Source organism: Streptomyces sp. NPDC048424, assembly GCF_040651555.1.
Taxonomy (GTDB): Bacteria; Actinomycetota; Actinomycetes; order Streptomycetales; family Streptomycetaceae; genus Streptomyces.
In genome coordinates this window covers 169136-221421 of sequence record NZ_JBEZKE010000014.1, presented here as the reverse complement: position 1 = coordinate 221421, position 52286 = coordinate 169136, and the positions used below count along the sequence as shown (strand labels likewise).

Here is a 52286-nt window from a genome sequence, read left to right as displayed (position 1 = left end):
CCGGTTGGGGCGGGGTCGGGTGTGTGTCGGGGTGATCCCCGCAGGGCGCCGAACGCCTCGGGGCTCCGCTCTCCGACCCCCCGCCACGTTCGGCGCCCGAGGAGACACCCCGGCGCGCGCCCGACCCCGTCACAACCGGCCCCCACCACACCCCGCCCAAGCGGCGCAGCCGACCGGCGCCCGACCCCGGCACAACCGGCCCCCGCCGCACCCCGCCCAAGCGGCGCAGCCAACCCGCGCAGCCAACCCGCGCGCCACCGGTCCGGCCTCGCGCAGGCGAGGTAGCGTCGGATCCCCCTCCGCCGGTGGCCGAAACTCGCGCTTGCCACACCACTTAGGCATACCTAACCATTGGCTCGCTCCGCTTCCACATCTCGGCACGACTTCGGGACCCGTCCCCAACCGAAGGAGCCTCCCCCCGTGAACACACGTCTCCACCATGCCCAGCCCTACGCCCTCGGCCTGTTCCGGATCGTCATCGGACTGCTGTTCGCCTCGCACGGCGCCGCCTCGCTCTTCGGCGTCCTCGGCGGCGCCCACGGCGGCGGCACGGTCGCCACCGGCACCTGGCCGGGGTGGTACGCCGCCGCGATCCAGCTGGTCGCCGGCGTCCTGGTCCTGCTGGGCCTCGGCACCCGGTCGGCCGCCTTCGTCGCCTCCGGGTCGATGGCGTACGCCTACTTCACCGTGCACCAGCCCGGTGCGCTCTGGCCGCTGCAGAACGGCGGCGAGGCCTCCGCGATGTTCTGCTGGGGCTTCCTCCTGCTGGTCTTCACCGGTCCCGGCGCCCTCGCCGTGGACGGACTGTTCGCCTCCCGCCCGGCCACGTCCTCCGGCCGCCGGGACGAAGCCCGCACGGAGACCGTAACCGCCTGAGGAATCGTTCCTCCGCCCCGCCACCGTCCCCTCCGGCGGCACCGTCACCGTCACCCGCTCCGGCGCCCGGGCCGGCCCCTCATCGGGGCGGCGCGACCAGCCCCATCTCGTAGGCCGTGATGACGAGTTGGACCCGGTCCCGGGCGCCGAGCTTGGTGAACAGACGCGACACGTGCGATTTGGCCGTGGCGGCCGAGATGAACAACTCCTCGGCTATCTCGCCGTTCGAGCGGCCCCGCCCCACCAGGGTGAGGACCTCCCGCTCCCGCTCGGTGATACCGGCGACGGACCGCAGGACCGGCTCCGGCGCCGCGGGCCCCGGCCGCCGGACGAAGTCCGCGATCAGCCGGCGCGTCACACCCGGCGCGATCAGGGCGTCTCCGGCGGCGACGATCCTGATCGCCGCGAGGATCTCCTCCAGGGCCATGTCCTTCACGGCGAACCCGCTCGCCCCGGCGCGCAGCGCCCCGTAGACGTGGTCGTCCTCGTCGAAGGTGGTCAGGACGAGGATCCTGACGGACTCGGTCCCACCGGTCCCGTCGGTCCCGCCGGTCCCGCCCGGACCGGCGCCCTCGGTGATCAGCCTGGTGGCCTCGATCCCGTCCATGCCCGGCATCCGGATGTCCATCACGACCACGTCGGGGCGCAGTTCCGCGGCGAGGCGCACCGCCTCCGAGCCCGTACCGGCCTCGCCGACGACCTCCAGGTCGACGGTGTCCGCGATCAGCACGCGCAGGCCGGAGCGGACCAACGGCTGGTCGTCCACGAGCAGTACGCGGACCGGCCGCGCGGGAGCCCCGGTCATCGGGCCTCACCCTCGCCCCCGGCCACCGCTGCCGGCGCACTGACGGGCACCGACGCCGGCGCGGGCAGCGGCAGGGCCGCCTCGACCCGGAAACCACCGCCGGGACGGGCCCCGGCACTGAACCGGCCGTGCAGCAGACTCACCCGCTCGCGCATCCCGGTGATGCCGAATCCCGTGCTCCCGATGCCCTCGGGCGTTCCCCGCCCGTCGTCGACGACCTCCACGGTCAGCTCCTGTTCCCCGTATCCGATGGTGACCCGGCAGTGCCCGGTGCCGGCGTGGCGCACCACGTTGGTCAGCGCCTCCTGCACGATGCGGTACGCCGACAGATCGATGTCGGAGGGGAGTTGGCGCTCCTCCCCCTCCCGCCGTACGTCGACCCGCACTCCGGCGGCGGCGGTCGTGGCCACCAGGGCGCCGAGCTCCGCGAGGCCCGGGGCGGGGCCGAGCGGTGCCTGCTCGTGGGGCCCGTCCGGCTGCGCCTGGCGGAGCGCGACCAGCGTACGACGAAGGCCCGACAGGGTCTCGCGGCTGATGGCCTCGATGGCCCGCAGGGAGGCGCGGGCCTCCGCCGGCTGCGTCTCGATGACCCGGCTGCCCACACCGGCCTGGATGGCGATCACGCCGACGCTGTGGGCGACCATGTCGTGCAACTCGCGTGCGATGCGCAGCCGTTCCGCGGTCACCGCCTCGGAGACCTCCTTCGTCCGCAGTTCCACCGTGTGTTCCCGGCGCTCGCGGAACCGCAGGCCGGTCATGTAGACGGCTCCCAGGGAAAGGGAGCCGATCAGGCCGCTGCTCATCATGTCGTAGGGCCCGATCGACAGCAGTCCGACGGCCGGGAGCTCAATGACGACGACCATGGCGGTGGCGATGAGCCTGTCCCGCCGGGAGCGGGTGGCGACGATGAAGCCGAGCGCGAGGTCCGCGGCCATGAACACCAGGAACCGGCCCGGGCTATGGTCCCTGCTGGATCCCGCGACGAGCACGCCCCCGAGGAGTGTCAGGGTCAGCGCGACCAGGGGCCGACGTCGCAGGAGTCCGTAGAGCGGGGTGACGGCGAGCAGCAGCACCGCCCCCTGGAGCGGCCCGGCCGCGTCCGGGACCCCGCCGATCAGCAGGCCCGGGATGAGGAGGTAGAGGGCGGCTCCGCCCCATGCCGCGAGGGCCGACGGCGGCTTCGGCGCGGGGCCGTCGGCGCCCTGCACTCGCTGGTCGTCCTGCACTCGCTGGTCGGCGCTCTCGGCGCGCTTCGCGGTCTTCGCGCTCTTCGCGTTCGTGGGTGGGGTGTCCATGCCGCGACGGTAACCGGCGTACCCGCGTGCGGACATCGGCCCCCGGGCTTACGCCCCCGGGTGGTGGCTCCCCCCGCGCTTGCCGCCGACGGCCCGATGCCCGCGGGCCGGGTCTCCCGGCAGGGTGAGCCGTGTGATCGAGGTCAAGGAACTCACCAAGATGCACGGCGGCAGGGCCGCCGTCGACCGGCTGTCCCTCACGGCCGGGCCGGGGACCGTCACGGCGGTCCTCGGCCCCGCCGGCGCCGGCAAGACCAGCGCGCTGCGCCTGATCCTGGGGCTGGACTCCCCCACGGCGGGCACGGTCACCGTCTGCGGAGTCCCGCCGCGCGGCCGCCCGCGGAGCCCGCACCAGGTCGGGTCCCTGCCCGAGCAGGCCGCGCTGCCCGGCCGGCGCACCGCGAGGGCGTTCCTGCGGGCACTGGCCCGCGAGCACGGCATCGGGTCCGGCCGGGTGGCTGAAGTCCTCGCGGAGACGGGCCTGTCGCGGGAGCCGCGGCGGCGCGTGGCGACGTACTCCCCCGCGATGCGGCAGCGGTTGCGCATCGCCGCCGCGCTTCTGGGGGATCCGCCCGTGCTGGTGCTGGACGAGCCGCTGGCCGGTCTGGACGCCGAAGGGGTGCGGTGGGCCCGCCGGCTCCTGCGCGCGCTGGCCGCGCAGGGCCGTACGGTCGCGATCACCGGCGAGCGCGCCGCGGAGGCGGCGGACACCGCCGACCGGATCGTCGTCCTCGGGCGGGGCCGGGTGGTCGCCGCGCAGTCCGTGGACGAGTTCGCCGCGCGGGGCACGGCGGCACGGGTCGTGGTCGGTACTCCGCGCTGCGCCGAGCTGGCCGCCGTACTGGCGGGCGAGGGCGCCACGGTCGTCCGGGCCCGCCTGTCAGGGGCCGGGCGGCTCGCCGTGACGGGCATGACGGCGGAACGCGTCGGCGCGCTCGCCACCGAGCACGGCATCGTGGTGCTCGAACTCGACACCCGCAGGCCCTCGTTGGAGGAGGTGCTGGACGAGCTCGCGGCCGGCGGCCGGGGGGACGGTCGCCCCGGCGGGGACGATCACGGGCCGGGTCGGGAGATAGCCTGAGCGCATGGACGAACTGGGCGGGGTGGAGATCGTCGGCTTCGCGGACGCCGAGGCGTTCGAGGGCTGGCTCGCCGAGCACCACACGCGGCACGAGGGCGTGTGGATCAAGGTGGCCAAGAAGAAGTCCGGCATCCCGTCGGTCACCGATGACGAGTTGGTCGACATCGGGCTGTGCTACGGCTGGATCTCCGGCCAGCGGCGCGCCCTCGATGAGCGCCACTACCTGCAGAAGTACGTGCCGCGCCGTCCCAAGAGCCTGTGGTCGCGGGTGAACGTGGACAAGGTGGCGGCGCTGACGGCCGCGGGGCGGATGCGCGAACCGGGGCTCGCCGAGGTGCGCAGGGCGCAGGCGGACGGCCGGTGGGCGAGCGCCTACGCGTCGCAGAAGGCGGCGGCGGTGCCGCCCGATCTCGCGGCGGCCCTCGACGCGCACCCCGAAGCCCGGAAGGCGTTCGAGGCGCTGGACAAGACCGGGCGCTACCAGCTGATCCTGCCGCTGCTCCAGGCTCTCACTCCGGAGAGCCGGAAGGCCCGGCTCGACAAGGCCCTGCGCGCCCTGACCGGGGACAGGACCTAGGCCCCGTCCGGGGAATACTGCACGGGAAAAGGCGTCAGGCCCGGCCTCCCCGGGGGAAGCCAGGCCTGACGGAAACCGGAGCCGAAGGTCAGGACTCCTGTCCGCGGGCCTTCTCGGCCCGCTCCGCGTTCTTCTCCTTGATCCGGACCGCTTCCTTGCGGACCTCGGCCTGGGTGGCGCGCTCCTTCTGCAGCCACTCGGGGGATTCCTGCTTCAGCGCTTCGATCTGCTCGGTGGTGAGGGGCTCGGTGACTCCTCCGCGGGCGAGGCCGGCGATGGACACGCCCAGCTTGGCCGCGACCACCGGCCGGGGGTGCGGACCGTTGCGGCGCAGCTCCTGCAGCCACTCGGGCGGATCGGCCTGGAGCGCACTCAATTCGTTGCGCGAGACGACACCCTCCTGGAACTCAGCGGGGGTGGCCTCGAGGTACACGCCCAGCTTCTTCGCCGCGGTCGCGGGCTTCATCGTCTGGGTGTTCTGGTGCGACGTCATGGTGTCAAGAGTATCGAGCGTGTGCGCTACCTCCGACCACGACGGGTAACCTGGCGGGGTGACAGGCTCGGAAGTACCCCATTCGTTCCGGCTCGCTTATGTCCCGGGGGTGACACCCAGCAAGTGGGTGCGGATCTGGAACGAGCGGCTGCCGGACGTCCCGCTGACCCTTGTCGCGGTGTCCCCCGGCGAGGCGTTCGGCGTACTGCGGGAGGGCGGCGCCGACGCGGGATTCGTCCGGCTGCCCGTCGACCGTACGGACCTCAGCGCGATCCCGCTGTACACCGAGACCACGGTGGTGGTGATCCCCAAGGACCACCTGATGGCGGCGACCGAAGAGGTGTCCACCGAGGACCTGGCCGACGAGATCGTGCTGCATCCCCTCGACGACACCCTCGTGTGGGAGCAGCTGCCCGGACGGCCCGCGATCGAGCGCCCCGCGACGACGGCGGACGCGATCGAGCTGGTGGCGGCCGGGATCGGCGTGCTGGTCGTTCCGCAGTCGCTGGCCCGTCTGCACCACCGCAAGGACCTCACCTACCGGCCGGTCCCGGACGCGCCCGAGTCGCGCGTCGCGCTGTCGTGGCCGCAGGAGGAGACCACCGATCTGGTGGAGGAGTTCATCGGGATCGTCCGCGGCCGGACCGTGAACAGCACGCGGGGGCGCCCTCCGACGCCGCCGCAGCCGAAGGCGAAGCGCAAGCGTCCCGAGACGGGATCGGGCTCCGGCGCCCAGCGGAAGACCGCGTCCGGCAAGGCCACGGGCAAGAACCCCCGGGGTGGCTCCGGCGGCGCCAAGGCGGGCAAGGGCGGCAAGAGCGGCAAGCCCCGCCGCAGGCCGTAGGCCGGCGAGGAACCGGAACGGCCGGCGAGGCTCCGGAAGGCCGGCAGGGCACGGAAGCTCCGTCGAGGGCACGGAAGCGCCCGCGAGGACCCGGGAAGGGCCGGCCACGGCCTGTCGTCCGGCCCGATCCGACCGACCAGCCCGTGGCCCCGACGGCCTGGCCTCGGGGATCCGGATCGCCTCGCGGTGTATGCAGGTGGGATGGATCTCCGGCCGGCACGCCCCCCTCACCACCGAGCCCTGCGGGTCAGCCACGCACAGCTGGCGGTCCCGTTCGCGCTGATCGCCCTCGTGACGCTGGTCGACGTCCTCGCTCCGCCGGACGTCCACCTCGGGCCGTTCCTGGTCGCCGCACCGGCGGTGACGGCCTCGTTCGCGGGTCCCTGGATGACGGGCTTCGTGGGCCTGATCGCCGTGCTGGCCCAGGTGGTCGTCGCGATGGCGCGCACCAGCCTGACCGATCTGAACCACACCTTTCAGATCATCGCGCTCGTCATGATCTCGGGGTTCGTGACGTTCTTCGCCCACCTGCGCGAGGTGCACGAGAAGGAGCTGGTCCAGCTGCGCTCGGTGGCGGAGACCGCCCAGGAGGTGGTCCTGCGGCCGCTGCGCGACCGGATGGGGCCGCTGAGCGTCGCTTCCGTGTACCTCGCGGCGGCGGCCGAGGCCCAGATCGGCGGCGACCTGTACGCGGCGGCCCGTACGGCCACGGGGACGCGGCTGATCATCGGTGACGTCCGCGGCAAGGGCCTGGAGGCGGTCGGGGACGCCGCGCTCGTACTCGGCGCCTTCCGGGCCGCCGCCCACCAGGAGGCCGAGCTGCCGGGCCTGGTGAACTACCTGGAGGCGGCGCTCTCCCCGGACCTGGACGGCTCGGAGGACGACGGCCCCGGCGGCGTACCGGGCGAGGGCGGCGAGAGCTTCGTGACCGCGGCCGTCCTGGACGTCCCCGACGCGGAACCGGTCCTGCACCTGGTCAGCTGCGGCCATCCGCCGCCGCTCCTCCTGCCCCGCGCCGGCGGGGTGGTGCGCCTGGAGGTGTCCCAGCCCGGGCCGCCCCTGGGCCTCGCCGGGCTCGTGGCCGCGCCCGTCACGGCGCAGACCTTCGCCTTCGCGGCGGGTGACGTCCTGCTCCTCTACACGGACGGCGTTCTGGAGGCGCGTGACCGGGAGGGCGCCTTCTACCCCCTCGCGGAGCGCGTGGCCGCCTGCTCCGGCATGCACCCGCGGGCGCTGCTCGACCACCTGTGCCGGGACCTGCTCGCGCACGCGACCGGCAACACGCTGGGCGACGACGCGGCGATGGTGGCGATCGAACGACCCCTGTAGGAGTCGAACGGGCCCCTGCGGGAACGGGATCGGGGTTTGCCAGAATCGGATCATGCTGACCATCGGAACGATCGTCATGGGCGCCGAGGACGTACGGCGCGCCACGGAATTCTGGAGCCGGGCACTCGGCTACGTCCCGCGCGACGGCGAGGTGGACGAGGGCTGGACCGTCCTGGTCCCCGCGGACGGCGGCGGGCCCGGCCTGGCGCTGGGCCGCAGCGTCACGCCCGTACAGGAACGCCCGCGCGTCCACCTCGACCTGTACGTGGCCGACGCGGCGGAGCAGGCGGCGGAGGTGGCGCGCCTGGTGTCGCTGGGTGCCCGGCACGTCGACTGGGACTCCTACCCCGAGGACCCCGACTTCATCGTGCTGGCCGACCCCGAGGGCAACCGGTTCTGCGTGATCGACACCACCCACGGCTGATCGCCGAACGGCGGCCCCGACAACCCGCTTCCTGATCCCCCTCTTGTCCCTGCCTTAAGTGGAACCTAAGACTCACCGGGGGCGCGCCGAAACGAACGAATGTCCGTTTCGGTGCGGCTAGCGTGCTGCCGCATACCCCAACTCCCCGGTAACACAGAGGCAGGCACGCGATGGGCAGCACAGTCGGGCACCGGCGCAGGACGAGCCGCAAGGCGAAGATCACGGGAGCGGTCGTGGCGGCGGCCGTGATCGCAGGCGCGGCCTTCGCCTTCACCGGAACCGCCCAGGCGGCCTCCGTCGGCGCCGTGTACACCAAGTCCAGCTCCTGGAGCGGCGGTTACACCGGCCAGTACGTCATCACCAACCACACCGGCCAGGCGCAGTCGGACTGGACGCTGCAGTTCGACCTGCCGGCGGGTACGAAGATCGACTCCCTGTGGAACGGCGCCCACACCGTCTCCGGCCGGCGGGTCACCGTGAAGCCCGCGGCCTGGAACCGGGAGCTCGCCGCCGGGGCCTCCGTCACCGTCGGCTTCGTCACCAGCGGGTCCGGCTCCCCCGGCGACCCGACCGGGTGCCTGATCAACGGGGTGAAGTGCTCCGTGGACCAGGGCGCGACGGCCCAGCCGAGCGGGCGGCCCACCGCCCGTCCCACCGTCACCGCGACCGCACCCGCGACGCCGACCGCGCCCGCCACCTCCGCCGCGCCGACGAAGACCACGGCGCCCTCCCCCACGTCGACCCCCACCACGCCCGTCCCGGCCCCCGGTGGCAGCGGTGCTCGCTTCGCCCCGTACGTGGACACCTCCCTGTACCCCGCCTACGACCTGGTCGACACCGCGACCAAGACCGGCGTGAAGGAGTTCCACCTCGCCTTCATCACCTCGGGCGGCGGCTGCGCTCCCCTGTGGGGCGGTGTCACGGACCTCGCGAGCGACAAGGTCGCGGCGCAGATCGGCGCGCTGCGCGCCAAGGGCGGTGACGTACGGGTGTCGTTCGGCGGTGCCGCAGGGCACGAACTGACGCTGAACTGTGCCACCGTGGACGAGCTGGCAGCCGCGTACGGGAAGGTCGTCGACCAGTACCGGCTCACCAAGGTGGACTTCGACATCGAGGGCGCGGCCCTGCCGGACACCGCGGCCAACGCGCGCCGTGCGCAGGCCATCGCCCGGCTGCAGAAGTCCCACCCCGGCCTGGACGTCGCCTTCACCCTGCCCGTGATGCCCGAAGGACTGACCCAGCCGGGTGTGGCGCTGCTGGCCGACGCCAAGAAGAACGGCGTGCGGGTGGACGCCGTCAACATCATGACGATGGACTACGGGCCGGCGTACAGCGGGGACATGGGGCAGTACGCGATCCAGGCCGCGACGGCCACCCAGGCCCAGCTCAAGGGTGTGCTCGGGCTCTCCGACGCGGCGGCGTGGAAGGCCGTGGCCGTCACGCCGATGATCGGCGTGAACGACGTCACGAGCGAGATCTTCACCGTCGCGGACGCGACGCAGCTGGTGGAGTTCGCGGCATCGAAGGGGATCGGCCGGCTGGCCATGTGGTCCTCGACGCGCGACAAGCAGTGTGCGGCGGGCGCCGTCAACTACGCCGATGCCACGTGCAGTTCGATCCTCCAGCAGCCGCTGGCCTTCACCAAGGCGTTCGCCGCGCTCAAGTAGCCGCGCCGAACGGCCCACGGGCCCGCCGCACATGAGGTGCGGCGGGCCCGTCACGCACTACGCGAGGATGCCGGCGCGGGCGGCGAGGTCGAGCGCCACCTCCGGCCGCGGCGCGGGGCGGCCTTCGGTGTGGCCCGGGGCCAGCAGGGCCGCCACAGCCTCCGCGTCGGCCTTGCGCTCCCGCGCCAGCGCCTCGAACCGGGCGACGGCCTCGGTCAGGTTCCGCGCACGGTCGTACGGGGCGTCGTACGCGGACACGGTGAGCTCGAGGAACTCCTCGTGCGAGCCGACCCAGGGGGCGGCCCCGTCCAGCCCGTCCTCCCTCAGCTCGTCCGGGTAGGAGATCCGGTGCCAGGCGCCGTCCTCCCACCAGTAGACGAAGCCGAAGAGGTTCCCGTCGGCGTCGTCCCTCAGGAGCTCCCAGGGCAGCCATGCGGGGCCGCCCGCCAGGAAGTCGATCTGCTCGCCGGCGGCATGGGTGTGGCTGCCGTCGGGGTCCTGGCCGCAGAACACGGCGCGTTCCCCGTCGAACACGGTCAGCCGCCACCAGCCGCCCGCGCCCGTGGAGTGGCACCACAGGCCGTCGTCGTCGAGGGAGAATTCGGTGCTGGTCGAGCATGCGGCGTCGACCATGGCCATGGTCACCGCCCTCGACCACAACTGCTCGGGGTGGTCCAGGTCTTCGGGTCGGCTCGGCGTGTGCATGGTGTGGTCTCCTCCCTGTGCCGGACACAGCCTCGCACGCCGTGCCCGCTCTTCCGAGCGCGGGCACGGTCCGGCCGCCCATCGGCCCATCAGCCGTGGTTCATCAGCCGAAATGCCGATGGCCGGGCGGGCCCGCGGGCTGGGACGCTGGTACAAGGCCGTTCGGCCCACTTCCAGCCATTCCCTCGCGAGCAGGAGCCGCTTGTCATGCTGGTCCTCGACTCTTCCCGTGCGGACACCGCGCTGGCGCGCCGCGCCGCCGTGCGCTTCCTGCAGGCCAGGTGCCCGTGGGCCGATGTGGACGACGTCCTGGTCGTGGTCAGCGAGCTGCTGGGCAACGCCGTCCGCCACACGGAGGGCGGATGGCTGCTGCGGATGGCCTGCCTGCGGGGCGCCCTCGTCGTCGAGGTCCACGACAGCAGCACCGAACGCCCGGTCCCACGGCCCGGGGACCCCGAGAACGGCGGCGGCTTCGGCTGGGGCATCGTGCAGGAGCTGACGTCGTCCCTGACGGTCCGGCCGCACGCGGCCGGCAAGGCCGTGGAGGCCGTCTGGCACCCGGCGGCGCACGCTCAGGCCGCCTGACCGACTCCTCACCAGGATATCTTGCATTTCAGGATATTCTGGCGCATATGGCTTCGCGAGAGATGACGCGTACGGCGTTCTACGTGCTGACCGCGCTGGCCGACGAGCCCCGCCACGGCTACGGCATCGTCCGGGAGACCGAGACCCTCTCCGAGGGGCAGGTCCGGCTGCGGATGGGGACGCTCTACGGGGTGCTGGACCGGCTGACGGCCGAGGGGCTCATCGAGCCCGACCGCGAGGAGGTCCACCGGGGTCGTCTGCGCAGATACCACCGCCTCACCGACAGTGGCGAGGCGGCCCTCTCCGCCGAGGCACGGCGGATGGCCTCGGGCGCGCAGACCGCCGCCCACCGGATCGCCGCCCGCCGGGCCGGCCACCCTGCCGGCCACGACCCCTTGGCGGCACCGCCCGGATCCCCCGGGTACGCCCCGTAGGACACCGAGTGGATCCCGCCACCACCCCCGCGGCCCCAACTCCCGCCCTCCTGTGCCGGGTTACCGTCCGGCCATGTCTTCGAACACACGGACCCACGCCGCCGATCCGCGCAGTCGCCGCGCCCTGCTGCGCACCGCCGTGGCGGGGACGGCGGCCGCCGGCGCGGGCCTGGCCCTCGGCTCGGCCTCTCCGGCCTCCGCCGCCGCGCGGGACGCGGACGCGGAGAGCGGCGGACGCGTCACCACGCCCGCGCAGGCGCTGCGCCGGCTGGCGGCCGGCAACCAGCGCTGGCGCACGCAGCGCCAGGAGCACCCGCACGAGTCCGCGTACCTGCGGCGCCGGCTCGTCGAGGGGCAGCAGCCGTTCGCGGTCGTGCTGGGTTGCGTGGATTCGCGGGTGCCGCCGGAGCTGGTGTTCGACCAGGGGCTGGGCGACCTGCTGACCGTACGGTCGGCGGGCGAGGTGCTCGACGAGGCGGTGCTGGGGAGCATCGCGTACGGGGTTCTGGAGCTGCGCGTACCGCTGGTGCTCGTGCTGGCCCACCAGTCGTGCGGGGCGGTGGCCGCGGCGGTCCACGCCGACGAGACGGGCGAGCCGCTCCCCGCCCACATCCGGTACCTGGCCGATCAGATACGGCCGTCCATCGATCACGGTCAGCACGGTGACGCCCGCGTCGACGCGACGGTCAACGCACACGTTCGGGAGGTCCGTCGCCGGCTCGCGGCCGAGCCCGACTTCGCCGGGAAGGTCGCGGCGGGCGAACTGGCCGTGGTCGCCGCCCGCTACGAACTGCGCGACCAGCAGGTGCGCACCCTGTCGTGACGGCGGCGGCGCGTGCGGCTCATCCCGGCGCTGTGCGCGACCGGGATGAGCCGGGCTTCACGACCGTCAGGCGTTGACGCAGACGTTGCCGGCAGCCGGGTTGAGCGCACCGATCACGTTGATGCTGTTCCCGCACAGGTTGATCGGGATGTGGATCGGGATCTGGACCACGTTGCCCGAGAGGACACCCGGCGAGCCGATCGCGGCACCCTCCGCCTTGGCGTCCGCCGACGCCGAGGACGCACCGCCGATGACCGCCAGGCTCATCACCAGGGCGAGACCCGCACTCTTCAGAACACGCGACACGTGACATCTCCTTGTAACCGCACAGCGGTGCCGGAGCACCGCGCGGCCCCGAGGGGGACCGCCCCCTTTCATTCGGCAGCTGACCGCCGCCCGACCTGGTTCAGGAGCCCGGTTCCCTCGAAGGGGTACCCCGGCAGCCCCCGTTTGGGGGCATCTGAGCCCCGTGGCCGTGGGGCCGTTCGACGGAGTCCTGTTCGACAGGGGTGGCGGCCCGGCGTCGGGGAACGGCGGATTCGACGTCCGGCAGCGGGGCAGGATGTCGCCCGTGACGGGCCCGGATCCGAGGCACGAGGAGGAGACCGCCATGTCGTCCACCCTTTCCGGCGAACCAGACGGTACGGCCGCCCTGTTGGTCAATCCGCGCGGCCAGTACCTGCTGCACCTGCGCGACGCGAACAAGCCCCACATCTGCGACCCGGGGACGTGGAGCATCCCGGGAGGCGGCCGCGAGGGGAACGAGACCTCGCGGGAGGCGATCGCGCGGGAGCTGAAGGAGGAGACCGGGCTGACGGTAGCGCTGGAACCGTTCACGGTCGTCGACTGCCATGGACCCGGCGGCACCACCGGCCGGATCCAGGTCTACGTCGGCGCCTGGGACGGTGATGCCGACGCCCTTCCACTCAGCGAGGGGATCATGCTGCGCTGGTTCGACGCCGGTACGACCGCGCACCTGACGATGTGCCGGTGGACGCAGCAGGTGATCGACCAGCACCGGGCGCAGGTGGACCGGGCGGAACCGGGCCGCACGTCGGCCGCGGCGCCCGCCGGGAAACCGGGCGGCGGGGCCCTCCTCAACATCGTCGGGGCCCACCTCTACCTGGAGCGCGACGGCCGCGTCCTGCTCGGACTGCGCCACCCCGACTCGGCGTTCGGCGCCTCGCACCACCACTTCCTGGCCGGGCACTGCGAGCAGGAGTCCGCGGTCGCCTGCCTGATCCGCGAAGCGCGTGAGGAAGCCGGACTGTTGCTGCGGGCCGAGGACGTCGAGCTCACGCACGTCGTGCACCTGATCGATCCCCCGGGTTCGCGGCCGCGCCTGCAGCTGGTCTTCCGCGCGCACCGGTGGGAGGGGACGGAGGAGGTCCTCGAGCCGGAGAAGTGCGTCAGCTGGGACTGGTGGCCGGCGGACGCGCTGCCGGAGCCGATGGTGCCGTACGCCCGGGCGGCGATCGAGGGCATCCGGGCGGGGCGCCTCTACACCGAGATGGGCTGGCTGTGACCGCCGGCGGGCACCCGGGAGCGGTCGGCCGGTACACCCTCCCGGTGGACGTGCACCTGATCCTGCGCCGTGACGGCGAGCGGGGGCCGGAGGTCCTGCTGTCGCGGCGGGCGGGTCCGGTCTACGCGGCCGGGATGTGGCACCTGCCCTCCGGGCACCTCGACGGCCCGCACGAGGACGTGGTCGAGGCCGTGGTCCGCGAAGCCCGGGAGGAGACGGGCGTCCTCATCGCCCTCGGGGACGTGGCCTCGGCGGTGACCGTCCATCACCGCGGCCCCCGGGGCCACGCCCGGCTCGGCCTGTTCTTCGAGGTCAGGCGGTGGACGGGGGCGCCGGAGGTGCGGGAGCCGGAGGTGTGCGACGCGATGGGCTGGTACCGGCTCGACGACCTGCCCGAGCCGATCATCGCGTACTGCCGCGCCGGCCTCGACGCGTACGCGGCCGGGCGGCCGGCGGCCGTGCACTTCCAGCACCTCGGCGATCCGATCCCCTACCGGCCCGACGGCCCGCGGCGCACGAGGCTCCTGGACGGAGCGGGGCCCGAGGGCCCCTGACCCGTCACCGCAGGTCGGCGGCGACCTGCCGCTGGGACAGGGACACGGTGCGGCGTACGCGGTCGGCCTCGGTGATGACCACCTTCATCCTGTCGCCGACCTGCACACGGTCCTCCGGGGATTCCACGGGCTCCCCCGCGAACTCCCGGAGGTGGACCAGGCCCTCGATGCCGTCGGCGACCTCGACGAACACCCCGAACGGCACCAGCTTGGTGACCTTCCCGTCGATGACCTGCCCCGCGGTGACGCCGTCGGCGAACAGCGGAAACGGGTCCGGCTGCATCGCCCTCAGGGAGAGCCTGGCCTCTCCGTTCCACGTGTCGAACTGGAGGAACTCGCACACGACGCGCTGCCCGACCTCAACGATCTCCGAAGCGTCTTCGAAGCGCACCCAGGACAGCTCGGGGATGCCGATGAAGCCGACTCCGGGGTGGACCGGGTGCCCGGGGCCGTCGTCCAGCGCCACGAACACCCCGAACGGCCTGATCGCCGCGACCGTCCCGGCCAACACCTGCCCCGGCTCCAGCAGTTCCAGGAACGACCAGAGTTCCGGGTTCTCGGCGGCATTCATCGCACTCATGCCCCCAAGGCTCTCACCGAGGTGTCCACGCGCAGGACGATCTTGCCCTCAAGGCGCCCCCGGGCGACGTGCCGGTCTGCCCGGGCCGCGCGACGGGCGCACCCGGAACCACAGATGCCAGCAGAATTGAATCCCTGCCTCGCAGGTGCACCAGTGATTGACTGATTCTCCTCTTGAATGATTGACTGATCTCAGGCGCTCGCTCCCCGACTGCTTGGCGGCTCTCGCGGTCACGGCGGGCGTGACGCAAGGAAGCCCCTGCATGCCGATCGCGGTGTTCGGCACGCAGGGGCTCCTTCATGCCGCCATGGCTCGAACGTAAGGAGTGGTCGATGGCAGTCGTCGTCCTGCAGCACGCGCCGGCGGGAGCTCCCTCCGCCGTGGGTGCGGCCCTGGAAGCGGCCCGGCTGGACATCCGCGTCTACCGGGCGGGCGAGGGCGATCTGCCCGCGGACCTCACCGGGGTCGACGCCGTCGTGGTGACGGGCACGGCCGCGCGGATCCGGTCCGGCGAGAGCGCCCCCTCCCGCGATGCCGAGCTGGAGCTGTTGCGCGGCGCCCTGGCGACGGAGGTGCCCGTGCTCGGCCTCGGCCTGGGCGCGGAGCTGCTCGCCGAGGCCGCCGACGCGGGGGCGCCGCAGCACACCGAGCACCCTGGCCGGAGGCCCGTACGCACCGCGCCGGTGTCGGGCTCGGATCCGCTGTTCGCCGGTATCGCACCGGAAGACCACCACCGCGTCCACGCTTTCCGCATCGGCGCCAGCGCCTGGGGCCTGCCCCTCCCCCTCGAGGAGCGCTGGTGGGGGCTGCTGCCGGCCCGGTTCGCCGAGCTGGTCGCCGGCCGCTCCGAGCACACCGCCACCCGCGCGTTCTTCACCCGGCGTGCGGACGCCTGGGAGGAGCGTTTCGCCTACCAGACCCCGGCGTACGAGGCCGCCGTCGCCCGCATGGGCCTGCGCCGCGGGCAGACCGCGGTCGACGTCGGCTGCGGTACCGGGCGGGCCATGCCGGCCCTGCGCGCGCACGTGGGCGACGAGGGCACGGTGCTCGGGCTCGACGTCACCCACGCGATGCTCACGGCGGCCGCCCGCATCGGCCGTGCCGCCACCGGCCGGCTCCTCCTCGCCGACTGCGCCAGGCTGCCGCTGCGCCCCTCGTCGGTGCACGGCGTCTTCGCGGCTGGACTCCTCGACCACCTCCCGCGCCCGCGCACCGCCCTGCGGGAATGGGCGCGCGTCAGCGCACCGGACGGCTCCCTCCTGCTGTTCCACCCGGCGGGCCGGGCCGAGCGCGCCGCCCGCCACGGGCGGCCCCTCAGCCCGGAGGACCCGCTCGCCGAGCCCAACCTCCGGCCGATGCTCGACGCCACGGGCTGGCGGCTGACGACGTACGACGACGCGGAACAGCACTTCCTCGCCCGCGCCGTCCTCGCGCGCTGACCGCCCCGACGTCCTCGGCATCCCGGCGGCTTGTTCGTCCCCGCCGATGGGCCGTCGTCAGGTGTCCTTCTTGGCCAGGAACCTGCGCAGCCGGGTCAGCGGCCAGGTGTTGATGACGTCGTCCGCGGTCAGCCAGCCGCGCTGCGCGGTCGCCACCCCGTAGCGCATGTACGGCAGATGCGTGGTGGCGTGCGCGTCGGAGTTCACGGCGAACTTCACGCCGTACCGCTTCGCGCGCAGGATGTCCTCGTCGCGCAGGTCGAGCCGTTCGGGGTGCGCGTTGACCTCCAGCGCGGTGCCCGCCCGCGCGCAGGCTTCGAAGACCGCGTCGAAGTCGGCGTCGATGCCCGGGCGTTTGCCGATCCGGCGGGTCGTGGGGTGGCCGATGACGGCGACGTGCGGGTTCTCGCAGGCGCGGATGAGGCGGCGGGTGAGTTCGCTCCTGCTCTGGTTGAAGTGGGAGTGCACGGAGGCCACGCAGATGTCGAACTCCGCGAGGAACTCGTCGGGCCAGTCGAGGGCGCCGTCCGGGCCGATGTTGAGCTCCGTGCCGTGCAGCAGCCGCATCTTGTGGTGCGCGCCGTCCAGTTCCCGTACGCGCTCGCGCTGGGCGAGGATCTTCTCGCTGGTCATGCGCTGCATGGACAGGTTCGGGGCGTGGTCGGTCACCGCGTAGTACGCGTAGCCGAGGGCGGCAGCGGCGGCGACCATGTCCTCCAGCGGGGCCAGGCCGTCGGTGAGGTCGGTGTGGGTGTGCAGATCGCCGCGGACGTCCTTGTCCGTGAGGAGGGCCGGGAGTTCGCCGCGCAGCCCGGCCGCGATCTCGCCGCGGTCCTCGCGCAGGGTCGGGGGGATCCAGGGCAGTCCCAGCCGGGCGTATACCGCTTCCTCGGTACCGGAGGTGAGGTTCTCGCCGCTCTCGGCGTCGAAGAGTCCGTACTCGGAGAGCTTGAGGCCCTGGCGCACGGCGAGTTCGCGGGTGCGGATGTTGTGCGCCTTGGATCCGGTGAAGTACTGCAGCCCCGCGCCCCAGGAGGCGGGCGGTAGGACGCGCAGGTCCACCTGGAGGCCGGTGGCGGTCCGTACGGAGGTCTTCTTCTGCCCGTGCGCGATGACCTCGGCCGTCTGCGGGAGGGCGATGAGCGCCTCCATGAACGGAGCCGGCCGGCCGGCCGCCACCAGGACGTCGACGTCGCCGATGGTCTCCCTCATGCGGCGCAGGGACCCCGCGTACGTGCACCGGACGCAGCCGGGGATCTCCGACAGCGCGGCGACGAGCTGCTCGGCGACGTCCATGGCCGCGCTGACGAGGATCCGCCCCTCGCCGGCGGCCTGGAGCACCGAGATGCCGTGCAGGATGTTGTCCTCGGTCCGCTCGCCGAAGCCCTTCAGGTCGCGCAGCCGTTCCTGCCCGATGGCCTCGACCAGCTGGTCCACGGAGCCGATGCCCAGCTCCTCGTACAGCACCATGGCCTTGCGGGGACCGAGTCCCGGGATCGCGACCAGCTCGCGCACTCCGGCCGGTACGTCGGCCCGGGCCTCGTCGACCACGGTCATGCGGCCGGTCCGCAGGTACTCGATGATCTTGTCGGCGACCGATCTGCCGACGTGGGGGATCTCGCGCAGGCCCTTGGCGTCGAGCGTGGACACGTCCTGCGGGTGGCCCCCGACGGCCCGGGCGGCCTTCTCGTAGGCGCGCGCCCTGAAGGCCTCCCCGCCCCGGATCGCGATGAGGTCCGCGTACTCCTGGAGGAGTGCCTCGACCTGGTCGTTGGCTCGGGCCATGCCTCCAGGGTGCCCCGCGGGCCGCGCGCGGGCACGTCGGGCGGCCCCGGCACGGGGTCACAGCATGACGTGCTTGGCCTGGGTGTAGTCCAGGAGGCCGGACAGGGAGAGGTCGCTGCCGTAGCCGGAGTGCTTGACCCCGCCGTGGGGCATCTCGGAGACGGTGGTGCCGTGCGTGTTCACCCAGACGATGCCGGTGTGCAGGGCGCGGGTGGCGCGCATGGCGCGGTCGTGGTCGGTGGTCCACACGCTCGCGGCCAGGCCGAAGCGGACGGCGTTGGCCAGGTGCAGGGCCTCGGTCTCGTCGGCGAAGGGCTGGACGGTCACCACCGGGCCGAAGGTCTCCTCCTGCACGATCTCGTCGTCCTGGCGGACGCCGGCGACGACGGTGGCCTCGTGGAAGAAGCCGGGGCGGGGCGGCCGGCCGCCACCGGTGACGATCTCGGCGTGGGTCGGTAGCCGGTCCAGCAGGGCCCGTACCGATGCGAGTTGGGCCGCGTTGTTGAGGGGCCCGAAGTCGACTCCGGTACGGAGCTTGGCCGCTTCGGCGGCGAAGGCCGCGAGGAAGGCGTCGTGGATCCGGCGGTGGACGAGGAGCCGGGTGGGTGCGGTGCAGTCCTGGCCGGCGTTGTAGTAGGCGACCGCGGCGAGGGCGGCGGCGGTGGCCGCCACGTCCACGTCCTCGTGGACCAGGACGGGCGCGTTGCCGCCCAGTTCCAGGTGGACCCGTTTGAGCCCGGCGGCCGCGGCCGCCGCGATCTCCCGGCCGGCCCGGACGCTGCCGGTGACGGCGATCAGGGCGACGTCCGGGTGGGCGGTCAGGGCCCGGCCGGTGTCGCGGTCCCCGCAGACCACGTTGAGCACCCCCGGCGGCAGGTGGTCGGCGGCGAGCCGGGCCAGGAGCACGGCGGAGGAGGGGGTGGTGTCGGCGGGCTTGAGCACGGTGGTGTTCCCCGCGGCGATCGCCGGGGCGATCTTCCAGGCGGCCATCATCAGGGGGTAGTTCCAGGGGGTGATCTGGGCGCAGACGCCGACCGGTTCCCGGCGCAGGAGGGAGGTGCGGCCCTCGGTGTACTCGGCCGCGGCGGCGCCCGGGAGGTTGCGTGCCGCGCCGGCGAAGTAGCGGACGGCGTCCGCGATCGCGGGCAGTTCCTCGGTGCGGAACTGCTCCGGCGGTTTGCCGGTGTCCGCGGTCTCGGCGGCGGTGAGGGCGTCCGCGTGTGCCTCGATGGCGTCGGCGATGCCGAGCAGTGCGCGCTGGCGGGCGGCCGGGGTGCTGGTGGACCAGTGCGCGTACGCCGTGGCCGCCGCGGCGCAGGCCGCGTCCGTGTCGGCGGGGCCGGAGCGCGGGGCGTGGCCGTGCACCCGGCCGGTGGCGGGGTCGGTCAGGGCCATGGTCGCGCCCGAGGCGGCGGGGCGGTCCGCTCCCCCGATGTGGTTGAGCAGGGGGTCAGCCACGGCGCAGCGCCTCCTCGGCGGCGGCGCGTCCGGTGCGGACGGCGCCTTCCATGTATCCGGCCACCCACTGGTCGGATCCGCAGACGTAGAAGGGTGGTTCGTGGGTGCCGTGCCGGGGGCCGACGGCCATGACGTCGCCGGGGGTCCACTGGGTGACGTACCCCTGGGTCCAGGGGTCGGTGCCCCACAGGCGCAGGTACGAGGCGAGCGGCCGGTGGGCCTCGTCTCCGTAGAGGCGGGCGATGTCGGCGAGCAGTTCGGTGGGGCGCAGCGGGGCGGGTGTGCCGAGGAGGACGCCGTAGCGTTCGGGCGGGACGAGGGCGGACAGGATGCCCTCGCTCTGCGGCCAGGTGCTGCCGAGGACCCCCTCGCATTCGGAGAGGCCGCTGAGGCCGCGCTCGCGCCAGAAGGGGCGCTCGTACGCGGCGGTGAACTTGGCGGCGAGGGCGTGGCGTTGGCGGTGCAGGGAGGCGAGGCGTTCGTCGGACACTCCGGTGACGGCGACCGAGCGGAGCGGGCCGACGGGGAGGGCGCTGACGACGGCGCCGGCGGTCAGGGTCTCGCCGCCGGCGAGGCGTACGGTGCAGGGGCCGGGCCGGCGGATCGCGACCGCCTCGACGGGTGAGCCCGTACGGATCCGTCCGGCGAGCCCCTCGGCCATGCGCAGGGCCACGGTCGCCGATCCCTCGGCGACCCGCAGGCCCTCCCAGGCCTCGTACTCGTAGTGGCCGGTGGCGGGTACGGCGGCGTGCTTGCGGAGGGCGGCGAGCAGGGAGGTCCGTTCGCAGGAGCCGTCGGCGAGGGCGAGTTGGCCGATCTCCCAGAGGCGTACGACGGCCGGGGTGGCGCCCTGGGCGCGCAGCCAGTCGCCGACGGACAGCAGGTCGAGGGCGGTGGCTTCGGGGTGCGACCAGGGGTCGGCCGGGTCCACGGTCTCGGCGAGCGCGGTGAAGGCGGCGGTGACCTTGGCGTGGCAGGTGGCGTCGCCGGGGCCGAACCAGTGGGGCGGGTCCGCGGCGGAGACCCCTTCGGGGGTGGCGCGGACGAGGGCGCCGGGTTCGGCGACGTAGCTGGGCACCAGGGTGAGGCCCAGTTCCGAGGCCAGCGTGGTGTAGGCGGTGTGGGCCCGGCCGGCCACCTCCCCGCCGAGCTGGACCAGCCGGCCGTCGGGGAGGGTGGTCTGTTCGACGCGTCCGCCGACCCGGTCTCGGGCTTCGACGACGAGGACGTCGGCCCCGCCCGCGGCCAGGTCGCGGGCGGCGGCGAGACCCGCCAGTCCGGCGCCCAGCACGATGACGTCGTGGTTCATGGAGGTGCTTCCTTCGGTCGGTACCGGGCGGTGGGCGGGGCGGGGCGGCGGCGCGGCGGCGCCGGCGCTCAGTCGAGGACCAGACAGTGTTCGGGCTTCCAGCCGACCTCGACCTGCTCGCCGCCGCTCCACCGGTCCTCCATGCGGGAGCGGACGGTGTTCTGCTCCAGCACGGACACCGTGACGCCGGGGGCCAGTTCGATGAGGTAGGTGGTGGTCGGTCCGCAGTAGACGGTCTCCCGGACCACTCCGCTCACCTTGGCCATGCCCGGTTCGAAGTCGGAGAGCCAGATCTTCTCCGGGCGGATCGAGAGGCTGACCCGGCTGCCGTCGGGCACGTCGGACCGGGGGCCGACGGGCAGGGCGGGGCCTTCGTCGAGGACGACCCGGCCGGAGCGGTAGGTGCCGGGAACGAGATTGGAGGTGCCCATGAAGGAGGCCACGAAGCTGCTCGTCGGGCGCTCGTACACGTCCTCGGGCGTGCCGCACTGCTCGATGCGGCCCTCGTTCATGACGGCGAGGCGGTCCGACATGGTCAGTGCCTCGTCCTGGTCGTGGGTGACGAAGACGAAGGTGATGCCGACCTCGCGCTGGATCTGCTTGAGCTCGACCTGCATGCGGCGGCGGAGTTTGAGGTCGAGGGCGGCCAGCGGCTCGTCCAGCAGCAGGACCTGGGGGCGGTTGACGAGGGCGCGGGCGAGGGCGACGCGCTGGCGCTGGCCGCCGGAGAGGGTGGGCGGCTTGCGGCCGGCCAGTCCCCCGAGCTGGACGAGGTCGAGCATGTCGGCGACGCGCTCGCGGATCTCGGCGCGGGCGACGCCCTTGCGCTTGAGGCCGAAGGCCACGTTGTCGGCCAGCGAGAGGTGGTCGAAGAGGGCGTAGCTCTGGAAGACGGTGTTGACGTTGCGCTTGTTGGGCGGCAGGCCGGTGACGTCCTGGCCGTCGAGCAGCACGCTGCCTTCGGTGGGGTCGGCGAAGCCGCCGGTCATCCGCAGCAGGGTGGTCTTCCCGCAGCCGGAGGGGCCGAGGAGGGAGAAGAACTCGCCCGGGGCGATGTCGAGGGTGACGTCGCGGACGGCGTAGGCCTCGGAGTTGGGGTACCGCTTGCCGATCCGGTCGAGCCGGACGGCGGGGTGGTCGTACACGGGGGTCGGGTACATGGGGGTCACTTCCCGGAGAGCAGATCGAGGCCGCCACGGCGGCCGAACAGGCGCGGGATGGCGAGCGCGAGGACGATGAGTCCGATGGATCCGACGAGCATCAGGGTGCCGACGGCGTTGATGGTGGGCTGGACTCCGAACCTGATCGCCGAGTAGATGCGGACGGACAGCGGCTGCGGGTCGACGCCGGTGGTGAAGTAGGCGAGGACGAAGTCGTCGAAGACGAGGGCGAAGATCAGTACCCCGGAGGCGAGGATGCTGGGGAGCAGCGCGGGGAGCGTCACCAGGCACAGGGCCTGTCTGCGGGTGGCGCCGAGGTCCATCGCGGCCTCTTCGACCTCGGGGTTGAGGGCGGCGATGCGCGAGCGCAGGATGACCGTCACGTACGAGATGGAGAAGGTGATCTCGGCGAGCATCACGGTGCCGGTGGACAGCGTGATGCCCAGCCCCTTGAAGAGCAGCATCGCCGCGACGCCGGTGACGATCTCCGGGGTGATCAGGGGTACGAGCATGACCAGGCCGGCGAAGGAGCCGAGGCGGCCCCGGTTGCGTACGAGGCCCAGGGCCAGGGCCACGCCGAGGACGAGCGAGCCCGCCATGGCGACGAGGGACACCCGCAGGCTCATGCCGAGGGAGTCGAGGAGCACGTCGTCGTGGAAGAACGAGGTGTACCAGCGGAGGCTGACGCCGTCGAAGACGGTCAGGGACTTCTGCGCGTTGAAGGAGAACAGGACGACGACGGCGACGGGGAGGTAGAGCAGCGCGAAGAAGACCGCGGTGACGGCGATGGCGAACCGGGGCCTGCGCTCGGCTGCGCGGCGCGGCCGGCGCGGGCGCGGGGGGCGGGGCCGCGGTCCGGCGGGCCCGTGCGGACCGGCCGTGTCGCCGGGGCGAGGGGTGGTGTCCGCGGTCGTTCCGCGCGGTGAGGGAAGGGTCGTACGGGAGGCTCGGGGCCCGGGTCGGAGGGTCATCGGGCCGCCTCCGCCTCGTCCTTGCGGGTGCGCCGCAGGTAGCCGAGCATCCCGAGCAGCAGGACGGCCATCAGCAGCATGGTCAGGGCCGAGCCGAGCGGCCAGTTCTGGCCCTGGAAGAACTTGTCCTGGATCAGGTTGCCGATCATGATCTGGTCGGGACCTCCCATGAGCTGGGCGCTGACGAAGTCGCCCATGGCGGGCAGGAAGACGAGGACGCAGCCGGCGGCCGCGCCCTGCCGGGTGGCGGGGACGGTGACGAAGAGGAAGGTCCGCAGGGGGCCGCCGTAGAGGTCGCGGCCCGCTTCGATGAGCGAGGTGTCCATGCGTTCCATGGCCGCGTACAGCGGGATGACCATGAAGACGACGAAGCCGTAGACGAGTCCGGCGATGACGCCCGGGCCGGTCTGGAGGATCTTGGTGCCGTCGTCGGCGACGCCGATCGCGCGCAGGACCTTGAGCAGCGGCCCGTCGTCGGAGAGGAGCACGGACCAGCCGTACATCCGCACCAGGTAGTTGGCGAAGAACGGGACGACGATCGCGGCGATCAGCAGGTTCTTGAAGCGTCCGCCGTGCAGGGCGATCGCGTAGGCCACCGGGTAGGAAACGGCCAGGCAGATGAGGCAGGTGATCAGCGCGTAGCCGAGGGAGCGCAGCAGGACGGTGCGGTACGCCGGGTCGGCCAGCGCGGCGAAGTTGTCGGGGTTGAGTCCGAAGCGGGGGTTTCCGAGGGGGTCGGTGGTACCGAGGGCGAGGGTCGCCACCAGGAGGAGGGAGGCGAGGAGGAAGCCGGTCATCCAGAGGGTGCCGGGGAGCATGAGCCAGGTCCACAGCCGCGCCCCGGACGCGGCGGCCGTTCCTGCGCGCGGGCGGGCGGCGGGGCCGGATCGTTCGCGTCGCAGCATGTCAGCCGGCCTTCACGTCGGTCCAGGCGGCGTCGCGGTGCTGTTCGCCCTCCGCGGTGCCGTTGCGGAAGTAGCGGTCGTCCTTGAGGTCCCCAGCGGTGACCAGGCACTGGGGGAAGGGTTCGACGAGCGCGGTGTAGGTGTCCTCGGTGCCGCGGACCGGCATCGGGTAGCCGATGTACTCGATGTTCTTCTTCACGTTCTCCGGGCGGAGCATGTAGTCGATGAAGAGCATCGCGGTACCGGGGTGCTGTGCGTTGGCGGGGATGGCGTAGCAGTCGGAGTTGACGGGGGCGCCTTCACGGGCGACTTCGAAGCCGAAGACGGCGGGGTCCTCGGCCTGGGCGAGCATGGCGGCCATGTCCCCGCTCCAGGCCTGGGTCATGTCGGCGTTGCCGTTGAGCAGGTTGTTGTAACTGTCGCTGGAGAAGCCGCGCAGCCGGGGGCGGAGCGAGCGCAGGGTGTCGGTGACGCGTGCGAGGTCGCCCGGATCGCCGGTGGTGAGGTCGAGGCCGAGCTTGAGGGCTCCCATGCCGAGCACCTCGTCGCGGTCGTCGAGGACGAAGACCTTCCCCTTGGCCTGGGCGTTCCACAGGTCGTCCCAGGAGCCGGTCAGGTCGCCGAGCCGGTCGCGGCGCCAGCCGATGCCGGTCTTGAACATGGTGAAGGGGACGGTGTGGGCGGAGCCGGGGTCGTACCAGGGGTCGGCGAAGTAGTCGTAACCGCCGAACACGGACTCGGCGTTCTTCAGCCGGGTGTGGTCGATCGTGCGCAGCCTGCCGCCGGCGGCGAGGCGCTGTGACCACTTCGCGGTGGGGAAGATGATGTCGTAGCGGTTTCCCGCGTTGAGCTTGGCGGCCATGCCTTCCATGGAGTCGAAGTTCGACTGGACGACCTTGACGCCGTATTCCTTCTCGAATCCTTCGAAGACGGCGGGATCGACGAAGTCGGCCCAGTTGAAATAGACCAGGTCGCCGTCGACCTTGACGTCGATCGGTGCCTGACCGGCCGCTTCGCCGGCCGGGTCGGCGCCGGAGGCGAATCCGCAGCCGGCGGCGGCGAGGCCGAGGACCGTGGCGGTGCCGGCGCGGAGGAAGGAGCGTCTGGTCGGGCGGAGTGCCTCGGGGGACATGGGGGTCCTCTCCGTAGGGGGCCTCGGGGGGATGGGGGGCGCCGGTGTGGTGACGGGGGGCGGCGCGGACCGGTGCGACGGGTGGTGCGGCGGGGGCGGGGTGGGGCGGGGTGGGGCGGGCCTACGGCGGCGGTACGGCCGGGGGGGCCGTACGGTGGTGCCCGCGGCGGGCCTTCAGCGGGAACGGCTCACTGTCCCGCGGTGTCGAGGTCCGCCCGGATGCGGCCGGCGAACCAGCCGACCGCCGACTCGCGGCGGGACAGGGGCCCGGGTTCGAAGCCGGGGGTGGAGAGTCCCTTCTGGACGCGGGCGACCAGTTCGGCGTCCTCGTCGTTGGTGATCCAGCCGATGTGGATGTTCAGGCGCCGGGCGAGCCGGGTGCGCAGGCCGGTGCCGCGCCGGGTGTAGAACGCGCCGGGAACGGCCACCCGGTCCACCGCCGTCGGGATCGCGGTCCAGGCCAGTACGTGGTCGGGGTAGAAGTCGATGAGGGTGTTCGGGTAGATCACCGCGTACCGCCAGACCCGCCGGTCGGCCTCGGCGAGGCCGGGCATGGGGGCGGCGATGCGCTGGTAGAGGCGTTCGGCCCAGTTCGAGGACGGCTTGTCCCGCAGCGGCGAGGCGAACAGTGCGTACGAGTCCTCGATCTCGCAGGTGTAGCCCTGGTAGTCGAGCAGCCGCATCAGCCCGGGATGGGCCACCGGGACGTGGTAGCCCTCCAGGTAGTTGTCGACCGCCACCTTCCAGTTGGCCTCCTGCACCTCCGCGCCGGCCAGGTCGTGGATGCGGCTGCGGCCGACGGGCACCAGGTCGGCGCCCGCGTAGTGGCCGACCGCTTCGGCGAGCCCGGCGCACTGTTCCGCCAGCGGTACGGCGTCGGGGTCGAGGTTGACGAAGACGAAGCCGAGGAAGGATTCGACGCGGGCCGGGAACAGGCCGAGCCTGGGCTTGTCGAGGCAGGGGATCTGCCGGGCCTCCGGGGCGCCGACCAGGCTGCCGTCGAGGCGGTACGTCCAGCCGTGGTACGGGCAGCGGATGGCCTTGCCGTCCGGTTCGGGGGCGGTGACCAGGCGTGTTCCGCGGTGCCGGCACACGTTGAGGTGGGCGGCCAGGCCTCCGTCCTCGGTGCGGACGACGAGGACCTCGCGGTCGGCGACCGTGGCGGCGAGCCGGGCGCCCGGGCCGGGCAGGTCGGATTCGTGGCAGACGAGCTGCCAGGACCTGGCGAAGACCTGCCGCGTCTCGGCGGCGGCGGTGCCGGGGTCGGTGTAGTAGCGGGCTGACAGCGCGGGCCCGGGGGCGTCCTGGACCGGCGGCTGCTCGGCGGGGGTTCGTTCGGGGGCTCGTTCGGGGGTTCGTTCGGGGGCTCTGGAGTACATCGGGTGACTCCTCCGTGCCGGCTGTGCGGCGATCGGTTCGGCGTCCGGTTCAGAGAGGGAGGGCGAGACGACCCAGCGGCGGGCAGCAGGCCGAGGCGGACGCCGCAACCTTGCTGACCGATTGGACAGTCAGATTGCTGGCTGATTTCCGCCGGGTCAAGACTTGTACGCTGACCGATCGGTCAGCTAGCGTAATTCTCGTCGCTGCACCGGCGTTCCTCCACTTCTGGGCCTTTTGTCGGGCCGGACGCAGCCCCGCCACCCGGGCACCCGCCCGGGCCGGCCCCTCCCTCCCTGCCGTACGCCACCGGCGTCACCGGTGTCACCGCGCGGCGAGCCCCGGGCATCCCCGCTCCCCGCCCTCGGCTCACGTGACCGTCCGGGCCCGGACGGTCACGGAAACCCCCACCCCGCACCCCCACTCCCCTCCTCCCCCCCCTCCCGGAGGCACGCATGAGCGGTCGTCGGCGTCTGGACTGGCTCGGGCTCACCCCCGAACCCGAGCGGGAACTGCCCGCGGCGGTCGCCGCCCTGCGCGCCCCCTCGCATCGCCCGCCCGTGGCGCCCGCCGAGCTGGCGGCCGCCGAGCGGCGCCGCGTCGAACGCCTGGTCCTGCGGGGCAGCCGGCACAGCTGGCTGCGCTACCTGGCCGAGGTCACCGAGCTGGTGACCGCCGTGGCCACCGGCCCGGGGCCAGGGCCAGGGCCAGGGCCCGGCGACCGTACGGCAGCCGCCCTGCTCGCCGCCGAGGTGGTCCTCGACCACCACCGCATGCTCATCGGCCTCCCGGGACCGGGGTACGGCCGCACCGCCAGGGACCGCGCCGCGCTGGAAAGCGCCGTACGGACCCTGCGGACCACTCCCCCGACAGGAGAAAGCCGATGACCACGATCCGCCGGCCGGCGCAGCCGCCACCGGACTCCGTACTCGGAGCGTCACCCCACACGGTCGAGAACGCGGCCGCGTACCGCGCCGCCGGGGGCTATACCGCCGCCACCGGCCCGGACGAGCTGCTGCACCACCTGACCGCGTCCGGGCTGCGCGGCCGGGGAGGGGCCGGCTTCCCTGTCGCCGTCAAACTGCGCTCCGTACGGGACCGGGGCGGCCGCCCGGTGGTGGTGGCGAACGGCGAGGAGGGCGAGCCGGGTTCGGTCAAGGACCGCTGGCTGCTGCGGGCCCGGCCCCATCTGGTCCTCGACGGACTCGCCCGCGCCGCCGCCGTCACCGGCGCCGTCCGCGGCTACGTCTACCTCTCGGACCCCGAAGCGGGCGCACGCGTCCGACGGGCCCTCGCCGAACGGGACCCCGGCCTGCCCGTCGAGGTCGTCGAGACCGCCCACACCTACGTCGCCGGGGAGGAGAGCGCGGTCGTCCGCCGGATCGACGGCGGACCGGCGCTGCCCACCGCCAAACCGCCCCGCCCCTTCGAGCGGGGGGTCGGCGGCGCGCCGACCCTGGTCTCCAACGTCGAGACCCTCGCCCGGATCGCCCTCACCGCCGCCCGCCCCGACCTGCGGGACCGGATCGCGGACTCCACCCTGGTCACCCTGTCCGGCGGGCCCGCCGCCCCGGTCCTCACCGAAGTCCCCTTCGGCACGCCGCTGCGCACCCTGGCGTCCCTGCTCGGCACCCCGGAGGCCACCGGCGCGCTGATGGGCGGCCTGTTCGGCGGGCTCGTCGACGCCGCCGCCGTGGACCGCCTCCCCCTCGAACCCGGCGCGCTCGCCACCGCCGGCACCGCCCTGGGCTGCGGGGCGATCCGCTTCCTGTCCCCCGGCACCTGCCCGGTGAGCGCCGCCGCCGACGCGGCCGGCCACCTCGCGGCCGAGAGCGCCCGCCAGTGCGGGGTCTGCGTGTCCGGGACCAGGGCTGTGGGCGAGGCCCTGTACGCCCTCGCCGCCGGGACGGCCGCGCCGGACACCGCCGACAGCCTGCGGCGCTGGTCGCAGGGGCTGCGGGGGCGGGGCGCCTGCGGCCTGCTCGACGCCGCCGCGGGGATCGCGGGCAGCCTCCTCCACGCCTTCCCCCACCTCGTCCATTCCCATCTCGCCGCGCCGTGCCCGGTGTGCGCGGCCTCCGATCCCGCGGACGGCCGCCGGCGCCTCACGGTCGCCGTACCCGACGTGGCCCCGCCCGGCATGGCCCCATCCGCCAGGGCCGCGTCCGCAACGGCCGTGCCGACGGCCGCCGCCCTCCCGACCCCGTTGCCCGCCCTGAAGGGAACATCGTGAAACTCCTGCTGGACTCCACCCGCTGCCAGGGCTACGGGCTGTGCCAGGAACACGCACCCGGCCTGGTCGAACTCGACGAATGGGGCTACGCGAAGGTCATCGCCGTCGCGGTCCCGTCCGGTACCGAGGAAGCGGCGCGCGCCTGCGCCGAGAGCTGCCCCAACTCCGCCCTCCGAGTGGAGAAGTGACATGGGACGCGATCTGACCGCCCTCTTCGACCCCCGCTCCGTCGCCGTGGTCGGCGCCAGCGACGACCCCGCCAAGTACGGGCACGCCGTGGCCTCCCAGGCGCTGCGCGCCGACGGGCGGCGGCCGGTGCACCTGGTGAACCGGCGCGGCGGCACCGTCCTCGGCAGACCGGCCGCCCCGTCCCTCGCCGCGATCGGCGAACCCGTCGAACTGGTGGTGGTCTCCGTCCCCGGCGACGGCTTCGAGGCGGCCGTCGACGACGCCCTGGCCTGCGGGGCGAAGGCGATCGTCGGCATCACGGCGGGCTTCGCCGAGGCCGGCCCGGCGGGCCTGGCCCGCCAGCGCGCGGTCGTCGCCCGCGTCCGGGAGGCCGGAGCCGTCCTGGTCGGCCCCAACTGCCTGGGCATCGCCGACAACACGACCGAGCTCTACCTCGCCTCGGACCGCTTCGCGCCCGGCGGTGTCGCCCTGCTGAGCCAGAGCGGCAACCTCGCGCTCGAACTCCAGCTCCGCGGCGCCCCGCACGGGCTGGGCTTCTCCCGGTTCGTCTCGCTCGGCAACCAGGCCGACGTGACCCTCGTCGACCTCGTCGAGGACTGTGCCCGCCACGAGGCCACCACGTCGATCGCCGTGTACGCCGAGGACTTCGGCGACGGCAGGGCCTTCGCCCGGGCCGCCGCCGCGGCGGGCAAGCCGGTGGTCCTGCTCACCGCCGGACGGGGCACCGCCTCCGCGCGCAGCGCGCAGTCGCACACCGGGGCGCTCACCACCTCCGCCGACGTGGTGGCCGCGGCCTGCCGCGACGCGGGAGTGGAACTGGTGCGCACGCCAAGGGAGATGACGGTCGTCCTGGCCGCCCTGAGCGCCCGGCCGGGCCGCCCGCACACGAAGGGACGCCGGAGCGGCGCCCGGACCGCGGTCTTCACCGACGGCGGAGGCCACGGCGCCATCGCCGCCGACGCCGCCGAGGACGCCGGACTCCGCGTGCCGGAACTGGGCGCGGCCACCCAGGCGCGGCTGCGGACCGTGCTGTGGCAGCAGTCCGCGGTCGGCAACCCGGTCGACCTGGCCGGCATGGGCGAGCAGGAGCCCCTCTCGTACGCCGACACGGTCGCGGAGCTCCTCGCCGCCGAGGAGGTCGACGCGGTCCTGATGACGGGCTACTTCGGTGGCTACGCCGCCTCCGACGGCGGTCTCGGCGGCGGACCGGCCGGCGGCTCCGTGCTCGCCGAGGGCGAGACGCTGGCCGCGGAGAAGATCGTCACGCACCTGGCGGCCGCACCGAAGCCGCTGGTCGTGCAGTCGATGTACCCGCGGTCGCCGAGCTGCCGGGTGCTGGCCGAAGCGGGGGTGCCGGTGTTCGCCGCCACCGAGGACGCGGCCCGCGCGCTGGCGGCGATGACCGGCCGGGCAGCGGACGGCGGCGGCGGCGAGGACGCGGGGGAGCTGCCGGAGTTCCCCGCGCTGCCCACCCCGGCCGCGCCGCTGCGGGACGCCGGGTACCACGGGGTGCGGACGCTGCTCGCCGCCGCCGGCGTGCCCTTCCCGGCCGCGCGTGAGATCACCGACGAGGCCGGAGTGGTCGCCGCCGCCGGTGAGTTCGAGGGCCCGTACGTGCTCAAGGCCCTGCACCTGCTGCACAAGTCGGACGCGGGCGGCGTCGCGCTGCGGCTGGCCGACCGGGAGGCGCTCCTCGTCGCGTACCGGGAGATGCACGCCCGGCTCGGCGCCCCCGCCTACTCGGTCGAGGCGATGGCCGACCTCTCGGACGGCATCGAGCTGATCGTCGGAGTCAACCACGACCCGCGGTTCGGGCCGGTGGCCATGGTCGGGCTCGGCGGCGTCCTCACCGAGAGCCTGCGCGACGTCGCCTTCGCCCTCGCCCCCGTACCGGCCGGGCGGGCCGAGGCCCTGCTGCGCGGGCTGCGGACCGCCGCGCTGCTGGACGGCGTCCGCGGCCGGCCGGCCGTGGACGTGGCCGCCGCGGCCGCCGTGATCGAACGCATCACGACGGTGGCCGCGGCCCATCCGGAGATCGCCGAGCTGGAGGTCAACCCCCTGCTGGTACGCCCGGACGGCGCCCTCGCCCTGGACGCCCGGGCCGTCCTCGGCTGACCCCCGACGCTCCCCCGCCCCCCTCTGGCTCCCTCATCCCTGGCACCCTCATCCCTTCCACCGGAGGACACCGCACCATGGACTTCCGTTACACCCCCGAGCAGGCCGACCTCAAGGCCCGTGCCGCCGCCTACGCCCGGCTCCTGATGGAGTACGAGGACCGGTCCGAGGAGGCCGGCGGCCCGCTGTCGGCCGACACGGTCCGCGAACTGACCCGCGCCGCCATGGACGCCGGTGTCTACGCGATCAACATGCCCGCCGCCTGGGGCGGTGCCGGCCTGTCCCTGCTGGACCAGGTCATCGTCGAGGAGGAGTTCGGCAAGGTCACCAACTGCCTCTGGGACATACCCTGGCGGCCCGCGAACGTCCTCGCGTACGGGACCGAGGCGCAGCGGGAGAAGTACCTGCTGCCCGTCATCCGGGGCGAGCGGTTCGACGCGTTCGCGGTCACCGAGCCCGGGGCGGGCTCCGACCCCGGCTCGGGCACGAGCACCGCGACCCGGACCGACGGCGGCTGGCTGTTGAACGGCGAGAAGTGGTTCGTGACCTGCGGTGACATCGCCGATTTCCTGCTGGTGCAGGCGGACGCGGGCCCGGAGCGGGCCGCGACCCTGTTCTTCGTGGACAAGCACGCACCGGGTGTGGAGATGACGCGGGTCCCGCGCTTCATGCACTCCGCGGTGAACGGGCATCCCGAGTTCACCTTCACCGACGTGTTCGTCGCCGACGAGGACGTGCTCGGCGGTGTCGGCAACGGGTACGAGCTGACCAAGGAGTGGTTCACCGACGAGCGGCTGATGATCGCCGCCCGGACCGTCGGCGCCGCCGAACGGGCGCTGGAGCTCGCCCGCGACTGGGCGGTGCGGCGACGCCAGTTCGGCTCGCCCATCGCCGACTTCCAGCTGATCCAGGGCATGCTCGCCGACTGCGCCGTGGACATCGCCGTCAACCGCGCCTACACCCACCAGGTCGCCTGGGAAGCCGACCAGCCGCACACCGACCGCAAGACCCTGCACGCCAAGGCGTCGACGGCGAAGCTCGCGGCGAGCGAGGCCGCCGGGCGGGTGGTCGACCGGTGCGTGCAGATCTTCGGCGGCCGCGGCTACGACCGCTCGTACCCGGTCGAGCGCATGTACCGCGAGCTGCGCGTCGACCGCATCTGGGAGGGCACCTCCGAGATCCAGCGCCTGATCATCGCCAACGAGCTGATCAAGCGCGGCACACGGGCGCTCGCCCTGCCCGCCTCCTGACCACCCCTGCCGCGACCCGCCCCCGTACCGCACCCCTCACCCCTCACCCCGCACCCCGCACCCCGCACCCGCGATCACAAGGACCACAGACATGGACTTCCGTCTCACCGCCCGTCAGGAAGAGCTCAGGGACTCGGCGCGCGCCCTCACCGAGTTCATCACGAAGTACGAGCTCGACTGCGAGGAGAACAACGGCCTGCCCCCGCAGGCCCACGCCGAGATCCGCGACGCCGTCCTCGACAGCGGCCTGCAGGCCGTCAACATGCCGGCGGAGTGGGGCGGCGCCGGCCTCACCATCCTGGAGCAGGTCACGGTCCAGGCCGAGCTCGGGCGGCTCACCGGCGCCCTGTGGGACATGGTGTGGCGTCCCGCCAACGCGCTGTCCTTCTGCACGCCGGAGCAGCGCGAGCGGTACCTCGTCCCCGTCATCCGGGGGCAGCGCCGCGACTGCTACGCGGTGAGCGAGCCCGAGGCCGGCTCCGACCCGCAGAGCCTGAGGACCACGGCGACGCGGACCGCGGACGGCTGGGTGCTGAACGGCGAGAAGTGGTTCGTCACCGTCGGCGACCACGCCGACTTCATGATCGTGCTCGCCGCGGCCGGGGACGAGGGGGCGCCGACCCTGTTCCTCGTCGACAAGGACACCCCGGGCATCGAGATGACCCGGGTGCCCCGCTGGATGCACACCTTCGTCTACGAGCACCCCGAGTTCACCTTCACCGACGTGCACGTCCCGGCGGACGCGGTGCTCGGGGAGGTGGGCAACGGCTACGACATCACCCGCTCCTGGTTCACCGAGGAACGGCTGATGATCGCCGCGCGGACGATCGGGGCGGCCGAGCGCGCCCTGGAACTCGCCCGCGACTGGGCGGTGGAGCGTCGCCAGTTCGGCTCGCCCATCGCCGACTTCCAGCTGATCCAGGGCATGCTCGCCGACTGCGCCGTCGACATCGCCGTCAACCGCGCCTACACCCACCAGGTCGCCTGGGAGGTCGACGAGGGCGGGATCGACCGCAAGACGCTCCACGCCAAGGCGGCCATCGCCAAGCTGTCGGCGAGCGAGGCCTCGGGCCGGGTCATCGACCGGTGCCTGCAGATCTTCGGCGGCCGCGGCTACGACCGCTCGTACCCGGTCGAGCGGCTCTACCGCGAACTGCGCGTCGACCGCATCTGGGAGGGCACCTCCGAGATCCAGCGCCTGATCATCGCGGGTGAACTCGTCAAGCGCGGCACGGGAGTTCTGCGGCTGCCGGTGACGCGGTGAGCGATGTGGAGCGCGTCGGGATCGTGGGCTGCGGGCTGATGGGATCCGGCATCGCCGAGGTCTGTGCCCGCGCCGGACGCGACGTCGTGGTGGTGGAGGCGGACCGGACCGTCGCGGACGCCGGCCTGGAACGGATCGAGCGCTCCCTGGCCCGGGCCGCGGCGGCCGGGAAGCTGACCGCCTCCGACCAGGACGCCGCGATCGGCCGGATCACGCTGACCACGGACATGTCCCTGCTGGCGGACCGGGACCTGGTCGTCGAGGCGGTGGCCGAGGACGAGCGGGCCAAGCTGGAGGTGTTCGCACGGCTGGACCGGGTGGTGGAGCGCCGGGACGCCGTGCTGGCGACGAACACCTCGTCCATCCCGGTCATCCGGCTGGCCGCCGCCACCTCGCGGCCGGCCCAGGTCGTCGGCCTGCACTTCTTCAACCCCGTCCCGGTGCTCCCCCTGGTGGAGCTGGTCCCCTCGCTGCTCACCGGCGAGGAAACCGCCCGGCGCGCGCGGGAGTTCGCCTCCGGGGTGCTGGGCAAACGGGTGGTCCGCGCCCAGGACCGGGCGGGCTTCGTGGTGAACGCGCTCCTCGTGCCGTACCTGCTCGCCGCGGTGCGGATGGCCGAGTCCGGGATCGCCTCGGCCGAGGACATCGACCAGGGGATGACCCTGGGCTGCGCCCACCCGCTGGGGCCGCTGGCCCTGGCCGACCTGATCGGGCTGGACACCGTCCAGGCCATCGCCCGGTCGATGTACGCGGAGTACCGGGAGCCCCTCTACGCCCCGCCGCCGCTGCTGGCCCGGATGGTGGACGCGGGCCTGCTCGGCCGCAAGACGGGCCGGGGCTTCCACACCTACGCCTGACCCGATGAGGGGCCCAGTTCCCCGCCCCCGTTCCCGGCCGCCGCGGTCCAACGGCCGGGGACCGGGGGCCCGATGCGCGAGGATGGTGTCCGGCGGGTCCGGCCGCCGGGCCTTGCGCCCACCACCCGCTCAACCACCCACCCACCGACCCAACGGGCGCCGACACGGGGAGCAGCCAACGTGACCAAGGCCGAGCGCGCACTCGAAACGCGGGAACGCATCCTCACGGCCGCGTGCGAGGTGATCGCGGACATCGGTTTCGAGCACGTCAGCATGCGCAAGGTCGCCGAGCACGCCGGTGTCTCGAAGGCCCTGCTGCACTACCACTTCGACACCCGCGAGAAGCTCTTCGCCGAGGCGATGACGCACTCCTTCGCCCGGACCGGCACGGACACCGGGAGCGACACCGGTACGGACCCGGCCGCGGTCGTCCTGGCCCGCATCGTGCGCAGCATGCTGCCCACGGACGAGGAGCTCCGCCAGGACTGGAAGCTCTGGCAGGAGCTGTGGGTGCGCGCGCTGCGCGACGGGACGGCCCGGACCCTCGCCGTCGACCTGTACGACCAGCTGCACGCGTGGGTCGCCGGGACCGTGGAACGGGGCATCGCGTCGGGCGAGTTCACCGACTGCGACGTCGCCGCGATCGGCACGCTGGTGCTGGCGCTGTGCGACGGCCTCGGCATCCGCCTGATGCTGGACGACCCCCGGGTCGACCTCGCCACGGCCCAGTCGACGGTCTGGCGGGCCATCGCGCCCGCCCTCGGGATCGCGCCGGTGTTCCCGGAGGTCTGACGGCACCGGGCCGGCGGATTGTTCGGGGAATGTACGGGCGGCGGCGCGCCCGCCGCAATGCCGGGTCGACGGGGTTAGCATCGACGGTGTTTCCGCACGTGAGAGGCAGTGATGACGGGTTCGGAGTCCAAGGGCCTCGTGCTGATCGTCGAGGACGAGCGCCACATCTCCGACGTCCAGAGGCTCTACCTGTCGCGCGAGGGCTTCGGTGTCCACGTCGAGGCCGACGGGAGCGCCGGACTCGCGGCCGCGCGGCGGATGCGTCCGGTGGCCATCGTGCTGGACATCGGCCTGCCGGGCACGGACGGCATCTCCTTCTGCCGTGCCCTGCGCGACGCGGGCGACTGGACGCCGGTGCTGCTGGTCACGGCGCGCGGTGAGGAGGCCGACCGGATCCTGGGCCTGGAACTGGGCGCGGACGACTACCTGACCAAGCCGTTCTCGCCGCGCGAGCTGGTCGCACGGGTCAAGACCGTACTGCGCCGGGCAGCGGGTCCACCCGCGCCGCCGGCCGAGAGCCTCGGCGGGCTCAGCGTGGACCCGGTCAGCCGGACCGTGCGCCGCGACGGTGAGCCGGTGGAGCTCACGGCCACCGAGTTCAACCTGTTGGCGCACCTGCTCCGGCACGTGGGGCAGGTCTTCACCCGTGAGCAGCTGCTCGCCCAGGTGTGGGGCTACCCGGGCTACCGCGACACGAGGATGGTCGACGTCTTCGTCTCGCAGCTGCGCGCCAAGCTCGGCGACGCGAGCCCGATCCGTACGGTCCGGGGCGTCGGGTACAGCGCGATCGCCCCGCGCACGTGAACCGTCCCCGCCCCGGCTCCGGTACCCGTGGCTCGCTCGCGCGCAACATCGTGGTGCTGAGCACCGTGGTGGCGGCGCTCGCCGTGGCGCTCACCGGGCTGATCGCCTGGCAGACCGCCGCGCACGGCGCGGAGCAGCGCGAACGCGACCAGCTAGCACGTCAGGCGACGGTGCTCAGCCGCCTGCCGGCGCTGTCCGAGGCGCTCTTCACCGGCGCCCAGGTCCTGGCGGGGCCCAACGGGGTGCAGCTCGCGGTCATCGCCCCGGACGGCGCGGTGAGCGGAACGGCCACCCCGGCCGTCGACCGGGCGTCGAAATCAGCACTGCTGGCCGGGGAGCAGGTCTCCACCACGGGCATCCTCGGCGGCGAGGAGGTGCTGCTGGTGGGGCGGCCCGGCGTACGCGGCGGCGCCGTCGTGCTGACCGAGCCGTACGCGGTGGTCAGCGAGAACACGAACCAGATCCGCCGCAACGTGATCGTGCCGCTGATCGTCGGCATGCTCGGCGCGGCCCTGGCCGGGGCCCTCCTGGCCCGGCGCATCGCCCGTCCGCTGGTGCGGGCCTCGCAGATCGCGCACCGGCTGGCCGACGGCGAACGCGGCGTGCCGGCCCCCGTCGACGGTCCCCGGGAGACCGCGGACATCGGGCGGGCCCTCAACGTCCTGGACGAGGCGCTGGCGCACAGCGAGAACCGGCAGCGGGAGTTCCTGCTCTCCGTCTCCCATGACCTGCGCACTCCGCTGACCGCGTTGCAGGGATACGCCGAGGCGCTCGCCGACGGGTTGATCGAGCCGGAGCGGGTGCCCGAGGTCGGCGGCGTCCTGGCCGACGAGACCCGGCGCCTGGACCGGTTCCTGGGGGACCTGCTGGACCTGGCCCGGCTGGAGGCGGACGACTTCCGTCTCGACATGGCCGCCGCCGACCTGGGCGCGGTCGTCGCCGAGGCCGCCGCCTTCTGGACGGGCCCCTGCGCCCGCCACGGTGTCGGGCTCCGGCTGGAGCGGCCCGGGCGGCCCGTCGTCGTCGAGACGGACGCCTTCCGGGTCCGGCAGCTGATCGACGGCCTGGTGCAGAACGCCCTGCGGGTCACGCCCGAGGGCGCGCCCCTGGTCCTCGCCGTCCGCGCCGCCCCGGACGGCGGGGCCGAGCTGCAGGTCCGCGACGGCGGGCCGGGCCTCACCGAGGACGACGTGCGCATCGCCTTCGACCACGGCGCCCTCCACGAGCGCTACCGGGACAGCCGCCCGGTCGGCTCCGGCCTGGGCCTGGCCATCGCCCACCGGCTGACCGGCCGCCTCGGTGGCGCCATCCGCGTCGAGGGGCACGGGCCGGAGGGCGGCGCCTGCTTCACCGTCAGCCTTCCGCCGGCGCCCGAGACCGTGTGAGCGGGCGCGGCTCCTCTTCCCGGCGGGCGCGCGGGTGCCCGTACATTCCCCGAACAATGCGCCCACGCCCCCCTTACAGGCGCCGCGCACCATGAGGTCCCATGAACACTCCATCGGCCGGGGGGCCGGGTCTCCTCCATCGGATCGGAAGCCGGTGTGCCCGGCACGCCTGGCGGGTCGTCGCCCTGTGGGTGGTGCTGCTGGCCGGTCTCGGGCTGGCGAATCATGTGTGGGGCGGATCCTTCGCCGACAGCTTCTCCCTGCCGGGTACCTCCACGCAGACCGGCGCCGACCTGCTCAAGGCCCACACCAGCGGCTCCGGCGGCACGGCCGCCCCCATCGTGATCACCTCCGACCAGGGTTCGGTCACCGGTCACCGGGCCGCGATCGAATCGTCCGTGGACCGCCTGCGCCGGCTGCCCGACGTCCTGTCGGTGGCCGACCCGCTCACCACGCCCGGGGCGGTCTCCGCGAACGGCGGGACCGCCCAGATCACCGTCCGCTTCGACGGGAACCCGGCGACCTTCGAACCCTCCTACCTCACCGGGGTCGACAGCGCCGTCGAGCCGCTGCGCGCGGACCAGGTCACCGTCGAGTACGGGGCCCCGCTCGGGCAGCTGGCCACGCCCAAGTCCGCCGACCACACCTCGGAGGCCATCGGTCTGGCCGTCGCCGTGCTCGTGCTGCTGATCGGCTTCGGCAGCGTCGCAGCCACCGGTCTGCCGCTGCTGACGGCCGTGCTCGGCCTGGCCGTCAGCCTGGCCGGTCTCGGACTGCTCGCCGGGTCCTTCGACTTCGCGCAGGCGTCCCCGACCCTGGCCGCGATGATGGGCCTCGGCGTCGGCATCGACTACGCGCTGTTCCTGGCCACCCGCTACCGGGCGCTGCTCCAGGCGGGCGCGGAGCCGGTCGAGGCGGTCGGGCGTACGGTCGCCACCAGCGGGCGTGCGGTGCTGGTGGCCGCCGCCACGGTCGCCATGGCCCTGGGCGGGCTCTGCGTCTCCGGTGTGGGCTTCATCGGCACGCTCGGCGTCGCGGCGGGGATCAGCGTGGTCGTGGCGGCCGCCGCGACCGTGACGCTGACTCCGGCCCTGCTGGGCCTGCTCGGCAGCCGCATCGACCGCCTCCACGTGCGCACCCCGGTCGCCGAACCCACCGGCGAGGGCGACGTCTGGCACCGCTGGGCCGTCACGGTCAGCAGGCGCCCCTGGCTGTTCCTGGTCAGCGGTCTGCTCGTGCTCGGCGTCCTGGCCGTCCCGGTCGCGTCCATGCGGCTCGGGCACGTGGACGCCGGAGCGCAGTCCACCGGCAGGACCGACCGCCGGGCCTACGACCTGATCACCGAGGGCTTCGGCCCCGGCGCCAACGGTCCGCTCACCGTCGTGGCCCACCTCGACAGCCGGCAGGTCGCCGACGGAGCCCGGCGCCAGGAGCTCGCCGCCTCGCTCCAGCGGGAACTGGCCGCCGTACCGGGCGTGGCATCGGTGACGACCCCGGTGCCCAGCCCGGACAACGTCCTGCTCATCACCACGGTCACCCCGGCCACCGGACCGCAGGACGGCGCCACCGCCGACCTGATCCACACCTTGCAGGACGAGACGGTGCCGCGGGCGCTTTCGGGCACGGGTGCCACGGGCTATGTCACCGGTACCGCCGCCGCCACCCAGACCTTCACCGACACCCTCACCGCCAAACTGCCCCTGATCATCGGTGTGGTCGTGGCCGCGGCCTTCCTGCTGCTGCTCACCGTCTTCCGCAGTCCGCTGATCGCGCTCAAGGCGGCCGTGCTCAACCTGTTCTCGATCGCCGCCGCGTACGGGGTGGTCGTCGCGGTCTTCCAGTGGGGCTGGGGCGGCGAGCTGTTCGGCGTCACCGAGAAGGTGCCCGTCGAGTCGTACGTGCCGATGATGATGTTCGCGATAGTCTTCGGACTCTCCATGGACTACGAGGTCTTCCTGCTGTCCCGGATCCGCGAGGCGTGGCTGCACCGGGAGGACAACCACCTGGCCGTCGCCACCGGCCTCGCCGCCACGGCCCGCGTCATCACCTGCGCCGCCATGATCATGACCAGCGTCTTCCTGGCCTTCCTGCTCTCCGCGAACGTCGCCGTCAAGATGCTCGCCCTCGGCCTGGGCGTCAGCGTGATCATCGATGCCACGGTGGTCCGTCTGCTGCTGGTGCCGGCGTCCATGTACCTCTTCGGGCGGGCGAACTGGTGGCTCCCCGGCTGGCTGGACCGGCTCCTTCCGCATCTCGACCCGGAAGGCCCGGCCGCCGCGCCCGCACCGTCTCCCCTGTCCACCCCAGCACTTCCGGCCGCGGTCCAGGCCACGACCGATCAAGGAGTCCGGCGATGAAACAGCGCCTGACGAAGACCCGCGCGGCCCTGCGCCGCCACCTCGTCCTCACCATCACGACCACGGCGGTCCTGCTGTCCGCCGTCGCCGCGGGCGCGGCCGAGTTCACCGCCCGCGCCGTGATCCGCAACCACGTCACGCAGGCGGCGCCCGGCCTCGGTGGCGACGTGGCGGTCGGCGTGGCCGACGACTGGGCCCTGTGGGACCTGGCGCGGGGGAACATCCCCCGGCTCGACATCAGCAGCGACGACGCCCGGGTCGGGCGCCTCCCCCAGGTCCGCGTCCGCGCACGGCTGGACGACGTCCGCCTCGGCGACGGGGGCACCGTCGGCGGCACGCACGCCGAGGTGACCGCCTCGACGCAGTCCCTCGCCGCCGCGATCCGGACGGCCGTACCCGCCGTCCCGGTGTCCGCCGTCACCACCGATCCGGCGCGCGGGACCGTCCTCGCCTCCGTCGGCCCGGGCGGCGCCGGACAGCTGACGCTGCGTCCCGTACTGGCGGACGGCAAGGTCACCCTCGCCGTGGACGGGCTCACCGTGTTCGGCCACTCCGTCCCCACCGGGCAGTTCGGCATGGGCGAGGGCGCTCTCGGCCCGGAGGCGGATGCGCCGGAGAAGTACCCGCTGGGGCTCAAGGCCACGTCCGTACGCGTCCAGGCGGACGGCCTCCACGTCGCCCTGACGGGCGGCCCGGCCCCCCTGGCGGGTGCCTGACACCGACGGGATCGGGGGTCGGCCCGCGCGTCCGCTCGCGTACCGGGGACGGCAGGGAATCCTGGGGCGACAGCCCTACGGACCCTGGAGCGCTGATGCGCACATGAGCCACGACCCCGCCGACGCCCCCGGCCCCCCGCCGGCCGCCGCTCCCGGCAACGGGCCCGCCGTCTCCCGCCGGGAGTTCGACGCGCTCTTCGACGAGGTCCGCACGTGGGGCCGGTGGGCGGCGGCCGACCGCGGCGCCTGGAACAGGGTGACGGCGGACCACGTGCGGCGGGCCGCCGCCCTGGTCCGGTCCGGGACGGTCGTCCCGATGGCCCGGCCCTGGGACACCCGGCCCGGTCCGGACAACGCGAAGCCCGCCCTGCACCACATGTCGGACCTCGGCGACGTGGAGGCCCCGGAGCCGTCCGTCTACAAGGACTTCCTGGCCGTGGACTACCACGGCAAGGGCGTCAGCCACCTCGACGCACTGTCACACGTCGCCTACCGGGGGCAACTGTACGACGGCCGTGCGGCCCGCGACTGCGTCGATGCCGCGGGCGCCCGCTTCGGCGCGGTGTCGGCGCTCGGCCCGCTGGTCACCAGGGGCGTACTGGTCGACCTGCCGGCCGTCCTCGGGATCGAATGGCTCGATCCCGGGCGCGCGGTGCACGCGCGGGACCTCATCGCCGCCGAGCAGGCGCTCGGTGTGACGATCGGGGACGGCGACGCGGTGCTGCTGCGCTCCGGCGCCTTCCGCCGCCGACGCGAAGCCGGCCCCTGGGACCCCGGCGGGGCGAGCGCGGGCTGGCACGTGGACGCCGTGCCGCTGCTGGCCGAGCGCGCCATCGCGCTGCTCGGGGGCGACGGGGACAGCGACGTCCGGCCCTCGCCCGTCGAGGGGCTGCACTCCCCCGTGCACACGCTCGCCGTCACCGCGATGGGAGTGCCGCTGCTGGACAACCTCGATCTGGAACCGCTCTCCGCCGCCTGCGCCGAAACGGGCCGATACGCCTTCATGCTCGTCGTGACGCCGCTGAACGTCCCGGGCGGGACGGGTTCGCCCGTCAATCCTGTCGCGATCCTGTGAGGGCGAGCCCGAGGAATATACTCAAATCTGTCGATTCAGGGCATTTTGGCGTGAACATCGAGGGCTGAGGGCCCGAGGGCCAGGGACTGAGAGCCGAGGGAAGTGGTGCAGATGGGGGTGGTGGAAGACCGCATCGGACCCGTGCATCCCCGTGACCGGTTCCTGCACGGCGAGTCGGTCGAGGGGAGCGTGCGGGGGCCGATCCTGCACTCGTGGCAGCGCAGCCGGCTGCTGGGCCTCTCGCCCGACCAGTCCGAGCTTCCCTTCACGCAGGACTTCGACCCGGACGGCCGGCTCATCCGCGCCGCCCGGCCCGTACTCGACCGACTGGAGTCGGTCTTCGCGGGCAGCCAGATGAACATCAGCCTCGCCGACGGGTACGGCACCGTCCTCGAACGCCGCTTCGGCGAGAAGTCCATGGTCAAGCGCCTCTCCCCGATCCAGACCGTCCCGGGCTTCGTCTTCGCCGAGCAGTTCGCCGGTACGAACGGCATCGGTCTCACCCTCGCGGAACGGCGGCTCTGTCAGGTCTTCGGCGCCGAGCACTTCGCCGAGCGGTCCCAGTCGAGCGCCTGTACGGCGATCCCCCTGCGCGACCAGCTCAGCGGGCACATCGAAGGCGTCCTGTGCCTCGGCTATCCCTACACCGACGCGGACCCGGCCCTGATCCCCGTGGTGCGCAAGGCGGCCGAGGCCATCGAACGACGGCTGATGGAGCAGAGTTCGGCGCGTGAACGCGGCCTGCTGCACGCCTATCTCGAGGCCGCGAGCCGGACCGGGGCCGAGGACCACAGCGGCAACGGACACGCGCTCGGCATGTCCGAGCTGCTCCAGAGCGAGCTGGAGCAGAGCGATCAGATGACGCTCAAGGAGAAGGCCACGGAGCTGATGTCCTCGGCCCAGTGGGCGGCCGCGGACGTGCCCCTCTCCCGCGACCGGTGGGTCACCCTCGTGAGCCGCCCCGTGACGAGCCCCTCCGGGGTGGAGGGCATCGTCATCGAGGCGCTCCTGCCCGACGAGGACGAACGGCACGCCCCCGCCCCCACCGGCCCGCCGCCCGGACCCCTGTCCCGCGCCGTGCCCCGTACGCCCACGCGGGCGGCCCGCGCGCCCGGCACGTCCGGCGGCACACTCGGCACATCCGCCACGGCGGGGACAGCAGGCGCAGCCGCAGCCGGCTCCGAGGACGCCGCGGGCGGCATGGTCCGCGGGCTGGTGCTGGTGGGCGAGCCCGAGGTGGGCAAGTACGCCGTCGCCGCGCGGCGCCGTCTGGAGCTGCTGGCCGAGGCCAGCAACAGCATCGGCACCACCCTGGACGTGGGCCGCACCGCCTGGGAGCTCGCCGAGATAGCCGTCCCGCGGCTGGCCGACTTCGTCACCATCGACATGCCGGAGGCCGTCCTGCGCGGCGAGGAGTCCGCCCACCCCACCACCGAGATGCGGCGAACGGTGGTCCACGGAATCCGCGAGGACTGCCCCTTCTACCCGGTGGGCGAGCAGGTCACCCTGCGCCCGACCACGCCCCACATGCGCTCCCTGACCACCGGTCAGCCCGTGCTGGAACCCGATCTGAAGGCCGCCTTCGGCTGGATCGCCCAGGACCCCGAGCACGCCGAGCTGCTCCTCGCGCACAACATCCACTCCCTCATCACCGTCCCCCTGTTCGCCCGCGGCGTCCTCCTGGGCATCGCGAGCTTCTACCGTTCGCAGGACCCGGCCCCCTACGGGGACGACGACCGGTCCCTGGCCAAGGAGCTCGCCGCCCGCGCCGCCCTCTGCATCGACAACGCCCGCCGCTACACCCGGGAACACACCCTCGCCCTGGCCCTGCAGCGCAGCCTGCTCCCGCGCGGCCTCCCCGACCAGGTCGCCGTGGAGGTGGCCCACCGCTACCTGCCCGCCGAGTCCGGAGTGGGCGGCGACTGGTTCGACGTCATCCCCCTGTCCGGCACCCGCGTCGCCCTCCTCGTCGGCGACGTCGTCGGCCACGGGCTGCACGCCGCCGCCACGATGGGCCGGCTGCGCACCGCCGCCCGCAACTTCGCCGAACTGGAACTCGCCCCCGACGAACTCCTCACCCACCTCGACAACCTGATGGTGCGCCTCGACCGCGAGGAGGGCGGGGACAACCCGGCCCTCGGCAGCGGCATCGTCGGCGCCACCTTCCTCTACGCCATCTACGACCCCACTTCGCAGCGGTGCACCATGGCCCGGGCCGGCCACCCGCCGCCCGCGCTGGTCCACCCGGACGGCACCGTGACCCTCCTCGAACTGCCGGCGGGACCCCCGCTCGGCCTCGGCGGCCTGCCCTTCGAGTCCGTCGAGATGCGACTCCCCGAGCACAGCCAGCTGGTCCTCTACACCGACGGGCTCATCGACGACCGCCATCGCGACATCGACGTGTCCCTGGACGAGCTCATCCGCGCACTGGCCCACCCGGACCGCGCCCCCGAGGAGACCTGCCAGGCGGTGCTCGACGCCGTGGCGCCCGAGCACCCCGGGGACGACATAGCCCTCCTCGTCGCCCGCACCAACGCCGTGTCCCCCGACCGGATCGCCTCGTGGGACCTGGCCGCCGACCCGGCCATGGTCGGCGAGGTCCGCGCCGCCGCCGTGAGCCAGCTGGGCCGGTGGGGGCTGGAGGAGTCCGCGTTCGCCACGGAACTGCTGCTCAGCGAGCTGGTCACCAACGCCGTCCGCTACGGCACCGCGCCCATCCGGGTACGCCTCATCCTCGACCGCACCCTGATCTGCGAGGTGTACGACGCGAGCAGCACCGCCCCGCGCATGCGCCACGCCGCCAGCACCGACGAAGGCGGCCGCGGCCTGTTCCTCGTCGCCCAGCTCTCCCAGGCCTGGGGCACCCGCTACACCACCGAGGGCAAGGTCATCTGGGCCGAGTGCGCTCTGACCGCGGCGTGACGGCGGCGCCCGCGACGGGCACATCCCGGCGCCCGGCGAGTTCAATACCGGAGATACACCGTCAGATCGGCATAGAATCCCCCATGCAGTCGGGAAGAACTCGGAGGCCGACCCCCGGAGAAGTCTGTGCATGACGCTCCCGACACCTCGATGAGCCCGCCCCCTCCCGTCGGTGGCGAACCCCTGGTGCGCATCCGCGGTCTCGGCAAGCGGTTCGGCGGCACCGTGGCGCTGGCCGCGGTCGACCTGGACATCCACCGGGGCAGCGTCCTCGCCCTGCTCGGTCCCAACGGCGCCGGCAAGTCCACCCTCATCAAGGTGCTCGCCGGGGTCCACCACGCCGACGAGGGCGAGGTGACCGTGGCCGGCCACCCGCTCGGCTCCCACGCCGCCGCCCGCACCATGTCCTTCATCCACCAGGACCTCGGTCTCGTCGAGTGGATGACGGTGGCCGAGAACGTCGCCCTGGGCACCGGCTACCCGCGCCGGCGCGGACTGATCTCATGGCGGCGCACCCGGGAGAGCTGCGACGAGGCCCTGCGGATCGTCGCCGGGCACCTGGACGCCGACGCCCGCATCGCCGACCTCGCCCCCGCCGAGCGCTCGCTGGTCGCCATCGCCCGCGCCCTGGCGACCGAGGCCGAGCTCATCGTGCTCGACGAGCCGACAGCCACCCTCCCCGCCGCGGACTGCGCCCGGCTGTTCGCGGTCCTGCACGCCCTGCGCGACCGGGGGCACGGCATCCTCTACGTCAGCCACCGCCTCGACGAGGTGTACAAGGTCGCCGACACCTTCGCCGTCCTGCGCGACGGCCGCGTGGTCGAACGCGGTCCCCTCGCCGGCTTCGGCCCCGCCCGGCTGGTGCGCGCCATCGTGGGCCACGAACCGTCCGCCCACGCGCCGACCGCGCCCCGCGCCACCACCGGCCCGCCCCTCCTGCGCCTCGACGGCGTGCGGACGGCGTACGCCGGACCGGTCAGCCTGGACCTGCGGGCCGGCGAGATCCTCGGCATGGTGGGCCTGACCGGCGCCGGCCACATGGACCTGGGCCGCGCCCTCGCCGGCGCCCGGCCGATGCTCGGCGGGCCGGCCCTGCTCGACGGCCGGCCGTACCGCCCCCGCCGGGTCTCCGCCGCCCTCGACTCCGGCGTCGGCTTCGTGGCGGGCAACCGTCAGGAGGAGGGCTGCGCCGCCGAACTGACCGTGCGGGAGAACTTCCTGGCGAACCCCCGGGCGGCCGGCGTCCCGGCGCTGCGGTGGACCGGTCCCCGGCGCGAGCGCGCCGAGGCGACCGCCCTCATCGACCGCTTCTCCGTGCACCCCCGCGACAGCGAGGTGCCGATCGCCACCCTGTCCGGCGGCAACCAGCAGAAGGTGATGGTCGGCCGGTGGCTGCGCGGGAACCTGCGCCTGCTCGTCCTCGAAGAGCCGACCGCCAGTGTGGACGTCGGCGCCAAGGCCGTGATCCACCGGCTGCTCGACGACGCGCTGGCCTCCGGCCTGGCGGTCCTGCTCATCTCCACCGATTTCGAGGAGGTCGCGGACGTGTGCCACCGCGCGCTGGTGTTCGTCCGCGGGACCGTGAGCGCCGAACTCAGCGGTGCGGCGCTCACCGTCACCGAACTCACCCGGACCGCCTCGGCCATGCCCCCGACCACCGGGACCACGACGAGCCGATGACCCGATCCCCCTCGCCCCGGTCCCTGCTGGGCCACCTCCGCGGGCACCTCATCGGCGGCTACGGTCTCCTGGCCCTCGCCGTCCTGCTCTTCCTGGTCTTCTCCCTCACCCTGCCGGACACCTTCCCCACCCGGGACAACATCTCCTCGATCCTCTCCAACCAGTCGATCCCCGCCCTCCTGGCGCTCGGCGCGACGGTCCCGATCGCCGCCGGCAAGTTCGACCTGTCCATCGGCTACGGTCTCGGCCTGGCGCACGTGCTGGTGATGCAGCTCATCGTCAACGAGGGCTGGCCCTGGCCCCTCGCCTGCCTCGTCGTGATCCTCGGAGGGGCGGTGTCGGGCGCGGTCAACGGCGTCATCGTCGAGTTCGGGCAGATCGACTCCTTCATCGCCACGCTCGGCACCGGCAGCATCATGTACGCCTTCACCGGCTGGATCACCGACGGCGGCCGGATCGTCCCCGGCCCGGACGGCCTGCCCGCCGCCTTCACCGGCCTCTACGACTCCCGGTTCCTCGGGCTGCCGCTGCCGGCCTTCTACGTCCTCGCCCTCACGGCCGTCCTCTGGGTGGTCCTGGAGCGGCTGCCGCTCGGCCGGTACCTGTACGTCATCGGCTCCAACCCGCGCGCCGCCGGCATCATCGGCATCCCCACCCACCGGTACTCCGTGTACGCCTTCACCGCATCGGGTCTGATCGTCGGCTGCGCCGGGGTCCTCCTCGCGGCCCAGCAGCAGACCGGCAACCCCAGTGTCGGGCTGGAGTACCTGCTGCCCGCGTTCGTCGGCGCACTGCTCGGGGCCACCACGATCAAACCCGGCCGCGCCAACGTCCTCGGCACCGTCGTGGCCGTCGCCGTCCTCGCCATCGGCCTCGCGGGCATCGGCCAGCTCGGCGCCCAGTTCTGGGCCACGCCGCTGTTCAACGGCGCCACGCTGCTCATCGCCGTCGGCCTCGCCGGCTACTCGGCCCGCCGCCGGCTGCGCACCGGCACCACGGCGGCCCGCCGGTCCCCCGCGGAGCCCGCGGCCGCACCACCGCAGGACAGCCACCCGTAGCAGACCTCGTACGCGCACCCGCGCCAGGAGCACCGTGTACCCGAACCGCAAGACCACCCTCACCGCCGCATCAGCCCTGCTGACGGCGGCCACGGTCCTCGTCACCGGCTGCGGGAGCGGCCCGTCGACGGGCGCCGGGCCGTCGAAAACCGGGTGCCCCGCCACCCTCGCGAGGGCCGCGGTGGCCGTCCGGCAGGCCGAGAACTCCGACGCCGCCTGGCACGGCCCGACCAGCGGGCCCCCGGCGGCGTCCGGCAAGACCCTCGTCTACGTCGCACAGACCATGACCAACCCCGGTGTCGCGGGCGTCGCCAAGGGCGTCGAGGAGGCCGCGAAGGCCATCGGCTGGAAGCTCCGGGTGATCGACGGGGACGGCACCCCCGCCGGCATCCAGGCGGCGCTCAGCCAGGCCATCACGCTCAAGCCCTCCGGCATCGTCATCGGCGGCTTCGACCCCCAGCTGACCTCGCAGCAGATGGCGCGGGCCGAGGCCGCGCACATCCCGGTCGTCGGCTGGCACGCGGTCGGGTCGCCCGGTCCGAGCGAGCACCCCCGGCTCTTCACCAACGTCACCACGAAGGTGGAGGACGTGGCCAGGATCAGCGCGGACTGGATCATCGCCCGGTCCCGCGGCGACGCCGGAGTCGTCCTCTTCACCGACGACTCGATCCCCTTCGCCAAGAACAAGTCCGAGCTCATCCGGCAGGAGCTGGCCACCTGTTCCGGCGTACGGCTCCTGACGACCGAGAACATCCCCATCCCGGACGCCGCCAGCCGCACCCCGCAGGCGGTCTCCTCGCTCGTCTCCCGCTTCCAGGGCGACTGGACCCACTCCGTCGCCATCAACGACCTCTACTTCGCGGACGCGGCCCCGGCGCTGCGCGCGGCCGGCAAGCCCGGGGCCGGACCGCCCTTCAACATCGGCGCGGGCGACGGCGACCCGTCCGCCTTCCAGCGGATCAACAGCGAGCAGTTCCAGGCCGCCACCGTCCCCGAGCCGTTGTCCCAGCAGGGCTGGCAGATCGTCGACGAGTTCAACCGCGCCTTCGCCGGCCGGCCGGCCAGTGGCTACGTGGCCCCCGTCCACATCGCGACGGCCGACAACAGTGACGGCGCCACGTCCTGGGATCCGGCCGGCTACCGCGAGGGGTACCTCAGGATCTGGGGCAAGTGACCCGCACGCCCCCGGCCGCCGCCGGGGGCTGCGGGCGGCACCTACTGGTACGGGTCGAAGGGGATGCCCGCCGGCTTGGCCTCGGCGAGGTGGGAGGCGAAGGAGTCGTCCCTCAGGCCGAAGTGGGCGCTGCCGAAATCGGCCTGGCTGAGCTTGTCGCGCAGGGTGGCGGGGTAGCCCGACCATCCGACGAGCGTGGGGAACTGCCAGGTGCCGCGGTGGTTCTCGGGCGGCTCGTCGTTGGTGTTCGCCGCGCGGAAGCAGTGCGTGCCGACACCGTCCTTGTGGTAGACGATCTTGGGGTGGGTGCCGTCCCAGCGGATCTGGTCACGGGTGTGGACGTTGAAGTCGCCGTGGGCGGAGGTCGCGACGTACTTGGCCTCGTTGTTCTGGATCCACACCACGACGTGTTCCCAGTCGTGGCGGTGGCCGCCGAGGGAGATGCCGGCGAGGGCCTGGTCCTTCTCGAAGTAGAGCGCGTAGACCACGGCGCACCAGCCGTTGTTGCACTTCCAGCGGGAGTAGCCGTTGGTGTTCTGGAGGTCCGAGGCGTCCCGGCAGTTTCCGTTGAGGGCTCCGGTGGGTTTGAGTCCCCCGTTCAGTTCTCCGCCCGGGCCTATGGCGGGGGTCGGGTAACAGCCGTCGGTGTCGTAGTCGTAGGCGGGCTGGAAGGTCCGCTCGATCGCCTCGGCCTGGCCGGGCAGGGCCGCGGGCGGGGCGGCGAAGGCCACCTGGGGAATGCCGACGACCAGCGCGAGGGCTGCCCCGACGACCACGGTTGATCTCCGGATGTGACGGTTCGTCCGCAAAACGGGCTCCTGACCGGTCGGCTCGACGAGGGCGCGCGCATCGCGGCCGCCTTCGGCCGACACGCCCGGAGCATCATTCGCGAACCGCGGGCGGCACGGCAAGGGTCCGAGCGGCCCCTCTTTCCCGCTTCGAGCGGAGCCGGATCCCCTTACCGGTAAAGAGATTTGACGTGATGTCAGGACATCGGAACAGGGCCTTCCACCGGCTCGCGACCGCCCTTCCGGCGCGAAACCCGGATGAGATCCCGGGCCGGCCCCTGTTCGATGTGCGGTATGGAAAACCCCTGGCGCGAGCGTTGGAGCCGGGAGCGCGGCAGGCCGCTCCGGTACGTCCTGGTGGAGGAGAGGGATCACGGGCCGGACGGCAGGAGCCACCCCTACGCCCACGGATACGACCTGCTGGCGAAGTGCGCCGACATCGAAGGGCTGTTCGCCGAACCGCCGGTGCCCGTCGTGCCCCGAGAGGAGCTGGTGCTGTTCTCGTGCGCACCGCTCGGCCGGCTCCGCGACGCCGTCGACGGCAAGGACGGCGGGCGGATCGGCGACATGCTGATCGAAGTGCGCCTCAAGGGCGAGAAGGTGCACGACTGGGGCTACGAGCTGTGCGACGCCGTCGTCGTGGACCAGCAGCCCGGTCCGGAGGACGCCTCACTCGTCGACATCGCCGTGACGGCCGGGGTCCGGCCGCCCGACTGGCCCATCGGCACACCGTCGCTGGATCGACAGCGACAGTTCGGCTTCGACCTCTCCGACGCGGAGGGGGCCACCCCGTACGGCTCCTGCGCGGCGATGCCCCGGCTCTTCCAGCCCCGGAGGCCTCCGGAACCGGTAGAGCTCCGGCTCATGGGCTGCGACCCCGACGCCCCGATCCTGTCGCGGGGCCACGGCGTCACCTGGCTGGAGGTCCTGGCGGTCGACCGGGCGGGCCGTGTCATGGCCGGCCGGACGGCCGGGCTGTCGGTCGTCGGGACACGATCCTCCGAGCTCGGCGGCGGCCTGCTCGACGTCACCGTCTCCGGAGAGGTCGAGGAACACCCCGGGCCGGAGCTCGAACCGGTGTGGGAGGTGTGGCGGGACGGTCGCCCCACCGAGCCCAACCAGTGGGCGCGGCTCCCGGAAGAGCTGCGGAGGGAATGGCTCTGGCTCACGGAGAAGCGCCACGGCCCGGACCGGACCGGCGGCGAGTACCACCTCGACGGCCGGTACGTGACCGGCCACTACGCCCTGCACTGCGCGCTGGGAGAGGCGCTGGGCAGCCCGGGCGGATACTACGGCCGGTGCTGGAACTCGCTGTTCGACTGCCTGTCCGGCGGATTCGGCGCCGTCCCGCCCTTCACTCTGGTCTGGCACGACTTCGAGGTCGCTCGGCTGGCCCTGGCCCGCGAAGGCCTGACCGCCGATTCCTACGCCGAGGAGGTCGTCGGCCGCCTGCGGGCCTTCGGGGCCACCGTCGAGCTCGCGTAGCGGACGGTCAGCGTCCGATGGTGTTCATCAGGACGATGGCGAGGAGGTTCAGGAAGATGACGGCGACGACGCCGCCGATCATGATCCAGGCCCTGCGTGATTCGTCCATGCGTAGGAGTCACCTCCCGGCTCGGACGAGCCCTCCGCGAGGGCCCGTCGATCTCCCGCCATCATCACCCGGTTCCGCGCGGAGCACAGATCGGCCGCCCGGCCCGGCCGGTCCCTGCGGTCAGGCGACCCAGGTGCCCGTCATGCCGACGACCGCCGAGCCGTCCTGGTCGGCCAGCTTGTTGCCCGTGAAGTCGCGGGCCCACTGCGAGGTCTGGATGCGGAACGCGGGCCGGTCCACGGTCAGCGCCTCCATCACGGACTCGGCCGCGCCGGCCGGGGTCTGGGCGCCGTCCAGGAACTGGCCGACCGTGCGCTCGACGTAGTGGCGCAGCGCGTCGGCGTACGGGCCCGCCTCGGCGATCCGGGCTTCGATGTCGAGCCCGAGGTTGTTGACGAACTCGGTGGCCACGGCGCCCGGCTCGATGACGGACACGCTCACGCCGACGGCGCCCGCGACGGGGGCCAGGCTCTCCATGTACCCCTCGACGGCGAACTTCGCGGCGCAGTAGGCCTCGTTGAAGGGCTGGCCGATGACGCCGCCGACGCTGGTGACCGTGATCAGGCGGCCGCCGGTGGCCCGCAGGTGCGGCAGTGCGGCCTTGGAGACGTTCAGCACGCCGAAGAAGTTGACCTCCATGACCTCGCGGACGTCGGCGACGGTCTCGAGTTCGAGGGTGCCGACGTGCCCGGCGCCGGCGTTGTTCACGACGGCGTCCAGTCGGCCGTAGTCGGCGATCACGCCGTCCACGGCAGCGGTGACGGAGGCCTCGTCGACGACGTCGAGCTGTCGGATGTCGAGCTCGACGCCCGCCTCGGCGGCCGCCTTGCGCAGGGCGTCGGCCTTGCCGGTGTCACGCAGCGTGGCGACCGTCCGCCAGCCGGCCCGGGCGGCGGCGACGGCGGCCGCCAGGCCGATGCCGGAGGAGGTGCCGGTGATCAGGACGGTGCGGAGGGAGGCGTCGGGGGTGGGGAGGGTCGACATGACGGTCACCTTTCACGGAACGTGATTTATGTGCGTGCACACACACCATAAAGTTATGTGCGTGCGCACGCAAGCTCTAGACTGCCGACATGCCGAAGAAGCTCACCGAAGCCGAGATGCCGGCGGCCGACTACGCCTTCTACGGGCTGGTCTGGGCCGGCACCACGATGACCGACCGCGTCGACCGCGCCCTCGTGAAGGCCCACGACCTCCCCGTGTCCTGGTTCGAGGTCATGCTGTGGCTGGCGTCCAGCCCCGAGCCCGTCCCCGCTTCCGTCCTCGGCAACAGCACGCTGCTCAGCCGCAGCCAGGTCTCCCGGGTGGTGGACGCCCTGCAGACCCGCGGCCTGGTGACCCGCACGCCCTCGGCACGCGACGCCCGCTCGGTGGAGGTCGCCCTCACGGAGGCCGGACGCACGGTGTTCGCCGCGGCCGACGCCACCCGGCGGGAAGCCCTGGCCCCGGTCTTCACCGAGCTCCTCGACGAGCGGGACCTGGAGGCGCTGGGGACCGTGTGGCGCAAGCTCAAGGCAGAGAAGGCCCGCCTTCAGGACTGAGCGTGGCGGCGGCGGCGAAGAGGCGGGCGCAGCGCCGGGTCATGGCCTCCGGGGACTGCTCCGGATGCTTGACCCACCAGCGGACGAGGGTGGCGACCAGGTCCCGCCAGACGTACTTGAGCGCGTCGGCGTCCAGCGGGTCGGTGGATCCGGCCGCGCGCAGCAGGTCGGCGGTGCCGCCGGCGGCGAGCCCGTCGATGGCCGTCCAGTACTCCGAAGCCCTGCGGGCGGCCTCGCCGCCGGCCGGCAGCGTGGTGTCGTACAGCACGAACCACGCTTCCCGCCTCCCCTCCAGGGCGGCGAAGATCCCGTGCAGCACGCGCAGCGGCGTGTGCGGCGCGGTCCCGTCCGGGCCCATC

General features: G+C 73.3%; 49 protein-coding genes (1 of these 49 cut by a window edge). 32 read left to right on the top strand and 17 right to left on the bottom strand.

All coding sequences use genetic code 11. The annotated features are described in order from the left end of the window. Nucleotides 1-420: 420 nt before the first annotated feature. Nucleotides 421-876 (top strand): DoxX family protein, encoded by a 456-nt coding sequence (locus AB0D29_RS21725; protein ID WP_362856336.1) that lies wholly within the window; start codon nucleotides 421-423, stop codon nucleotides 874-876. 79 nt (nucleotides 877-955) lie between these two features. Here AB0D29_RS21725 and AB0D29_RS21720 read toward each other — a convergent pair whose 3' ends face one another. Beyond that, entirely contained in the window at nucleotides 956-1681 is a 726-nt protein-coding gene (locus tag AB0D29_RS21720) for a response regulator transcription factor (protein ID WP_362856334.1), read from the bottom strand. Then, nucleotides 1678-2976, bottom strand: a complete 1299-nt coding sequence (locus AB0D29_RS21715; protein WP_362856332.1) for a sensor histidine kinase — start codon at nucleotides 2974-2976, stop codon at nucleotides 1678-1680. The genes AB0D29_RS21720 and AB0D29_RS21715 overlap by 4 nt, the downstream gene beginning before the upstream one ends. 133 nt (nucleotides 2977-3109) lie before the next feature. Between AB0D29_RS21715 and AB0D29_RS21710 the strand changes: the two genes are divergently transcribed. Both AB0D29_RS21710 and AB0D29_RS21705 read left to right on the top strand, forming a co-directional pair. Continuing rightward, nucleotides 3110-4057: an ATP-binding cassette domain-containing protein gene (locus tag AB0D29_RS21710; protein ID WP_362856330.1), complete on the top strand. Its 948-nt coding sequence runs from the start codon at nucleotides 3110-3112 to the stop codon at nucleotides 4055-4057. A 4-nt stretch (nucleotides 4058-4061) separates the two neighbouring features. Next, a complete protein-coding gene (locus tag AB0D29_RS21705) occupies nucleotides 4062-4634 on the top strand; it encodes a YdeI/OmpD-associated family protein (protein ID WP_362856328.1) in 573 nt (190 codons plus the stop codon). An 88-nt stretch (nucleotides 4635-4722) separates the two neighbouring features. Here AB0D29_RS21705 and AB0D29_RS21700 read toward each other — a convergent pair whose 3' ends face one another. Continuing rightward, entirely contained in the window at nucleotides 4723-5127 is a 405-nt protein-coding gene (locus tag AB0D29_RS21700; protein ID WP_362856326.1) for a DUF5997 family protein, read from the bottom strand. 58 nt (nucleotides 5128-5185) lie between these two features. Here AB0D29_RS21700 and AB0D29_RS21695 point away from each other — a divergent pair, with 58 nt between their 5' ends. The 4 genes from AB0D29_RS21695 to AB0D29_RS21680 all read left to right on the top strand — a co-directional run bounded on the left by AB0D29_RS21695 (nucleotide 5186) and on the right by AB0D29_RS21680 (nucleotide 9391). Further along, nucleotides 5186-5971: a LysR family substrate-binding domain-containing protein gene (locus AB0D29_RS21695; protein ID WP_362856324.1), complete on the top strand. Its 786-nt coding sequence runs from the start codon at nucleotides 5186-5188 to the stop codon at nucleotides 5969-5971. Between the two features lie 201 nt (nucleotides 5972-6172). After that, a complete protein-coding gene (locus AB0D29_RS21690) occupies nucleotides 6173-7300 on the top strand; it encodes a PP2C family protein-serine/threonine phosphatase (RefSeq protein WP_362856322.1) in 1128 nt (375 codons plus the stop codon). 52 nt (nucleotides 7301-7352) lie between these two features. Further along, on the top strand, nucleotides 7353-7724 hold the full coding sequence (locus tag AB0D29_RS21685) for a VOC family protein (protein ID WP_362856320.1): 372 nt from the start codon (nucleotides 7353-7355) through the stop codon (nucleotides 7722-7724). 170 nt (nucleotides 7725-7894) lie between these two features. Further along, a complete protein-coding gene (locus AB0D29_RS21680) occupies nucleotides 7895-9391 on the top strand; it encodes a cellulose binding domain-containing protein (RefSeq protein ID WP_362856318.1) in 1497 nt (498 codons plus the stop codon). Between the two features lie 57 nt (nucleotides 9392-9448). On the opposite strand, the gene AB0D29_RS21675 is transcribed toward AB0D29_RS21680, so the two are convergent. Then, nucleotides 9449-10096 (bottom strand): hypothetical protein, encoded by a 648-nt coding sequence (locus tag AB0D29_RS21675; RefSeq protein ID WP_362856316.1) that lies wholly within the window; start codon nucleotides 10094-10096, stop codon nucleotides 9449-9451. 207 nt (nucleotides 10097-10303) lie between these two features. Here AB0D29_RS21675 and AB0D29_RS21670 point away from each other — a divergent pair, with 207 nt between their 5' ends. The 3 genes from AB0D29_RS21670 (at nucleotide 10304) to AB0D29_RS21660 (ending at nucleotide 11938) form a co-directional block, all read left to right on the top strand. After that, nucleotides 10304-10681, top strand: coding sequence for an ATP-binding protein (locus tag AB0D29_RS21670; RefSeq protein WP_362856314.1), 378 nt, complete (start codon nucleotides 10304-10306; stop codon nucleotides 10679-10681). 62 nt (nucleotides 10682-10743) lie between these two features. Then, nucleotides 10744-11115 (top strand): PadR family transcriptional regulator, encoded by a 372-nt coding sequence (locus AB0D29_RS21665; RefSeq protein WP_362856357.1) that lies wholly within the window; start codon nucleotides 10744-10746, stop codon nucleotides 11113-11115. A 73-nt stretch (nucleotides 11116-11188) separates the two neighbouring features. Continuing rightward, complete coding sequence (locus AB0D29_RS21660; protein WP_362856312.1) at nucleotides 11189-11938, top strand: carbonic anhydrase; 750 nt, start codon at nucleotides 11189-11191, stop codon at nucleotides 11936-11938. 66 nt (nucleotides 11939-12004) lie between these two features. Here AB0D29_RS21660 and AB0D29_RS21655 read toward each other — a convergent pair whose 3' ends face one another. Next, nucleotides 12005-12244, bottom strand: coding sequence for a chaplin (locus AB0D29_RS21655; protein WP_362856310.1), 240 nt, complete (start codon nucleotides 12242-12244; stop codon nucleotides 12005-12007). Nucleotides 12245-12548: 304 nt separating this feature from the next. Here AB0D29_RS21655 and AB0D29_RS21650 point away from each other — a divergent pair, with 304 nt between their 5' ends. Together AB0D29_RS21650 and AB0D29_RS21645 are read left to right on the top strand one after the other, a co-directional pair. After that, a complete protein-coding gene (locus AB0D29_RS21650; protein ID WP_362856308.1) occupies nucleotides 12549-13463 on the top strand; it encodes an NUDIX domain-containing protein in 915 nt (304 codons plus the stop codon). Continuing rightward, entirely contained in the window at nucleotides 13460-14017 is a 558-nt protein-coding gene (locus AB0D29_RS21645; protein ID WP_362856306.1) for an NUDIX domain-containing protein, read from the top strand. Before AB0D29_RS21650 ends, AB0D29_RS21645 begins: the two co-directional genes overlap by 4 nt. A gap of 4 nt (nucleotides 14018-14021) precedes the next feature. Here AB0D29_RS21645 and AB0D29_RS21640 read toward each other — a convergent pair whose 3' ends face one another. Next, on the bottom strand, nucleotides 14022-14597 hold the full coding sequence (locus AB0D29_RS21640; protein WP_362856304.1) for a S1 RNA-binding domain-containing protein: 576 nt from the start codon (nucleotides 14595-14597) through the stop codon (nucleotides 14022-14024). Between the two features lie 332 nt (nucleotides 14598-14929). Here AB0D29_RS21640 and AB0D29_RS21635 point away from each other — a divergent pair, with 332 nt between their 5' ends. Continuing rightward, nucleotides 14930-16036 carry a methyltransferase domain-containing protein gene (locus AB0D29_RS21635; RefSeq protein ID WP_362856302.1) on the top strand — a complete coding sequence of 369 codons (1107 nt, stop codon included), beginning with the start codon at nucleotides 14930-14932 and terminating at the stop codon, nucleotides 16034-16036. Between the two features lie 57 nt (nucleotides 16037-16093). Here the strand turns inward: AB0D29_RS21635 and polX are convergent, their stop codons facing one another. The 8 genes from polX to AB0D29_RS21595 form a co-directional block, all read right to left on the bottom strand. Further along, nucleotides 16094-17821 (bottom strand): DNA polymerase/3'-5' exonuclease PolX, encoded by a 1728-nt coding sequence (gene polX / locus AB0D29_RS21630; RefSeq protein ID WP_362856300.1) that lies wholly within the window; start codon nucleotides 17819-17821, stop codon nucleotides 16094-16096. Nucleotides 17822-17878: 57 nt separating this feature from the next. Further along, complete coding sequence (locus AB0D29_RS21625; RefSeq protein WP_362856355.1) at nucleotides 17879-19216, bottom strand: aldehyde dehydrogenase family protein; 1338 nt, start codon at nucleotides 19214-19216, stop codon at nucleotides 17879-17881. Between the two features lie 55 nt (nucleotides 19217-19271). Next, the gene (locus AB0D29_RS21620) at nucleotides 19272-20588 is read right to left on the bottom strand and encodes an NAD(P)/FAD-dependent oxidoreductase (protein WP_362856298.1); all 1317 of its coding nucleotides are present in this window, start codon (nucleotides 20586-20588) and stop codon (nucleotides 19272-19274) included. Nucleotides 20589-20656: 68 nt separating this feature from the next. Beyond that, the gene (locus tag AB0D29_RS21615; RefSeq protein WP_362856296.1) at nucleotides 20657-21748 is read right to left on the bottom strand and encodes an ABC transporter ATP-binding protein; all 1092 of its coding nucleotides are present in this window, start codon (nucleotides 21746-21748) and stop codon (nucleotides 20657-20659) included. Between the two features lie 5 nt (nucleotides 21749-21753). Then, nucleotides 21754-22719, bottom strand: a complete 966-nt coding sequence (locus AB0D29_RS21610) for an ABC transporter permease (RefSeq protein ID WP_362856294.1) — start codon at nucleotides 22717-22719, stop codon at nucleotides 21754-21756. Continuing rightward, nucleotides 22716-23624 (bottom strand): ABC transporter permease, encoded by a 909-nt coding sequence (locus AB0D29_RS21605; protein ID WP_362856292.1) that lies wholly within the window; start codon nucleotides 23622-23624, stop codon nucleotides 22716-22718. The genes AB0D29_RS21610 and AB0D29_RS21605 overlap by 4 nt, the downstream gene beginning before the upstream one ends. A gap of 1 nt (nucleotide 23625) precedes the next feature. Further along, entirely contained in the window at nucleotides 23626-24756 is a 1131-nt protein-coding gene (locus tag AB0D29_RS21600; protein WP_362856290.1) for a spermidine/putrescine ABC transporter substrate-binding protein, read from the bottom strand. A gap of 188 nt (nucleotides 24757-24944) precedes the next feature. Further along, nucleotides 24945-26135, bottom strand: coding sequence for an aromatic ring-hydroxylating dioxygenase subunit alpha (locus AB0D29_RS21595; protein WP_362856288.1), 1191 nt, complete (start codon nucleotides 26133-26135; stop codon nucleotides 24945-24947). 453 nt (nucleotides 26136-26588) lie between these two features. On the opposite strand from AB0D29_RS21595, the gene AB0D29_RS21590 reads away from it, so the two are divergent. The 17 genes from AB0D29_RS21590 (at nucleotide 26589) to AB0D29_RS21510 (ending at nucleotide 48004) form a co-directional block, all read left to right on the top strand. Then, entirely contained in the window at nucleotides 26589-27020 is a 432-nt protein-coding gene (locus tag AB0D29_RS21590) for a hypothetical protein (RefSeq protein ID WP_362856286.1), read from the top strand. After that, nucleotides 27017-28366, top strand: coding sequence for an NADH-ubiquinone oxidoreductase-F iron-sulfur binding region domain-containing protein (locus AB0D29_RS21585; protein WP_362856284.1), 1350 nt, complete (start codon nucleotides 27017-27019; stop codon nucleotides 28364-28366). The genes AB0D29_RS21590 and AB0D29_RS21585 overlap by 4 nt, the downstream gene beginning before the upstream one ends. Then, on the top strand, nucleotides 28363-28554 hold the full coding sequence (locus tag AB0D29_RS21580) for a ferredoxin (protein ID WP_351297993.1): 192 nt from the start codon (nucleotides 28363-28365) through the stop codon (nucleotides 28552-28554). The genes AB0D29_RS21585 and AB0D29_RS21580 overlap by 4 nt, the downstream gene beginning before the upstream one ends. Nucleotide 28555: 1 nt before the next feature. Then, on the top strand, nucleotides 28556-30670 hold the full coding sequence (locus AB0D29_RS21575) for an acetate--CoA ligase family protein (RefSeq protein WP_362856282.1): 2115 nt from the start codon (nucleotides 28556-28558) through the stop codon (nucleotides 30668-30670). A 77-nt stretch (nucleotides 30671-30747) separates the two neighbouring features. Next, nucleotides 30748-31920, top strand: a complete 1173-nt coding sequence (locus tag AB0D29_RS21570; protein ID WP_362856280.1) for an acyl-CoA dehydrogenase family protein — start codon at nucleotides 30748-30750, stop codon at nucleotides 31918-31920. A gap of 91 nt (nucleotides 31921-32011) precedes the next feature. Further along, nucleotides 32012-33184: an acyl-CoA dehydrogenase gene (locus AB0D29_RS21565; protein WP_362856278.1), complete on the top strand. Its 1173-nt coding sequence runs from the start codon at nucleotides 32012-32014 to the stop codon at nucleotides 33182-33184. Beyond that, nucleotides 33181-34041 carry a 3-hydroxybutyryl-CoA dehydrogenase gene (locus AB0D29_RS21560; RefSeq protein WP_362856276.1) on the top strand — a complete coding sequence of 287 codons (861 nt, stop codon included), beginning with the start codon at nucleotides 33181-33183 and terminating at the stop codon, nucleotides 34039-34041. Before AB0D29_RS21565 ends, AB0D29_RS21560 begins: the two co-directional genes overlap by 4 nt. Nucleotides 34042-34221: 180 nt before the next feature. Continuing rightward, nucleotides 34222-34833, top strand: coding sequence for a TetR/AcrR family transcriptional regulator (locus tag AB0D29_RS21555; protein WP_362856275.1), 612 nt, complete (start codon nucleotides 34222-34224; stop codon nucleotides 34831-34833). Nucleotides 34834-34944: 111 nt separating this feature from the next. Further along, on the top strand, nucleotides 34945-35637 hold the full coding sequence (locus AB0D29_RS21550; protein ID WP_362856273.1) for a response regulator transcription factor: 693 nt from the start codon (nucleotides 34945-34947) through the stop codon (nucleotides 35635-35637). Then, a complete protein-coding gene (locus AB0D29_RS21545) occupies nucleotides 35634-37022 on the top strand; it encodes a HAMP domain-containing sensor histidine kinase (protein WP_362856271.1) in 1389 nt (462 codons plus the stop codon). The genes AB0D29_RS21550 and AB0D29_RS21545 overlap by 4 nt, the downstream gene beginning before the upstream one ends. 101 nt (nucleotides 37023-37123) lie before the next feature. Further along, nucleotides 37124-39379 carry an MMPL family transporter gene (locus tag AB0D29_RS21540; protein ID WP_362856269.1) on the top strand — a complete coding sequence of 752 codons (2256 nt, stop codon included), beginning with the start codon at nucleotides 37124-37126 and terminating at the stop codon, nucleotides 39377-39379. After that, on the top strand, nucleotides 39376-40095 hold the full coding sequence (locus AB0D29_RS21535) for an LmeA family phospholipid-binding protein (RefSeq protein WP_362856267.1): 720 nt from the start codon (nucleotides 39376-39378) through the stop codon (nucleotides 40093-40095). The genes AB0D29_RS21540 and AB0D29_RS21535 overlap by 4 nt, the downstream gene beginning before the upstream one ends. 103 nt (nucleotides 40096-40198) lie before the next feature. Further along, nucleotides 40199-41170 carry a cyclase family protein gene (locus AB0D29_RS21530; RefSeq protein WP_362856265.1) on the top strand — a complete coding sequence of 324 codons (972 nt, stop codon included), beginning with the start codon at nucleotides 40199-40201 and terminating at the stop codon, nucleotides 41168-41170. Nucleotides 41171-41281: 111 nt separating this feature from the next. After that, a complete protein-coding gene (locus AB0D29_RS21525) occupies nucleotides 41282-44092 on the top strand; it encodes a SpoIIE family protein phosphatase (RefSeq protein WP_362856263.1) in 2811 nt (936 codons plus the stop codon). A 126-nt stretch (nucleotides 44093-44218) separates the two neighbouring features. After that, a complete protein-coding gene (locus AB0D29_RS21520) occupies nucleotides 44219-45772 on the top strand; it encodes a sugar ABC transporter ATP-binding protein (RefSeq protein WP_362856261.1) in 1554 nt (517 codons plus the stop codon). Then, nucleotides 45769-46830 (top strand): ABC transporter permease, encoded by a 1062-nt coding sequence (locus tag AB0D29_RS21515; protein WP_362856259.1) that lies wholly within the window; start codon nucleotides 45769-45771, stop codon nucleotides 46828-46830. Before AB0D29_RS21520 ends, AB0D29_RS21515 begins: the two co-directional genes overlap by 4 nt. Before the next feature lie 34 nt (nucleotides 46831-46864). Next, a complete protein-coding gene (locus AB0D29_RS21510; RefSeq protein ID WP_362856257.1) occupies nucleotides 46865-48004 on the top strand; it encodes a substrate-binding domain-containing protein in 1140 nt (379 codons plus the stop codon). A 41-nt stretch (nucleotides 48005-48045) separates the two neighbouring features. Here the strand turns inward: AB0D29_RS21510 and AB0D29_RS21505 are convergent, their stop codons facing one another. Beyond that, nucleotides 48046-48813, bottom strand: coding sequence for an NPP1 family protein (locus AB0D29_RS21505; protein WP_362856354.1), 768 nt, complete (start codon nucleotides 48811-48813; stop codon nucleotides 48046-48048). Between the two features lie 273 nt (nucleotides 48814-49086). On the opposite strand from AB0D29_RS21505, the gene AB0D29_RS21500 reads away from it, so the two are divergent. Continuing rightward, on the top strand, nucleotides 49087-50277 hold the full coding sequence (locus tag AB0D29_RS21500; RefSeq protein ID WP_362856255.1) for a barstar family protein: 1191 nt from the start codon (nucleotides 49087-49089) through the stop codon (nucleotides 50275-50277). Nucleotides 50278-50506: 229 nt separating this feature from the next. Here the strand turns inward: AB0D29_RS21500 and AB0D29_RS21495 are convergent, their stop codons facing one another. Then, a complete protein-coding gene (locus tag AB0D29_RS21495; protein ID WP_362856253.1) occupies nucleotides 50507-51370 on the bottom strand; it encodes an SDR family NAD(P)-dependent oxidoreductase in 864 nt (287 codons plus the stop codon). Between the two features lie 89 nt (nucleotides 51371-51459). Here AB0D29_RS21495 and AB0D29_RS21490 point away from each other — a divergent pair, with 89 nt between their 5' ends. Further along, a complete protein-coding gene (locus AB0D29_RS21490) occupies nucleotides 51460-51927 on the top strand; it encodes a MarR family transcriptional regulator (protein ID WP_362856251.1) in 468 nt (155 codons plus the stop codon). Here AB0D29_RS21490 and AB0D29_RS21485 read toward each other — a convergent pair. After that, nucleotides 51896-52286: the 3' portion of a TetR/AcrR family transcriptional regulator gene (locus AB0D29_RS21485; protein WP_362856249.1), read on the bottom strand. The gene runs 287 nt beyond the window's last position; only the last 391 of its 678 coding nucleotides appear in the window; the start codon falls outside the window, past its right edge; its stop codon occupies nucleotides 51896-51898. The genes AB0D29_RS21490 and AB0D29_RS21485 overlap by 32 nt on opposite strands.

Excerpts from the sequence above, each read along its gene's own strand:
- AB0D29_RS21720 (WP_362856334.1), bottom strand. The coding sequence starts at position 1,681 with ATGACCGGGGCTCCCGCGCGGCCGGTCCGCGTACTGCTCGTGGACGAC.
- AB0D29_RS21515 (WP_362856259.1), top strand. The coding sequence starts at position 45,769 with ATGACCCGATCCCCCTCGCCCCGGTCCCTGCTGGGCCACCTCCGCGGG.
- AB0D29_RS21675 (WP_362856316.1), bottom strand. The coding sequence starts at position 10,096 with ATGCACACGCCGAGCCGACCCGAAGACCTGGACCACCCCGAGCAGTTG.
- AB0D29_RS21490 (WP_362856251.1), top strand. The coding sequence starts at position 51,460 with ATGCCGAAGAAGCTCACCGAAGCCGAGATGCCGGCGGCCGACTACGCC.
- polX (WP_362856300.1), bottom strand. The coding sequence starts at position 17,821 with ATGGCCCGAGCCAACGACCAGGTCGAGGCACTCCTCCAGGAGTACGCG.
- AB0D29_RS21680 (WP_362856318.1), top strand. The coding sequence starts at position 7,895 with ATGGGCAGCACAGTCGGGCACCGGCGCAGGACGAGCCGCAAGGCGAAG.
- AB0D29_RS21615 (WP_362856296.1), bottom strand. The coding sequence starts at position 21,748 with ATGTACCCGACCCCCGTGTACGACCACCCCGCCGTCCGGCTCGACCGG.
- AB0D29_RS21665 (WP_362856357.1), top strand. The coding sequence starts at position 10,744 with ATGACGCGTACGGCGTTCTACGTGCTGACCGCGCTGGCCGACGAGCCC.
- AB0D29_RS21525 (WP_362856263.1), top strand. The coding sequence starts at position 41,282 with ATGGGGGTGGTGGAAGACCGCATCGGACCCGTGCATCCCCGTGACCGG.
- AB0D29_RS21610 (WP_362856294.1), bottom strand. The coding sequence starts at position 22,719 with ATGACCCTCCGACCCGGGCCCCGAGCCTCCCGTACGACCCTTCCCTCA.
- AB0D29_RS21550 (WP_362856273.1), top strand. The coding sequence starts at position 34,945 with ATGACGGGTTCGGAGTCCAAGGGCCTCGTGCTGATCGTCGAGGACGAG.
- AB0D29_RS21605 (WP_362856292.1), bottom strand. The coding sequence starts at position 23,624 with ATGCTGCGACGCGAACGATCCGGCCCCGCCGCCCGCCCGCGCGCAGGA.
- AB0D29_RS21535 (WP_362856267.1), top strand. The coding sequence starts at position 39,376 with ATGAAACAGCGCCTGACGAAGACCCGCGCGGCCCTGCGCCGCCACCTC.
- AB0D29_RS21570 (WP_362856280.1), top strand. The coding sequence starts at position 30,748 with ATGGACTTCCGTTACACCCCCGAGCAGGCCGACCTCAAGGCCCGTGCC.
- AB0D29_RS21705 (WP_362856328.1), top strand. The coding sequence starts at position 4,062 with ATGGACGAACTGGGCGGGGTGGAGATCGTCGGCTTCGCGGACGCCGAG.
- AB0D29_RS21565 (WP_362856278.1), top strand. The coding sequence starts at position 32,012 with ATGGACTTCCGTCTCACCGCCCGTCAGGAAGAGCTCAGGGACTCGGCG.
- AB0D29_RS21495 (WP_362856253.1), bottom strand. The coding sequence starts at position 51,370 with ATGTCGACCCTCCCCACCCCCGACGCCTCCCTCCGCACCGTCCTGATC.
- AB0D29_RS21600 (WP_362856290.1), bottom strand. The coding sequence starts at position 24,756 with ATGTCCCCCGAGGCACTCCGCCCGACCAGACGCTCCTTCCTCCGCGCC.
- AB0D29_RS21660 (WP_362856312.1), top strand. The coding sequence starts at position 11,189 with ATGTCTTCGAACACACGGACCCACGCCGCCGATCCGCGCAGTCGCCGC.
- AB0D29_RS21670 (WP_362856314.1), top strand. The coding sequence starts at position 10,304 with ATGCTGGTCCTCGACTCTTCCCGTGCGGACACCGCGCTGGCGCGCCGC.
- AB0D29_RS21650 (WP_362856308.1), top strand. The coding sequence starts at position 12,549 with ATGTCGTCCACCCTTTCCGGCGAACCAGACGGTACGGCCGCCCTGTTG.
- AB0D29_RS21595 (WP_362856288.1), bottom strand. The coding sequence starts at position 26,135 with ATGTACTCCAGAGCCCCCGAACGAACCCCCGAACGAGCCCCCGAACGA.
- AB0D29_RS21690 (WP_362856322.1), top strand. The coding sequence starts at position 6,173 with ATGGATCTCCGGCCGGCACGCCCCCCTCACCACCGAGCCCTGCGGGTC.
- AB0D29_RS21500 (WP_362856255.1), top strand. The coding sequence starts at position 49,087 with ATGGAAAACCCCTGGCGCGAGCGTTGGAGCCGGGAGCGCGGCAGGCCG.
- AB0D29_RS21530 (WP_362856265.1), top strand. The coding sequence starts at position 40,199 with ATGAGCCACGACCCCGCCGACGCCCCCGGCCCCCCGCCGGCCGCCGCT.
- AB0D29_RS21540 (WP_362856269.1), top strand. The coding sequence starts at position 37,124 with ATGAACACTCCATCGGCCGGGGGGCCGGGTCTCCTCCATCGGATCGGA.
- AB0D29_RS21635 (WP_362856302.1), top strand. The coding sequence starts at position 14,930 with ATGGCAGTCGTCGTCCTGCAGCACGCGCCGGCGGGAGCTCCCTCCGCC.
- AB0D29_RS21590 (WP_362856286.1), top strand. The coding sequence starts at position 26,589 with ATGAGCGGTCGTCGGCGTCTGGACTGGCTCGGGCTCACCCCCGAACCC.
- AB0D29_RS21625 (WP_362856355.1), bottom strand. The coding sequence starts at position 19,216 with ATGGCCCTGACCGACCCCGCCACCGGCCGGGTGCACGGCCACGCCCCG.
- AB0D29_RS21640 (WP_362856304.1), bottom strand. The coding sequence starts at position 14,597 with ATGAGTGCGATGAATGCCGCCGAGAACCCGGAACTCTGGTCGTTCCTG.
- AB0D29_RS21620 (WP_362856298.1), bottom strand. The coding sequence starts at position 20,588 with ATGAACCACGACGTCATCGTGCTGGGCGCCGGACTGGCGGGTCTCGCC.
- AB0D29_RS21685 (WP_362856320.1), top strand. The coding sequence starts at position 7,353 with ATGCTGACCATCGGAACGATCGTCATGGGCGCCGAGGACGTACGGCGC.
- AB0D29_RS21575 (WP_362856282.1), top strand. The coding sequence starts at position 28,556 with ATGGGACGCGATCTGACCGCCCTCTTCGACCCCCGCTCCGTCGCCGTG.
- AB0D29_RS21715 (WP_362856332.1), bottom strand. The coding sequence starts at position 2,976 with ATGGACACCCCACCCACGAACGCGAAGAGCGCGAAGACCGCGAAGCGC.
- AB0D29_RS21700 (WP_362856326.1), bottom strand. The coding sequence starts at position 5,127 with ATGACGTCGCACCAGAACACCCAGACGATGAAGCCCGCGACCGCGGCG.
- AB0D29_RS21585 (WP_362856284.1), top strand. The coding sequence starts at position 27,017 with ATGACCACGATCCGCCGGCCGGCGCAGCCGCCACCGGACTCCGTACTC.